Here is a 57,671-nt window from a genome sequence, read left to right as displayed (position 1 = left end):
ATATGGACCTCCCACAATGGTGCATATTAAAGCTCCACGAGACCTTCCTAATTTCATTCTCGATTCGAGCTTCTATATAACTTCAAATAACGATCCTTTTGCTGATGATTTTTACCCCAAAGGTGCAGAACTCCTCTTCCAGCACTACGATTTTCTCACAAAAAAAAATCCAGTAAATCCACCAGTGATCACTGGGATATCTTGTCAACAAGATATCTGCATCGATATCACCAAGGAACTAGAAACCTCTGGGCTAGTCTTTAGAGAAAAGGAATGGGCTATCTATAATTACACTAGCGCCTATGTCATTGCCTACTGTAGCGCACAAACCAGCGAACTCATCGAACAACTCGTTACCCCTCTATGCGGTGGGTGTAGACCTACTAATATTGAGATTTCAGCACTACTCGTGACAACAAATAAGACAGAGACTATCTTAAGCTACCAAGGATTACTGAAGTCAAATCACACTGTGTTGACTAGCTTTGATGCCACCATGCGCTCGGGTGAACAATCCAAAATCGGCGCTCATGAGCATACTAGCTATTGCCAATTTGAAACCACATTGGGCGACAATGGCTATAACTTAGACTTACGTATCGCACTAGATACCCCTCAAATTAAATACAAAGCTGCATTCTCTCTACTAGATCAGGAACCAACGGCAACCCTCCTCTATAGCGATGCCCAAAACTCTACCTACCTCCTTATACAAGGGTCTATTTTAAGAAACCGCCACTCCCATTAAAGCATATGCGCCGTCTATTATTTATTTTTCTATGTATTAACACTCACACCTTACTTGAAGCAAAAGACATAGAAAAACCTGCTCCTCGTGATCCGCAGGAACGCGTTCTCATTCACAGGTCGATCAAAGTGGATTCAGAGACAGCAAAAGTATTTTCTGATGATAAACTCCCACTTATCTCAGAGATAAACCGCCCTGATAAGCTCAAGCATCCGTTCTATAAAACCCATTCTTTGCATGATTTAGCTCCACTCGCGAAAGCTGTTCAAAAGAAAACATACGAATTAGGCAGCCAAGAATGGATCATTTTCAATTCCACCACGTCTGACTTACATATGTATGTCGATGAACGACTATCGGCACTATTTAGAGAACGATTCCTTGCGCCTGAACTCATTCAATTAAAAATTCAGATAGACTTTGTTGCAGTAGACCGCCAAGAGGGTCATTTTACACAATGGTCGAAAAAGCGTGTTGAACAAGCCAACCCCTCTCCACTTATCAACGTAAACTTCACTTCCCGTTCTGGTGAAAAAAATACTTTGCGTAGTCAAATCGATGCGCAAACCGTTTATGAGTTTGAGTGCGAACCCACACTTTCAGATGACAGTACTGTTGCTGATATACGTGTGTGTTTTTCCTGTAAAGGAGATGCGGAGATACCCTTAGAGTACAACTCAGGAATTACAGTTCTAACTGGGGCCGATTTCATTCACCCCATCGGTATTTCTACAAACCCCAAACGGCAGTCTGTGATGATTCTCCGAGCCGATGTGATCAATAGTAAAGGCGAGATCATTCAGCCGCAGCGCTAAATGATCACCCTACCTAAGCTCCAATCGATCAGTACCTTGCCATTGCGCTCGCCTTGTTAACTCTTACAATTAAATCGGCGTTAACCTGCACCTCCGTCAACTACTAACAGAAACCTTAATAGCCCTTCCTCCCAGCTGCTCTACTTCTACTTTCACCGCAAGAAACGCCTCTATCACAACGATGTTCGTTTTGAGATGATTACTTAGCTTTGGCGTAATGAATGACACCTTACCAGCAAGGGCCATAGGTAAGAGTAATTGGTCGGCAAGATGCTCAGCCACTACAGCCTCGGTGCAGGAAAGGTATTCCTTCAATTCTTTCACCACGCGTCCAGCAACTCTCTCTGAGCTCATTCCGTGCCTACCATACTCAGTGAATCTCTCAGAAATATGCTCGTAGTCTAATTGGATCGCAAAGCAATTACCGGAACCATCTGCATCCTCCACTTGTCGCAATTCCTGCTCATACCCCTCCCACGCAAGACGCTTTGAGGCATGCGCAACTTCGCGCAACATAATCTCTCCCGAAAGATTCGCCACCATTGCAGAGATTTCTCTCCGAACTAAGTCACCTCGCTCACTAAAGCTAGCCTCTGTGAGTGTGGAAGGCCCAATTTCAGCTGTGAGTATACCTCCACCAGCAGGCGCAAAGCCGACTCGATCACAAGAAACCTTTGCCTGAATACCGAGCCTTCTCACCGCAGGTAGAAATACTTTTACTATATAATCCGCCGATGGAGCCATCGGGTTATGGGTGCCTCCACTAATCCTCAGAGTACTGGCTTCATCGGCTAACATTAATGCCGGCAGTAAGGTCTGAAGTACCAAGGTCGTGCTGCCTGCACTACCAATGGCGAATGTGTAATCTCCCGCTGCCACATTCTGAGGTCTGAACTCCAGCTCTGTAGAGTGAAGCTCAGCACACTCTGTTGAAGCCGCAGCGATCTCGGCTGCAGCCTTCACGCATGTCAGGTGCTGGCGCATTAATCCCGGCTTCTTACGTCCGCCCCGGATATTTCTCATCTGAAATGCCTGTCCAGTGACCATCGACAAGGACAAAGCAGATCGCAAAACCTGACCTCCCCCCTCTTTTCCATCAATTTCTATCATCTTCTCTTAAACTAACTCAATTTTCTAAAATTCGGCGAAGCGGTTAACTCTCGCTGAGCACAGCTCAAATGAAAGCTAACAAACTTCGCCTATGACGTCTAATCATCCGCCTTGCTTGCATCTTTGATCACAAAACGCGCGTGTAGGTGCGCCACCTTGTGTGCGAGCTCAGCCTTCTCGACTGATTCTAACACCTCCTTGAAGTCCTTATATGCATCAGGGGCTTCGTCGCGAGGATAGCTGCGCCCGTTGAACAAGATATCCGCCTCGTTCATTCCTGCATCCACCTCTTTTTGATCAAGATTTCTGAATGCAGCCTTACGCCCCATCTGACGACCAGCTCCATGATTAACCGAATAGCACGATTTCTCAGCACCAGGCAGTGCCGCCATCACTACTGAGCCATCGCGTGGGTTTCCTGGCAGCAAAATAGGGTGACCCGTTTCACTGAATGGAGTGTTTTTTAAGGCGAAGTGACCCGCTGGGAATGCTCTAGTTGCCCCCTTACGATGCACCCACTGGAATTTCTCTCCAACCTTTTCGTGACGGGCGATATTATGCGAAATAAAATACACCAACTTGCCTTCAGTACCTGGTAGTACCTCTTGAAAAGCTTCTAACACGAGCGCATTGATCAACAAATGGTTCACCGTCGCAAAATTCGAGCCAATCGCCATGTCGTCGAGATAGTCTTTAGCTTCCTGAGTCCCGAGCGGTGCATAGACGAGCTTCTTATCATTCGCTGGGTAGGGAATCCCCCACTCATCAAACATCTTCTCTAACACCTTGAATTGATTCGCCGCGAGATCGTGCCCTAACCCACGTGAGCCACAATGAGAAAGGAAAGCAACATAGTCGTGCTTGAGTCCGAAAACCTCTGCTGCTCGCTGCGCCTCTGGAGTTTTATCAATCTCCACCACCTCAGCTTCACCAAAATGGTTACCGCCACCATAAGTGCCTAGCTGACGTGCCTTTTTAGGAAAACGCTCCTCGAATTGATTCTTTTCGCAAAGCTTCTCGAATCGACGCTCTAATGCATCACGTGTGCGATCATGACCGAGGTGGTAGCTATCTTCACAGCGAGACGCCCATTCAAAAGGAATTCCCAGTGCTTCACAAACCTCCTCAGAAGCACCCTCGATACAGATCTTACGCCCAAGCTCAGCTGAGATATCTCGCCCATTCTTCACAGAGCGTTGGTCCTTACCAGCCCCAGTTGGAGTGCGCTCGCAAATCGCATTGATCAATGCTCGGCGCACCGATTTGTCGTCGATTTCATCCTTTCGGACATTCGTCTGCAAGAGACTCATGGAACACTTGATATCTACCCCTACAGGCCCAGGGTATATATGAGTCGGTGACACCATCACACAGCCCACAGGGGCTCCATAACCAGCATGAGCATCTGGATTGAGCACCAGCTCAGTCACACCCGGCGCCTCACGGGAATTGAGTGCCTGCTTGAGGCAAAGGCTATCAAAACCCTCTCGAATCGCCTCCGTCCCAATCACAGTGATGGGTTTCAGAGAAGTATTACGCGCTGGCAAAATCCCAGTGGCCTCGCCAGTGGCAATGATGGTTGATTTAGTTGTTTCTAGGGTATTCATATATCTTATTTTTTATTTCGTAATTCTTTTTGAGCTAAACCCTCTAAATGTATTTTTCGGGCTTTTTCCCTTCTTAAACGTTCCTTCGCTCGACAAGGTCGACATCTCACAGCGATTGACTCCCACTCTCCTCCTACTTCTTCATACCACCACTTCTGTTGTCGAGCCGTCCATAATTGATGACTACCACAGTCTCTACAAACAAAAGGATAGTCTTCGTAATAAGCAGGTAGGTTAAAAAGCAAAGAAGCAGAAACAATCTTTGAACGATCAACAGGTAAGAGATTGAAGCTTACCATTCTTCTCTCATCTCTCTTTGAAGCCTCTTTCTTTTGAAGACGCTTGAGCTTAAGAAGTTTTCTCTTTTGTTTATTACTATTCATCTCACTACCTTTCTACTGTGAATTTAATTCAACACCACTAGTCGGTGAATGAACCTTTCCTCTCTATTCGCACCACTCATGCCAAGTGTTAAAAAACCAAACAAACAAAAACTTAAACAACTGTATATAAGCGACTAACAATAGTTATTTGTTTTCCACACCAAATAGAACCCATCAATAAAAAAGTATAAATTTATAATAATATATCGTATTATATCTAAAATTATAGACAAATAATTACCTAGAACTACCATGGAACCATGGCACGCAAGAATGTGGTTTTTGGCTTTTTGGGCACGCAGCTCGATTATGTGGGAAAAATGAATCGCTGGGAAAAGTGGCGGCCGACAGTATCCTTGTGCCAACAGGACGATCTCATTGTCGACGAGCTCGTGCTCTTCCACGACAATCGCAGTAAGCCTCTTTTTGAGACTGTTAAAAAAGACGTCGCACAGGTTTCACCAGAAACCTCAGTGAAGTCGGAATTGATGAATCTCAAGAACCCATGGGATTTTGAGGAAGTCTACGGCACACTTTATGACTTTTTCAGTAAGCAGCACTACGACCTCAAAGGCTGCAATTACCTAGCGCATATGACCACTGGTACCCATGTGGCGCAGATCTGTCTCTTCCTCCTAACAGAATCCCGCAAACATCCCGGAAAACTCATCCAGACTAGTCCGAAGCGCAGAAATGAGAAAAACCGTGAAACAGGAAGCTATCAGATCATAGATCTGGATCTCTCAAAATATGACAAGCTCGCGACGCGTCTCGTGGAAGAACAGCAGGAAGCCCAAGACTTTTTAAAATCAGGTATCAGCACACACAATGCGGCGTTTAACCAACTGATAGAGGAAATCGAACTCGTTTCTCTACGTTCTAATGCCCCGCTTTTATTAACAGGCCCCACGGGCGCAGGTAAGAGCCAGCTCGCCAGCCGCATCTATGAACTACGCCAGCAGCGCAGTGCTTTAGAAGGCCAATTTGTGGAAGTAAACTGCGCCACTCTTCGAGGCGACATGGCGATGGGTGCTCTATTCGGACACAAGAAAGGCGCCTTCACTGGAGCAAACGGCGATCGTAAAGGGCTTCTCCGCGAAGCGCATAAAGGATTACTCTTTCTCGATGAAATTGGAGAGCTCGGGCTCGACGAACAAGCCATGCTTCTGCGTGCTGTGGAGGAAGGGAAATGGCTTCCAGTTGGTTCTGACACGACAGTAAAAAGCTCTTTCCAGCTCATAGCAGGAACGAACAAAGACCTGCGCCACGAAGTCGCTGAAGGTCGATTCCGAGAAGACTTATTAGCCCGCATCAACCTCTGGACATTCACCCTCCCGGGTCTCGCTGAGAGACGTGAAGACATTGCTCCCAACATCGATTACGAACTTAAAAAATTGCGCCAGCGCACGGGGAATAGCGTGAGTTTCAATAAGGAGGCTCAAGAAGCCTTCCTCAGCTTCGCAATATCTAACAACAGCCCATGGTTAGGTAATTTCCGTGACCTCAATGCCGCGATCACCCGCATGGCCACCTTCGCGCCTCGTGGGCGGATCCGGATCGAAGAAGTGCAAGCTGAAATTAAACGGCTCGAACATGCCTGGCAACGGCCATCTAAGGCCGACACTCCCGCTGCCCAGCTAGAAAATCACCTTGATGCACGCCAAGTCGAAAAGATCGATCCATTCGACCGACCTCAGCTAGCCAATGTCATTCAAGTATGTAAGGAATCGAACAACCTCAGTGAAGCTGGCCGCAAACTTTTCGTAGTTTCTCGACAACAACGCAAATCAACCAACGATGGTGATCGGCTTCGCAAGTACCTAGCTAAGTTCAACCTCAGCTTCAGCGAAATAGTCTAGCGCCAATCAATCAGCACCTTGCCGTTGCGCTCGCCTTGTTGGGCGTGCGATAGGGCTTGGTGGATGTCGGCAGGTTTGTAGAGGGTATCGATCGCTTGAGTGAGCTTGCCGTCGATGACCATTTGCGCGAGCTCTTGATAAACGTTGGCGACTTCTTCGCGAGGGCTATCAGCGATCCACTTGGTGACCCAGAGACCACGCAGGCTGATGCCTTTGAAGATGAGAAACTTGTTAGGGACCTTAAGCGAGCGCATGCTCATGGCTCCGAAGGTGACCTGCGTTCCGTGTTCTGCAAGCGCATCCATTTGCCGTAGAGCGCTGTCGCCGCCTACTGCATTCGATGCGAGCTTGGGGAGATTTTCACCGCAAATCTCACGGACTTTCTCCACGAGGTCTTTTTCATCTAACAAGACGTGATCGGCTCCTAGAGCTTTCAGCTGCACTTCTAAGCCGTCGCGTCTCACGGTGTTGAGCGTTTTTAGCCCCATTTCTTTGGCAATCTGAATGAGACACTGCCCCACCCCTGAGTTTGCTGCATTTTGGATCACCCAGTCCCCGGCCCGTAAATCAGCGTAGCCGTGAAGTACCATCCACGCGGTGGCTGGGTTCACTTTGAGCATTGCAGCCTGTTCTGGGGCGATTTCAGAGGGAATACGTAATGTTTTGCTAGAGTCGCAGACTAGTTGGCTCTGCCAAGTGCCCACGCGCTCGACAAAAATGACTTTATCCCCAGTTTGAAACCCTACAGCGCGGCTCTCAAGTACCTCGGCACAGCCTTCGATACCGGGCGATGCCGGGAGCTCGGGCTTCACTCCGTAGTTCCCCTGAATGAAATTGAGGTCCGCCGGGTTGATCGGCGCGACTAGCATTTTCAATTTCAGCTGGCCCTCCCCCACTGCTGGGAGCGAAATGTCTTCGAGTTGGGTGACTTCTTCGGCTTTCCCAAAGCTATGGAATCTGACTGAGATCATGGAAAAAGTCCGCGTTGTTCTTTGACATCGGCCACCTCTTTAATGCCCAGTGCAAGAGCTGCGACTCGGTGTGGTAATTTATTATAGGAAGCATATGAGATGACGCGATCAAATGCCTTTGCCATTTTGGTATCGAGCTTTGAGAGCACTTCTTGCTCACCCCACTGAAAGCGCTGGAGGTTCTGTACCCATTCAAAGTAGGAACAGGTCACACCGCCCGCATTACAGAGAATATCTGGGATGAGGAAAATGTCTCCCCGCTCTTCGATGATTTTATCGGCCTTCGTAGTGGTCGGCCCATTTGCAGCTTCTGCTAGAACTCGGCATTTTAGCTGTGCCGCATTTTTCTCTGTAATCACTCGCTCTAGAGCTGCCGGGATGAGCACATCACATTTCTGCACGAGCAATTCTGCTGGATCGATCGGCTCTGCATTTGCATAACCTTTTACACCACCTGTTTGTTCCACATGCTCAGCAAGTTTTCTCACATTGATCCCTTCTGCTGAAAAGATTGCGCCTGTCACATCTGAAATGCCGGTAATTCTTACGCCGAAGCCTTCCAAAGTTAAGGCTGCATAGTAGCCCACGTTTCCGAAACCCTGAATCACCGCAGTGGCTGTCTCATGCTTGATTTTACATTTCGTGAGAGCTCGTGCAGCAAGGAATGCCACTCCGTGACCAGTAGCTGCGGTACGCCCTTCAGAGCCCATGAGCTTTACCGGCTTACCAGTAACTATGCCCGGCACCATGTGTCCCGCATGGGTCGAGTACACATCTAACATCCACGACATCGTCTGTTCATTCGTTCCCATGTCGGGAGCCATCACATCAGTTTCTGGACCAATAAATGGAAGCATTTCAGAAGTGTAACGACGCGTGAGCTTTTCTAACTCCGCGGCACTCATGTCTCGCGGGTCGCAAGCCACCCCGCCTTTGCCACCACCGAAAGGTAGCTCCATAAGGGCACACTTCCAGTTCATCCACATCGCCAGCGCAGCCACCTCGCCTAGCTCTACATTGGGGTGAAAGCGCAAGCCACCCTTCACCGGCCCACGTGACAACTGATGCTGAACACGGTAGCCATAGAAGACTTCTGTCTCACCATTATCTAGCTTGATAGGAATACTCACCGTGAGTAGCCGCATTGGCCACTTACAGCGTTTTCGTATATCTTTAGAGAGATTTAAAAAGTCGGCTGTACGATCAAACTGATCAGCCGCCATTCGGAATACTGGATTTTCAAGGAGGTGCTCCTTCATATCCCATAATCAAACATGTTAAACAGCTGCGCGAAAGTAAAATCAGTTAGATCATGCGGGTATATTGCAACAAAAATGCCCCAGCGGCGAACCGTCTGGAGCATTTTAGAAAATTGTCTGTGTAGCACTGCTTACATAGTACTGAGTGAAACGAGAACCTCACGCATCTGCTCAACGTTTTCCAACCACTCATCGAAGTCTTCAGCTTCAGACCAAATCTGACGGATTTCGGATTCTTCGCCGAGAACACGATCAATAGACTCTAAAGCGGATACTGGCAGGTCGCTCACGTCATCACACTCGTTATCCCCTACCCAGTCCACAAGCTCGCCAGGAATACCTATGCGTGGCTCGTCCAGGAGCGCAATGAGAGTCTCACTCGCAGCTAGAACAATAGAACCTTGGTCAGCTTCAATGAAGCCTGGTTCAGTACTGAGGGATTCATTAATGAACTCGCGTGCATCATCTGCATCGATAAGTTCCTGAATCCAATCGTTAGCGGTGTCTTCTTCAAATGTTTTTGTTCCCCAAGCAGCCATAATTTTGTTCCGTTGTTTAGCGTGTTAACTGGGATTTAGTGTATCCATTTCGTGTGGTCAACCACTCTTGCTGGTTTTTTTTAATCAAGTGAATTTGAATACCTCTCTAGCGCAATGCATCATTGCTTATCAGAGCCTTAACCCGCATAATTTTATTCAATGGAGGCCGACTGCATCTATAAATCACCATCTAATGTAGCACGAGACTCGACTACATTCAGCGATAGCGAGCTCAGAAGCTACTACGCCCAAGATGAAATTTGTGTATTAGCGGTAGGCTGGTTCTACCTCTTTTTTGGAAGTCTTTTGTTTAGTCTATCTAGCTTTGGCTTCCTTGCTAGCTATATCATGCAGAGTCTAGCGGTCTGCTTTATCAGCTTTTGTTTCTTCATGGTTTCCTTTGCTTACATTTTGCTTGGCTGGGGAATGCGCTATTTTGACCCATGGTCACGTAAGCCTGCACGCTTCGCATCGATCGTCATGATGTTTATTTTTCCTGTGGGAACACCGACTGGTATCATTTGCTTTTACTTACTCAAAACACGCTCGCATGAAGATGTATTCAGCCAAAAGTACCGTTCCCTCTTACTTGCTGACCCAGCTCAGGAGAAATATCACGCTACTTGGGTTCCTATCATCAGTGGAACTCTCGCTGGCTTAATCCTGCCGACCTGTTTCTATTTTTTCCATGAAACTCTCATCCAAACTATGAGAAGCTTGATCTAGCCCACCGTTCGTAAAATAAAAAAGCGTGTACCGAATACCGATACACGCTTTATAAAAAATGAATCTCTGACGATTCGTTAGAACTGTCTTAGACGAGCATCAGTGTTGGCTTCTCAATGAGGCTCTTCACAGCATTGAGGAAGGTCGCAGCTACTGCGCCATCGATTACACGGTGATCACAACTGAGTCCTAAGTTCATGCGGAGGCCTGATTTGATCTCACCGTTCACAGAAACTGCCTTTTCGATAATTCCACCAACGCTGACAATCGCAGCTTGTGGTGGGTTAACGATAGCATCAAAGCCTTCTACACCCCATGCACCGAGGTTAGAGATAGTAATAGTACCACCATCAAACTCAGACGGTTTAAGCTTCTTATCGCGAGCGCGCTTAGCCATGTCCTTGATTTCCTGAGAGATCGTAAGGAGGGACTTGCTCTGCGCTTCTTTTACTACAGGAGTCACAAGTCCGTCTTCGACAGCAATAGCTACCGAGATACCGATATTAGCAAACTCAACGATACTGTCGCCATTGTAAGCCGCATTTACTGCTGGCACTTCTTGGGCAGCATTAATCATCGCCTTAACAATGAAGTCATTGATCGTGTATTTATTGCCACCAGTCGCTTCAGTCTGAGCGTTGATCTGCTTACGTAGCGCCATCAATGGAGCCGCATCACATTCTACGTGAAGGTAGAAATGCGGAATAGTCACTTTCGATGTAAGTAAACGATCAGCAATGATTTTACGCATGCTTGAGAGTGGAACCACCTTATCATCAGGGCCAACTGATGGGCGAATCCCCTGTGGTGCAGCACTAGCTACTGGAGCTGCAGTAGAAACTGACGCTGGTGAAGCTGACGCTACCGGAGCAGCCTTAGCAGCTTCAACATCTGCTGCTACGATACGACCACTTGGGCCAGTACCTGAAACAGTACTAAGGTCGACACCCTTATCGGCTGCGATCTTACGAGCGAGTGGTGAGACACGAATACGTGTACCATCTTCTACTACAGGTGCAGGAGCTGCAACCGCTGGCGTAGCGGAAGCTGTAGTAGTGCTTGCCGCAGCCGCTGGAGCAGCCGCAGATTTTGGAGCAGGAGTAGCGTCAGAAACATCTTCGTCTTCTTCAGCAAGAACTGCGAGTACAGCGCCGACAGGAGCTTTAGTCCCCTCTGCTACGCAAACTTCTATGATGGTGCCTTCATCAAATGCTTCCATTTCCATGGTAGCTTTGTCTGTCTCTATCTCAGCAATAATGTCGCCGACTTCGACCTCGTCTCCAACCTGCTTGCGCCAGGTGACAAGGGTACCCTCAGTCATCGTGTCCGAGAGCTTTGGCATTTCGATATTAATAGGCATAATTTTTTAAAGTGGTGATTGAAGAAAGTGTAGACACCTTTTTTCTCCATTCTTATACGTTGAGCAAGTCGAATGTGTAGGAATCCTTTAACTTTTTAACTCAAATAATTTTCATCATAAAAAAACCCGTTAAGTAAAATTACCTAACGGGTTTCTCAAATTGATTTTTTTTAAACTTTTTCTTCTTAAGGAGCGAGTGTCTTCATAGTTGGAATAAGGCCAAGCTGAGGCTCGCCTGTACCACCTTGCATCGTCGCGCGGGAAAGAACATTTTCACCTATGCTTCCACAGCAATCAGGCTTAGGACAGAAAGAAGAAAGGCACTTTGTGCAGCTTTGTTTTTTCGCTTTCTTCTTCTTAACAACCACTGGTGCAGGCTCAGCAACATACTCTACCAGTACTGGTGCAGGCTCGACAAACTTGCCTTTAGAACTCATTTCAGAAGAATGAGTCACAGAGTTACCACTAGCATCATAGTAGATGGCGTCCTGAGAGCAGGAAGAGAATAGCATTGCCACCAATGCAAGCGATAGGATTTTTAGTGCGGATTTCATAGATAAGCTCAGATGTTAGTTTCCTCAATGAATCTTTCAAATAAATTTTATAGAAATATCAAATTAATATAAATCGCCTATATTAATACAGTTAAAAGATATTATTATATGAAATTAAAGATATTAAAAAGGGTGGCCATTATGACCACCCTTGAAATTTATATTTATTCTAAATTATCAAATCTATGCAATACTAAGAACCGCTTTGATCACTTTAGTTGCTGTAGGTAACTGCTCGGATTCGACAGCAGGGGAGTAGATAGCCGGAGCGTCGAGCGAACAAACACGCTTGATAGGTGCGTCTAAAGAATCAAAAGCATACTCTTGGATGAGTGTCGTAATCTGAGCCGAAACACCGCAGAACGGTTTAGATTCATCAACTATTACTGCGCGATTCGTCTTCTTTACAGAATTAATGATCGCGTCCTGGTCAAGAGGGCGGATCGAACGAAGGTCGACTACCTCGGCATTAATATTGTGCTCAGCTTGTAGTTTCTCGGCTGCTTCGAGCGCTACGAGTACACTGCGGCCATGTGCAATAAGAGTCACATCAGTGCCTTCGCGTTTGATATCCGCAACACCTAGCGGGATAGTGAAATCACCATCTTCTGGGTCTGGCACAGGGCCTTTGACACCATAAAGAAGGGTGTTTTCCATCACATACACAGGGTCATTATCACGAATAGCGCTCTTCATCAGCCCTTTAGCATCTGCTGCTGTAGCTGGGGAAATTACTTTCAAACCTGGGAAAGAAGCGAAAAGTCCTTCTGGTGTGTGTGAGTGAGTAGCTCCTACGTTTGTACCACCGTTAGCAGGGCCACGTATTACGATTGGGCAGTTACACAGACCACCGGACATGTAGCGTACGTTCGCTGCATTATTCACCAATTGGTCAAATGCTACGGAGTGGAAGGACCAGAACATAAGCTCCATCACTGGGCGAACGCCAAGCATTGAGGCGCCAACGCCCATACCTATGAAGCCAGCTTCAGAAATAGGCATGTCCATCACACGCTTGTCGCCCCACTTGTCCCATAGACCACGAGTGACTTTATAAGCACCATTATATTGGGCAATCTCTTCACCCATTAGTACGACGTTCTCATCGCGTGCAAGCTCTTCATCAAAGGCTTCGTTGAGCGCGTCTCTGTATTCGATTTCTCTCATTGTAAAAGAATGGTTAGTAGTTAGGTGAAAGGGGATTAATCATTAAAGAAATGGCGACCAGTCTTACCAGCCTCGGTACCATTATCGACTTCCCAGTACACATCATCGAAGACATCTTCTACTGTTGGGTAAGGGGACTCTTCTGCAAATTTCACTGAAGCTGCTGCTTCTTTCTTAGCTTCTTTATCGATCGCTGTGGCTTCTTCATCAGTAACAATACCTTCTGAAATAAGCTGAGACCTCCAGAGAAGTACTGGATCATGATTCTTTTTATAATCTTCGATCTCTTCAGGTGTACGGTACTTCTTATGGTTCGCGTCTGCTACAGAGTGGCCATAGTAACGGTAAGTCGCAATTTCGAGAACCGTAGGCTTACTCTCCTTGTGCGCACGTTCAAGCGCAGCCTGAGTCTTAGCACGAACTTCGTAGAGATCTTCACCATTCACAGTATCCCAGGCCATATCATAAGCTTCTGCGCGCTGTGCGAGACAATCCTTGTATGCTGAGGAGCGCTTCTGACTAGTACCCATAGAATAGCCATTGTTTTCAATGATGTAGACTACAGGAATACTGAAGAGCTGGGCAATGTTAAGAGACTCGTGGAATGCTCCTTGATTAATAGCACCATCGCCCATGTAACATAGACATGCTCCTTTGTTACCTTTAAACTTTTCACCAAATGCGAGACCGAGGCCAAGCGGTGTTTGACCACCAACGATACCGTGACCGCCCCAGAAATTTTTATCAGGTGCGAAGAAGTGCATCGACCCACCTTTGCCCTTTGAACAACCAGTTGCCTTACCGAAAAGCTCAGCCATACACTCATTCATTTCCATGCCACATGCGAGTGCGTGTGCATGGCAGCGGTACGCTGTGATAACATGATCGTGCTTACCACAGAGTGAAATAGTACCCAAAGCAACGGACTCTTGCCCGATGTAAAGGTGGAGAAAACCACCCATCTTCCCTTGGGAATAAGGCTTCTGTGTAGCCTGCTCGAAACGACGTATACGTGCGAGTTGCCTAAAGAGGTCTATCTTGTCTTCTGCGGAAAGCTGCTGGTTAATAGGTGCCTGAGAATAGTCAGTAGTCATTGCCATAATTACTTATGAGTTAAAGTTTGATCTCCTCCGAGATAGTCTTTGTTGCTCTTGATTAGACCCTTTAACCACTCTCCGCAAGTCCGAAACTACACCGATCCACGCCTATTCCATCCTATAGGATGAATTTTTTTCATTGTTCCACGTGGAACAGAATTTAAGGATTCGCACTACAAGTCTTATGTTCCACGTGGAACACCTAACTGCATGAATACCTGCTTGCCTTCTAAAACCGCAAGAGTAAGTTTCAGCCTCTATGTTCCGCTATCCTAAAGAATACGACGTACTCGTCATTGGTGCAGGCCACGCTGGCGTTGAAGCCGCATTGGCTGCAGCGCGTCTTGGTTGTTCCGTGGCGATGCTAACCCAGAACCTCGATACTATTGGGGCTATGTCATGTAACCCGGCTATTGGGGGATTAGCGAAAGGGCACATGGTTCGCGAAATTGATGCTCTAGGCGGTGCGATGGGACTTAACACCGACGCTACAGCTATTCAGTTTCGTATGCTCAATGCGAAAAAAGGTCCAAGTGTCAGAGCTCCGCGAGCACAGTGTGACAAAAAAGCTTACCAGTTCCGCATGAAGCGCATCATCGAGGGTCAAGAAAACCTCGATCTCCATCAAGGAAACGTCGCTGAAATTCTAGTAAAGAACGACAAGGTCTATGGTGTACAAACCAGCCTGCAGATGGAAATCAGAGCAAAGTCAGTGATCCTCTCCGCAGGCACTTTTATGCGCGGGCTGATGCACGTGGGTTTAAAGAATGAGAAGGGTGGTCGCATGGGCGATGCCATTTCGACCGTGAGTGACAGCCTCAAGCATTTAGGCTTCGATGTGGAGCGCTTCAAAACAGGCACACCATGTCGTATAAATGGACGCTCCATCGACTACACGAAATGCGAACGCCAAGGCGGTGACAGCCCAGCACCTAAATTTTCCTACATGGCACACACTATTACCCGTGAGCCAGACGATATCTTCACACTCAACCCATGGGGTGACCCAAAGTTCCACGTGGAACAAGTTCCATGCTGGATCACTTATACCAACCCCAGTACCCACAAAATAATCGCCGATAACCTCCACCAATCGCCGATGTATTCAGGGAAAATTGAATCTCTCGGTCCACGCTATTGCCCATCCATTGAAGACAAGGTCGTCAAGTTTGCTGAGAAGGAACGCCATCAGATATTCATCGAACCAGAGGGTCGCCATAGTTTAGAATGCTACATCAACGGTGTTTCGACATCACTACCATATGATGTTCAGCTCGAATTTATTCAGTCGATTGTAGGACTAGAGAATGCTGAAATTATTCGACCAGGTTACGCCGTCGAATACGACTATTGCCCACCGACTCAGCTACTCCCTACACTTGAAACCAAGCGTATTGAGAACCTCTATTTCGCCGGTCAGATCAATGGTACCTCTGGCTACGAAGAAGCAGCAGCTCAGGGCCTCATGGCAGGCGCCAATGCAGCATTTAAAGTACGCGGAGAAGAGCCCTATATTCTCGGCCGTGATGAGTCCTATATCGGTGTGATGATCGATGATCTAGTTACCAAAGGTTGTAATGAACCTTATCGTATGTTCACTAGCCGCGCTGAGTACAGACTCCTCTTACGTCAGGATAATTCCGATATTAGGCTCACGCCAAGAGCTGCCGAAAGGGGACTAGTCAGTGAGGACCGTAAGGAATTTACCGAACAAAAAATAGCGAGTATCGCTGATGCTTCTAAATTCGTTAGGGAAACTACCTACCAACAGACTCGACTCGATAAATGGTTCCGTCGCGCTGAGAATACTTGGCAAGATCTCCCGCTAGAGATGCGTGAAAAATGGTCGAGTGAACTCTGGCAAATAGTTGAAACCGATTTTAAGTACTCAGGCCACCTAGACCGCCAACAAAAGCAAGTTGAACGTCTTTCCAAAATGGAAAATAAGAAGATCCCTGAGGATCTCGACTACGAGACCATTGCAGGTTTGAAACGTGAAGCGAAGCAAAGTTTCTCAACAATCAGACCACAAACTCTCGGCCAGGCTGGTCGCATTGCGGGTATCACGCCTGCAGATGTCGCGCTACTTTCCATCTGGCTCGATAAGAAAAAGAAAGAGTCCGATGTCTAATATTCTGGAGCTACTAGCTGTCACAGCAGGCGGGGGAGTGCTCGCACTCAAACTCCTCGCCGTCTGGTCACATACCCGTAATGCTGCACATGGTATCATCGGTGGGCAGCTTGCTCCAAACAACCATTCTCCTAATAGCGTCTGTAGCGAAGGAGAAACGGCCAATATAGCTCCCCTAGTAGCTAACGAGGGTGATTGCTGGGAAAACCTTAAAGACACTGTAGAAAGCCTCTCAGGACGCTTTGTGGTAATTCATCAGGATTACCTACATGTTGTCTTCAAAACCCCACTGTGGGGCTTTGAGGAAGACTTCGAGGCCCGCTTCGACTATAAAGCAAAGGTAATCCATCTTCGCTCCTCAAGCCGCGTAGGGTATTCAGACCGTGGCTCGAACGCGAGACGCGTAGAAAGCATCAAACGCATTTTAGAATAATTTCTTGCGGAGATTTAGGCTTGAATTTAATCCAATTTTAAAAGAACTGTAGTTCTAATATGAAAATATTTCTGTGTGTAATTTTCTGTCTTGGGTCACTTCATGCCATCTCTCCAGCACAAATAGTTTTTGACGACAATGGGAACAAGAAGACTGAAGAAAAAAGTAGTCCAATGGAACCACTATCTATAGGTGATTTTCAAGAACATTGGATAGTGACCTTGCCGAAAGGTTCTACAAGTACGATAAGTAAAGCGGGACATAATTCCCATTCGGGTATAGTATACACGACAACTATATCTGATAAACCAGCAACATTAAAAATAGCTTTTCTCAACCAAGAAAGTAATGAAGAGAACGCACAAACCATCAGGGGTCTCAGACTCAAATTTTCAGAAGAGGACAGAGATCTAATATCTGTAGCCATAGAAAGGCTACTAGAAGAACAAGATTATTGGCCTAAAGTATATGCGAAAATTCTTCCTGTAGCGATTACAGAGGCAGTCAGATCCGGAAGCAAAGCTAATCAATTTAATCATAATGGAACTCCATATCTAAGTTCTGCTTTAGCGTTGATATCAGATGCAAAGCTTCAAGATAAAAAATTCCACCCAAATTTATTAGTATACACTGACTTACTTAGTCAAAATTCTGAATATAAAAACGAGATTTTTAGGGATAATGAACCTAATGATTTCAAGGGGTTTCCAGATCGAGTCCTCGTACCCAGTAAAGCTGAAAACGATCTAAAGCAATTGATAGTGGCAAATCATGAGATCAATTTTATCGATTCAGAATTCATCGCCGCCGACACTTTTGACCAGGCTAGAAAATTTTCTATCATCAATGAAAAAAATGACATCAGTCAGGCAAGCGCTCTATTCAAAGAAGTTCAGGGAGTGTTACGGGACAAGCCCAATTCCTCAATGATAAGAAACAAGTACGTGCGCGCAAAACTGAAAGAAGTTTACACGCTCAACCCCAATCATCTCTCGGCAAAACTTCTACTAATTAGTGGTAGTGATGCACGTCCAAAAACATACGAGCCACCTTACCTTACTTATTTACTTCTAGACTATTTAAAGCCTCTAGAAAAACTTCTTAAAAATCCCAGTTTGTCTTCGAATGAAAGGCTCATTCAACCTGAAATACTAAGCTCTCTAGAGGAGATCGATGCAATTTCAAGTCTCGTAGGAATCAAAGATAAACAGTATCTATTACAGACTGAAGAAGTACTAAAAAATTCTATGAGAATCTTCGTGAAACAAGCTTTTAATACAAGCTACTACGATGCAACAAGAGACGGATATTACACGGACACTAGGGATGATGTAAAATCTATGAGAGCTCGAAGAAAAGAAAAATACATCAACGAAAGTAATGAGCAGCTTACTCAACTGAAACTAAAACTAGAATCGTCAATAGAATAAGTACTTACACGCACACTCTAGGCCCATTTCTCACGCCATTCTTTTGGCAACCTCTGCGGACGACCCTCTGGCATTTTGACCATTGCTAGAGCTTGTCGACAGGTGATAAGGCAACGCTCTACACCTTCTGCATACACTTCAAAACTGACCCAGAATTTCGCGCGATCAAGGCTCTCGAGACTACCTCTAATAGTAAGCTTGTGACCTAAAGTAGCTGGAAATTTATAGTCGATCTCAGTACGTACTACTACTGGATAAAGGTTCGTATTAGCCATCGCTTTGAGGTTCATCCCCATCTTCTCAGTAGCTAGCTTGGTACGACACGTTTCGATCATTCTGAGATAGGCTATGTTATGAACGACACCGCCGATATCGGTATCAAAAAACATCACTTCTTCCTGAGTTTCATAGCTAGGTAGAGAATCAGACATGAGCTAGCAATAATGGCGAAAACAATGCAGCGCAAGTGCCCTTCACATGATCTTGTAACTATTCTTGCTTCATCACCGTAGATCTAAGTAAGCTCTAAAACTCAAGGCACCTGATCACACACCATGAAACCCTTAGCTCTTTCGATTCTTTTAAGCAGCGCGCTCTATGGTGCCACACCAATTGCTGCTGTCTACGTGCCACCTACTGACAGCATATTTATCAAAGTAGATCAGCTTCCTTTGGACGTAGTGACGATGCACGAACTCGCTTCAACATTACTACAAGTCTCAGTATCGCAACCTGAGTACACTCCTGAATCTCTCCGATACTGTGCTAAACTCATCGCTATAGTAACTCAGTTGGACCCTCACAACGACCAGCTCGAAAGTACCAATAGAACACTATTGAATAGAGAGAGAGAGCTCACTGAGGCTCCACCCCTAAACCCAGCATCTGTCGAAGACGCCTCGCTCGCTCTCATCCTTCAGTATCTTGGAAATAAGAAGCAGGGAACCGAGGCCAACCAGCTTGCTCAACGTCTCAAAAACACACTGCATAGCCTTCATCCCAATAATCCACATTATCGAAGCGAGGATCCTATCACTCACTCATGGGATCATATAGTCGCTCCGCTCGCTGATTTTTCAGTGAACCCAGAGGTAGCCCTGATCGATACTCAACGGGTCAATCATAGCGAAGAACCTACCGGGGGACTCTTTAATAATGCTCCACTCGATGACATATTCATTGAGAAATTAGACCAAGTGCCGGAAGCCCCCAAACTAGCTGAATGGAAGATAGCTACGCAAAGTGTTTTAGCGCCACTATCGTTCACCATAGATAAGGAATCTTTTGACACCGTTAATAAAGTCAACGTTCCTGTCAGGGCGAAAGAAAACAGTTCTTCGAATAAGATTACTTTCAATTCTGAAAGCCTAAACTCGATTTCTTCAGGTAAATATAAGCTCGCGCTGCAATTATCCACTATCCTACAAAAAGAATGGCCAGATGGATTTAAAAGCTCAGAGATCACTATCAACATCAATAGCCCACTGAGTAAATCAACTGACGTTGATGTCCTCGCAGCATCAGCATCCATCATTCTTGATGCCTCTCTGTTAAATCAGCTACTTCCACCTAACCTCCTAGTGGCTATGGGTCAAAATACTTCTGGTGAGTTTACCAGAAATGCTCGCTTTTGGGACTATATACCTGAGCTGATCAAGCTCGAAAAAAATCACCGTATTTTAGTAGCTAATGGTGCAGTAGGGGACTTACGCCAACTATTAGTTACTACGGATTCTGATTTATTTATCCGTCAGGAAATTTTTGTCGTCGATGACCTCAAAGATTCGCGTAGCTACCGAGGTGTTAAGCTGGATGAGAACCTAACAAAAGCTTCTGCAATATTTAAAGAAATCCAAGAAGTCTTAGAGGGTAAATCAACCCGATCAATGGCTACAAACAGCCATGTAAGGTCAAAATTGAAAGAAGTACTCGCGCTAAATCCACGCCACCTTTCTGCAAAAATGTTACTTATTTTAGGCAGTAATGAAAAAGCTAATACGATAGATACTAAGTATCTTGGATACGAGATTAATACAGTTCTTGAAAAAGTGAAGCCATCGGTCTCATCCACTTATCATGATACTGAAGGGGCAGAAAAACTCATTTCTTTAGGTGATGAAATTGAAAATGATCTAGAAATTTTACGCCGCCATACCTCGGCTGAGGACAGAAATATTTTAACTAACGTAGATAATTTCGCGAAAACACTTCAGTCCGCGGGTAGATCTAAACTGAAAAGTTCGGATTATGAATCTGTGAGACAGTCATATTACGCCAAATCATATGACGATGATATACGTGAACTCAAAAGCATGTTCAACACGTTGAGTATTCAGGCCGCCCAATTAATTGGCAAAAATTAGTCTAACGGTAAAAAGGGGAGCGATCTGGAAGTGGCTTGCTCCTTGGTACATTTGATAACAGACTAGCGCCACACTATGAAAGATGGATACAGACGATTTCTCGTAATCACTATTGTGATACTGAGTTCTTTCCTACTAGTTACAGTTGCTAGGCAGCTTAACGGGACCTCTGGATTACTAGAATTCATCAACCATACAGGCCCAGATTTTTCAGAAGACCAAATTGAGAATGTTACTCTAGCTACCGAGCCACTCATTGATAAAAAAGACGTCAGTCTACTGAGTCAGTTGAACGATGAGTATTCTCGAATCAGTTCAGTAGTCATGCCCTCCGTAGTTAGCATCAATACTTCTGGCACTAAGGATGCTCGCGTAAGAGACCGTTTCGGAAAAATTCATACGCAAACCTCAAACACATCAGGCCAAGGCTCTGGAGTCATCGTCAGTCAAGAAGGACATGTGATCACTAATTACCATGTGATCACAAATATGCAGCAGATTAGCGTACAATTGGCTAACGGCATCTCTCACGAAGCGAGCGTAATAGGTACAGACTCTTCACTCGATATTGCTGTACTAAAAATCAAAGCGACAGGCCCCTTTCGTGCACTCCCGTTTGGCGACTCTGACAAAGTAAGGGAGGGTAATATCGTCCTCGCATTTGGTAACCCTTTCGGTATTGGGAAATCAATTACTCAAGGGGTAATATCTGCTAGAGAACGCTCGATATCAGACCTTCAGGGTGAACTTTTCCAGAGCTCCGCAGCCATCAACCCTGGCTACTCTGGCGGCCCACTCGTCAATATCTATGGCGAGATTATCGGCATTAATTCAAACATTTATAGCAATGATGAAAAGAAACAGAGCTCCCAAGGGATTAGCTTTTCCATTCCATCTAATATCGTTGAGCGCACTTTTCTCAATATCTGTGAGCGAGGGAAACCCATTCGTGGATTCTTAGGTATTTCTTCTGATCAATTAATTGAAACGATCCAAAAAGAGCTCGATTACGATAATGAATTTGGCACCCTCATTAGTGATATTGGCCCTGGAACCCCGGCAGCTAAAGCTGGACTAAAAAAAGATGACATCATCATCAGTTTTGACAGCCGTGTTGTCCGTGATGCCGAACACCTCTTCGGCATGATTCAACGCGCCGAAATAGGAAAATCTTATCCAGTTTCTATATGGCGAGATAAAGCGGAAAAGGAACTCACTGTCACCATTGAAGAATTCAATAAGGAACTCGCCATTATTCCAGCCTCTTCTGAAATAAGTCAAGCTGAGCGCATACTTGGCGACGTAGGAATAGTCGTTACCTTCCTCAACAACCATCACCGGAGACAAGGTATCATGGGCGTACGCGTGACTCGCGTACTTGATGATTCCCTAGCCTACGGATTAGTCGAGCCGAACGACATCATCTATCAGGTCAACAAATACCGGATCAACCAACCTAACGAGTTCTATGGAATCATAGAAATGTCCGCTCCTAAGGGTCAGACAGAATGCTTTATTTTGAGGGGTGATGAAGTACTACCAGCTCCTGTTATTATTCCACAACTTCAAAGTAATTAAGTGAAATTAAGCACCATGACATGTTTGGTATCGACCTTTTTACAATTACAAGGCCTATCCTATGAAGTTCGCAACTGGACTAAATTTAGCTCAGGGAATTCAGTAGCAGGAACCTACCTTTCTCAAGATGATTCGAATGTTACTCTCAAGATTCGAAACCAATCTTACTCCCTAAAAAAGACCGACCTTTGTCTCTCCGATCGAGAGTATCTAACAAATATTAAACAAGAGGAAAGCAAACCTAGAAAGGCACACTTTGAACAACACCTTGAAGAAAGTTGCGAGAAGGGAGTATGGTATTCCTATTTGCCTCCAAGCTACGATCCAAACGAAGAAGAGTCTCCAGTCTGCTTTATTTTTGGAGCCAGCGGGAAAGTTAAAAAGCTAATCGATAACTTCAAACCTGCTTCGGATGAGCTAGGCTGGGTTCTAGTTGGTATCGAAGCCTATAGCAATAAGCGTGTGAAAGAAGGGGATGGCATAACAGCCATCATCAAGGACTGTGAAATCATCTATAAGATAGCCCTCAAAAAGTTTCATATAGATCAGGATAAAGTCGTCTTCTCAGGATCATCAGGTGGAGGTTGGTGGTCCTTTCGATCTAGCAGAACATACGCTAAAGATACTGCAGGAATCATTAGCCAAGGTGGCTGGATGAACAATGAACATGATTACCGCTACCCCCGCAACATGGCAGTGGCTATGGTCAATGGCAAAAAAGATGAAGGAGCAATACGCTACGAAATACCAGATGGCGAATTCTTGAGTAAAAAGTACAAAGCCACCGTTAAAGTATTTCGCTTCGACGGCGGCCACATGCCTTCACCACCCAAATCTCTGCTAGAAGCTGCGAAATGGGTGCATGCTACTAAAGAGTTTTAACCTCCTTACTCGTCTAAAAATTTCCCAGGGTTGAGAATCCCTTTTGGATCTAGCGCTTTTTTAATCTGCTGGTGTACATCGAAACTCACAGGACCGAGCGCTTTCTTAATCCATGGTTTTTTAGCTAAGCCTACACCGTGCTCACCAGTGATGGCGCCATCATTTTCTAACACCCATGTGAAGAGCTTATCGACTGCTGCGTCAGCCTTAGCCTTAATCACTGGATCAGAATAATCTTCCACCATTAAATTTGTGTGGATATTGCCATCACCCGCATGTCCAAAACACGCCACTGAAATGCCTGTATCTTTCTGAAGCTGACAAGCGAAATTCACCAGATCGACCAACTTACTGCGCGGTACCACTACATCTTCATTCAGCTTTGTCAGTCCCGTGTGTTTCAGTGAATAGGAGAAATCACGTCTAAGCTGCCATATATCCTCACAGGCTTCTTCATCAGCAGCTTCGTTAATACGGAGTGCCCCTAGCTCGCTCAAGAGCGTTGTGAGGCCTTCTAGCTCGTTTTTCACCGAACTCACGCGACCGTCTATCTCCACCATCAAGTAGGCATCTCCAGGAGGTAAACTATCTTCACCTAAATAATCTCTCGCCGCTGCGAGCGTGAATGCATCCGTAATCTCCAGAGCACTCGGCAAAATACCCGCATCGAGAATAGCCTGCACTGCTGCTGCTGCTGCTGCAAAATCGACGAATGAGGCACCTAACATTCCTCTTGTTTCAGGGTGGGGGATAATACGTAAGGTAGCTTCAGTCACGACGCCTAACATTCCTTCCGAACCACACATCAATGTCGTAAGATCAAAGCCGGTTTTATTCTTATGACAACGGCCACCGACGCGCATGATCTCTCCAGAAGCCGTCACCACCTCAAGACCTAAGACGTACTGTTTGGTCACGCCGTATTTAAGACAACGCGGACCACCAGCATTGGTCGCAATATTTCCACCAATTGAACATTCTTTCAACGATGCTGGATCAGGCGGATAGTACCAGCCTTTCTCTCTTGCAGCTTCTTGTAAATGTCCAGTAATCACACCGGGCTGAACTACCGCCACACCGTCACCTGTATTGACCTCTAAGATCTTATTCATTTGTGCCACAGATAGGGCAATACCGCCTCGTACAGGCACACAGCCTCCAACATAGCCCACACCCGCTCCACGCGTGTATACGGGAACCTCGTGCGTATTTGCATACTGCATCACAGCAGCCACTTGTTCAGTGGTCTGAGCGAAGACTACCACATCTGGATCCGCTGCTGCGTACCATTTATCGATGCGATGGACTTCGATATCATTTTTAGAAATAGAAACGTGCTCAGCTGGGACAAGCTGACAAAGATCATCATAAAGTGTGCTCACGCGAGGCATCCTAATGACTCTTCTCATAAAGTCAAAAGCCACTCACCCCGAAGATGAATGGCTTCTATAAAAAATATGCTTAAGCTTATACTCTGTTAGTCATGTGGTCGGATCGTAATCGAATACTGATCATATTTTGCAGTCGCTCCTGCGATATTCAAAACATAATCTAAAACGACTGTCGCTGGCACTTGTTTCATTTTTAAAGTGACCTTCTTCTGTTTGATCGAATCATTCTTATCTATCAGAACCATATTCGGTGTTACCACTCCATCAGTAGTTTGTTCTATTAGATCATTGAGATCACGAAGCACGTCCTCGAATGGTAGGTCATTGAAATCAATTTCAGGAAGAATCACTTTCGCCAGTTCTCTCTGGCGTGCTTGAATCCCAAATTTAGCTCTATTTTGACGTGTCTTAATTGCCAGAGCATAAGATGGACCATGTTGAGGGTTCAGAGCAAGCGACCGTTGAAGTGCCTGTTGCGTTTTTACGAGGTCACCATCAATGTAGGACTTCTCGGCTAATTTATAATATTGCTCAACTTTCTGAGCACGCTCTTTGCTAGTGAGCTCTTCTTCTGCAATACTGCTAAGTGGCAACAACAATGCTGCCACCATCAGTGTCATGGTTTTTTTCATATAACAATTTTCTTAGGTTAGGTGTGCGCTACAGAAGTTTTGATCCATAGCATCGAATAGACTAGCAGAGAATATGGTATCCCAAAACAGGAAAATGATTCCCTCAATTTACTTTTCCACAAACGAACTTTCCTCTAAAAAAGTGCACTTTGTTCACACGGTATATTATATTCTTTTTTAAAGGTTCAAAAACATCTCCTTCTTAAGCGTGTGAATAACTCTCCATTTTAGGTGTAACTCATTAAACTATCAATTCAGATCCGATGTGAGAACAGTGTGAATAACTTTATCATCTTCTAAATAGACTCTCCCGTAGCGAGTAATGAACACTAAAACTTATTAACAGTTATTACCAATTCACAGCTTATTCACAATGGTGAGGAACCTTACCAACACTTATTAACATTCCAATTAACGTACAAATCTAGTTCTTTTCTGAGCTGAGATGCCTTTGTAAGGTGCGGCTTTTTTTCATAGAGATTTAGAGTGAATCTCACTGAATAATTAACAAATTTGGGATACTTACAGTAACTCGAAAAATGTGTCGATTTGTTGATTAATTTGTATCAGATAAACGCGGACTCACTTGGTACTTGTTCTGACGAGTCAGCCTTCTAAACATTTTATATAATGAAAATTGCAATACTCTCAAGAAACCCAGATCTTTACTCTACAAGACGTTTACTTGAGGAAGCTAATGCCGCGGGTCATGAAGCAGAGGTCATCGACTATCTCAAATGCTACATGAACATCACGACTCAGAAACCGTCGATTTACATTAGAGAGCGCGAGTTAAATGATATTGATGCGATCATTCCTCGGATTGGTGCTTCCAAGACATTCTTTGGAACTGCGGTCGTTAGACAATTTGAAATGATGGGCACATATTCAGTTAATGGCTCTGACGCCATTTCTCGCTCGCGTGATAAACTTAGAAGCCTTCAGCTTCTATCTCGTAAAAACGTAGGCTTACCTGTCACTACATTCGCTCATGACACCAAGGCTACGGGTTCGCTCATTAAGCTTTGTGGTGGCGCTCCAGTGGTTATTAAATTGTTAGAGGGCACACAGGGTGTAGGAGTAGTATTGACTGAAACACAAAAAGCCGCCGAGTCTGTGATCGAAGCTTTCCGTGGACTCGATGCCAACATCCTCGTTCAAGATTTCGTCAAGGAAGCAAACGGAGCAGACATTCGCTGCTTAGTGGTGGGTGATAAAGTAGTAGCTGCGATGAAGAGACAAGGAGGTGAAGGAGAATTCCGCTCGAACCTCCACAGAGGTGGTGCAGCGACACTTGTAAAAATTACGCCTGCTGAGAGAGCTACAGCAGTGATGGCAGCGAAAATAATGGGGCTTGGTTTAGCTGGAGTGGACCTATTGAGGTCGAACTCTGGTCCAGTTGTCATGGAAGTAAATTCCTCACCGGGTCTTGAAGGAATTGAGGTCGCAACAGGTAAGAATGTGGCAGGATCTATTATTAAGTGGATGGAATCTAAGGCTGCAAATGGTAATAAAATTCAGCGAGGAAAAAGCTATTAAGTAATGAACAGAGAATTATCGGCGCCTTTTGAGCTTAATGGTGAAGTAGTTAAGCCTGGCGAACGCAAAATCATTAAACTGCCCGTTGGCGTATTTAGAAACAACTCGCAAGTTGATCTAGAAGTCTTAGTGATTCACGGACGCCGGAAGGGTCCAGTGCTTTTGCTCACGGGCTGTATTCATGGGGATGAGCTAAATGGGGTAGAAACGATTCGTAGAATTATTCGTTCCTCAGGCATCCGTTCCCTAAAAGGAACGATTCTCGCCCTACCGATTGTCAATGTTCCAGGCTTCCTTAATCGCTCGAGATACCTTCCTGATAGACGAGATCTAAATCGCCTTTTCCCTGGTTCTTCATCTGGTTCCTTGGGGTCCAGAGTTGCAGACGTTCTGAGCCAGAGCTTAGTTTCGAAAGCAGACTTTCTCATCGACCTCCACACAGGAGCAGTCAATCGACCAAATTTACCACAGCTCAGAGTGACAAAAGGCGATGAAGCGAGCTTAGCTTTGGCAAAGGTTTTTGGGGCTGACGTGACTATAGTCGCCCCTGCTAGAGAAGGCTCTTTCCGTAATTTATGCCAACAGCAAGGCAAGCCAGTCTTGTTGTTTGAAGGTGGTGAAGCACTACGATTAGAAGCTCAATCGATTAAGACTGCCTACCGTGGTATATTTTCTGTGATGCGTGAAATCGGAATGTTAGCAAAACTTAAAAGGGTTGAGCGTCATAGAGATAAGACGATATTTAGTCCAAAAAGTTACTGGATTCGTGCAGAAATGGGAGGGCTTTTCACCCCCTTAGTTCCTTTGGGAGCTATGATTGAAGCTGGCAGTGAATTAGGTTTCATCTCAGATCCTATGGGGACTAAAGAGACCGCTGTTGTTGCTCCACGACAAGGGATTCTTATTGGACGTACAAACGAAGGAATTACTGACGAAGGCGATGCTCTTTTTCATGTGGCATTGCTATCAGATTTAGAATCGGCTCAAGATAAATACATCGACCAGTCACTTGTGATTGACGAAGACGATGAAGATCATGCTGTGCCTTACCAGAGTCCAGATGCCTTACTCTAACACCTCACTGAGTTCTCTTTAAATTTGTTGAAATTTAGCGTCTGACTTTCTGAGTTCGACGTCGGATTGGCTAAATCCGCGGCAATGTGATAAATACCTAGCATGAGCGACCGCAGCGATACTCTAGTAAATTCTAACATCTCTTCTGAACTAGATTTAGAAGATGATAAATGGATGGCGCGTGCGCTCGAAGAAGGCTGGAAAGGTGCTGGACTTACGAGCCCAAATCCGGCGGTGGGAGCAGTTGTCGTGAAAGATCAAAAAGAGCTAGGAGCAGGCTATCACCAGAAGGCTGGCTTACCGCACGCGGAACGCGAGGCGATAGCTGATGTCGTAGCGAAACACGGTGAAGACGCATTAAAAGGAGCGACCATTTATGTAACCTTAGAACCGTGCTCAACCGCGGGGCGCACCCCAGCTTGTACTTCCGGTATCTTAGAAAACGGAATAGCGAGAGTGGTCTATGGTGCCGTTGATCCGAACCCTGACCATGCTGGAGCAGCTGATAGTTTATTAAAAAGCAAGGGTGTGGAAATAAGCTCAGGTGTGCTCAGAGAGCGATGCGAGCTTCTACTACGTCCATTCGCTAAGCGTATAACCACTGGGCTTCCCTGGGTGGTTGCTAAAACAGCGATGAGCTTAGACGGCCGTATCACCCGGCCACCAAGCGAAGGACAATGGCTCACAAGCCCTGAATCGCGCGAGATCGTTCATCAGCTGCGCGCGCAGGTAGATGCTATCATTGTTGGCGGAAAAACTGTGAGACGTGATAATCCACGTCTCACGCTCCGCAGCGAGAATAACTCTCCTAACAAGCAACAACCTTGGCGCGTAGTGCTCACTTATTCAGGGAGAGAATCGCTTCCACAAGAATTTCACCTTTTTACTGACGAGCACAAAGAAAGAACACTGATCTATCAGGACAAACCACTCGAGGAAGTCCTTCGAGACCTTGCTGATCATGACTGCAATAGTGTTTTGTTAGAGTGCGGAGGAAAGCTCATGCGCCAGTTCGCGGAAGCTGAACTGATCGATGAATACCAACTCTTTTACGCTCCGATCATCACTGGCGGCGAAGATTTTGGTTTCGGTCTTGGAGATCATTTTAAATCCAGCCTTAGGCTAAAAGAAGTAAGCTCCCAGAGTATAGGCCAAGACACCCTGATCCGCGGAGTGGTGGACCGAGGGTAGGGCTGGCTCGCCGAGCACGCAGCTGATAAACCAATAAACTATTCTACTTATCTGCCACAAATTTAAGCACTACTCCGTTGATACAATAACGTTTATCGGTGGGAGTGTTGAATCCTTCACCTTTAAATACGTGGCCGAGGTGGGCATCGCAGACTGCGCATTTGACTTCAGTGCGTACCATGCCGCCTGAATAGTCAGTAATCGCCTTCACGTTTTTTGCATTTGCCGGGTCGTAGAAGGACGGCCAGCCGCAGCGTGAATCGAATTTTTCGTTCGAGCTAAAGAGTTCAGCATTACAGCCCACACAATAGTAGGTGCCAGCACCTTGTTCTTTGAATTGTTTGTAGACCTTACCGTTGGCGGCTTCAGTGCCGGATTTGCGGGCCACGCGAAATTGTTCAGGTGTGAGCTGGGCTTTCCATTCGGCTTCAGATTTTTCGACTTTTTCGACAGGTGGGACGGGCTTATCAGATGCTGTTTCCATGAGTTCTTTGGGTTTAGATTGGCAGGCTACCACAGTGAGCGCCAATGTTGAGATAGTGATGAGGAGTTTGTGCTTCATAGTGGTGGGAGTCATCATCTTTGTAATTTATTCGGACTTTTCAAGAAAGGCGAGTCAAGAGCTGGGTCAATGCATGGGCTTGCTTCCCTTTGTTTTTTTGTTACGGCTGGTTCTGAAACATGCTTTCACTCATTCCAGATCACCGCCCAGCACTAGTCCTAGCACCTATGCAGGACATTACAGATCTCGCCTTTATGGGCGTGGTCGATAGCTATGGTGGCCCCGACTACTACGTCACTGAGTATTTTCGAGTGCACCGAGATTCGAGCTTAGAGAAAAAAATTCTGCGTTCAATCACTGATAATCAGACCGGCAAACCTGTTTTTGCGCAGATGATAGGAGAGGACATTCCCGCGCTTGTGCGGTCTACGAAACAGCTCATACAGTACCAAGTCGCGGGTGTGGATCTTAACCTCGGTTGTCCAGCTCCCACCGTTTATAAGAAAAATGCGGGTGGAGGATTGCTCAGGTTGTTAAACCATGTCGACTCTATCCTCGGTGCGCTGAGAGATACCATAGAGGGGCGCTTCACCGTAAAGACTCGTGTTGGATTTGAGACGCATGAAGAGTTTGATCAGATTCTCTCGATCTTTAAAAAGCATGCGATTGATGTACTCACTATTCATGGTCGTACTGTGCGTGAGCAATACAGAACTCCTGTACATGCAGACCTAGTGAAGCAGGCAGTCGATGAAATGGATTGCCCAGTGATAGCCAATGGTAATGTGGTGAATGTGGCGACCGGAAAGGCGTACCACGCGCAAACGGGGGCTGCAGGCTTAATGGTAGGTAGAGGGGCGATCCGAAGCCCTTGGCTTTTCCAGCAACTAAAGGACAGTTATGAAGGTCGTGAGATTATTGTTCCTACGCGTAAAGATCTCCATGGTTATGTCACTGCGCTCTATTACGCAGTCGCAGAAAATGAGAAAAGGAAGACTTACGTTGAGCAAAGTCACGTGAATCGTATGAAAAAGTACATGGCGTACATAGCTCAAGGCATTGATGAAGAGTTCGAATATCAAATTCGCCGCGTGAAGACTCAAGCTGGCTTCTTCGATGCCTGTGACACGTTTATGTCAGATGACCGCAAACTTCCAGATACTCCACCAGTGGAGTCTAAGTTGTTTTCTGGATTTAGTAAGTTGCTAGAGGACCAAGAAAGTCAAAAAAGCTAAGGTTCGCAAGGTTCGCAAGGTTCAGCAAGGTTCGCAAGGTTCGCAAGGTTCGCAAGGTTCGCAAGGTTCAGCAAGGTTCGCAAGGTTCGCAAGGTTCGCAAGGTTCAGCAAAGCTGAACATCATAGCAGCCTACCGTGAAGAGCGCAGCTCAAACGGTAGGAAATAGATACATTATTTTACTTGGCTGAAGGCCAAGTTCATAAGTAGCGCCTTTCAACTGGTTAGACGCATACGTTCATAGTATTGTCGTCTACTATGTCGCAAAGCTTATCCAAAGTGGTGATTCATTTGGTGTTTAGTACGAAAGAGCGCTCACCTAGCATAAACGATCAGATTAAATCACGATTACACGCTTACCTTGCCAGTTTAGCGCGTGATCACGGTTGGGAATGTTATCGAGTGGGTGGAGTGGCAGACCATGTACATTTGGCTTTGCTTCAACCAAGAACGTGTGAGCTAGCAGAGTTAGTTGGCCACATCAAAAGGCAGTCTACTCTTTGGCTGAAACGCGAGGGGATTGAAGTATTCCAATGGCAACGTGGTTATGGCGCATTTTCGGTGAGCCCGTGCAGTTTATCGGATTTGTTAGATTATATCGATCGCCAAGAAGAGCATCACATGAAACTCAGTTTTCAGGAGGAATATCTGAAGATCTTGAAGAAGTATCAGATGGAATATGATGAGACTTACCTTTGGGATTAGGCGAGATGAACTTGGCTTTCAGCCAAGGGAACTGAACTGGACAAGACCTACCGTTTGAGCTGCGCTTTTCACGGTAGGCTGGTATGAAGTATCGCCTTTGGCGATTCTGGCAAAGTCTTCGATGGGGCTAGAATATTATGATGTGCCGTCTTTGGTGCTTTACGTTCAAAGTGAAGCTCTTTGAATGGGTATTTCTACGAAATATAGGATCATAGCTTAGCTGGAATAAAAAGGGCCCCATTATTTGTGGTAGTGGTTGAAGAACCTAATATGGGATCCCGTAGAGTATTATCTGGTTTAAATAAAATTCAGCATCGCTGAAATTCATATAAGCCTATGGAGTAGGCGGAGCCAATCCATAGGGGGGGAGTCGAGAGAGTTCTTGGCTTAAGGCCAAGATCATCGGCACCTTCTAATCTTTCTCAGTTCTCACGAAACAATCTACCGTATGGTCATCGACTATGCCGGTGGATTGTAAGTAGGCGTAGATGATGGTAGAGCCTACGAAGTTTAAGCCACGCTTCTTGAGGTCTTTGCTAATGCGATCAGAGAGCTCGTTCGTGGAGGGAATTTCAGAGAGGTTTTTCCAATGATTGATGATGGGTTTATGGTCTACCCAGCTCCAAAAATACGCATTGAGTGATCCATATTCCTCAATGATTTTGAGAGCTGCAATGGCATTACGACGAGCAGAATAAACTTTGAGACGATTGCGGATGATGGCGGGGTTGAGGAGGATTTTTTCGAGCTCATTATCGGTCATGGCTGCGACCTTTTCGACAGCGAAGTTATGGAAGAGCTCGCGGTAGGCTGGACGTTTTTTAAGCACGGTGATCCATGAAAGTCCTGCTTGGGCGCCTTCAAGTATGAGCATTTCAAAGAGTCGGAGGTTGTCGTGTAGCGGGACTCCCCACTCAGTATCGTGGTAGTCGATGTAGATAGGGTCATCAGAGCACCATTGGCAGCGAGTTTTCATAGTGCTAATGTGCCGTGCAATGAGTGGAGTGGGAAGAGGATTCTAGGACACTTTACATTGTGAGTGGCTGTGCTTTAGTCACGCTATGAAACAGAGAATTGGTATCGTTGGAGCTGGGAGAATGGGCGCGAATATGGCGCGTCACTTGAAAGATGAAGGGTACACTATTTCTGCCATTTACGATGTGCAGCAGCAAGTAGCTGAAGAAGTAGCGAAGGAGCTCGGCGCACAATGTGCGACAAACCTTCCGACAGTCACTGCGGCATCTGATGTGGTGATTACTGTGGTGACTGATGATGAGGCGATGCGTGACATTTTTAAAATTCAAGGCGACACACTGTTAGCTGATGCCGAGGGAGTGACTTTTATTAACTGCGCGACTCTGAGCCCCGAAGTACACCAGGATGCAGCGCAGGCGGCTCAGGCTGTGGGTGCTAAATCTCTAGAAGCGGCGATGGCTTCGAGCATTACCCAGGCACGCAATGGAACGCTCTATCTGATGATTGGTGGCGAGGAGGTGGTATTTGAGGAGCATAAGGAATTACTCGAATGTATGTCGACGGCATTACGCTATGTGGGTCCAACGGGGGCCGCGGCGAAGGTGAAGGCTCTGGTAAACATGGTGATGAATATCAACACAGCGGCGCTCGCGGAAGGCCTAGGGCTGGGTGAGGCGCTTGGATTAGACCTCGAAATGCTGCGCGAAATTTTCTCTCAAACAGGAGCAAATTCACGCGTGTTAGAGACCGATGCAGAAGACATGATGATTCGTGATCACGAATGTTATTTCTCCGCTGAACACGCGGCGAAAGATAGTGGAATTGCCAATGATCTCGCAAAGTCTGCTGGTATTTCCGTGCCACTTTCTGAAGCGACTGAAGCGCAGTACAAGAAAATGATCGAGCTAGGACTTGGTGACTTAGATAAGTCTGGGATCGCAGAACTCACTTTTAAAGGACGCGGAGCATGATTGTTAGAAACCGTCAGGGAGAAGCGATTGATTACACTTTGCATGATGCAGATCGCGATGATGTGTTAGTGATATTTGGACATGGCGTGACTGCTAATAAAGATAGACCACTTAGTGTAGGAGTTGCCGAGCGTCTCGCTGCGAAAGGGTGGCCCACTATGCGGATTTCTTTCGCTGGTAATGGTGATTCTGGTGGACGTTTCGAAGATGCTACGATTCTGAAAGAGGTGGACGATTTGCATTCGGTGTTAGATCAAGTCAAAGGTCCAAAACAAATTGTCTATGTAGGCCACTCGATGGGCGGAGCTGTGGGGGCGCTAGCTACCGCTAAGGATGACCGTATCAATGTGCTAGTCTCGCTAGCTGGAATGGTGCGCACCAAAGCATTTTATGAAGCAGAGTTTGGCGATGTGACGCCTGATGAAGGCTTCATGTGGGAAGATGAGAATTGCCCATTATCAAGCCAGTACGCCGAATCTATGCACCTGATCGATAACACCCTTATTGCAGCGAGAGACATTCGTGCTCCGTGGCTGATTCTCCACGGGGATGCCGATGACTTGGTGTTGCCAAAGGATAGTGAGGATCTATTTCTAACACTCAGAGGTAAAAAGAAACATGTGGTGATCGAAGGGGCTTATCATGTTTTTGCAGAGCATTATGATCAACTCGCAGATGAAATTGATGGGTGGCTGAAAACGCATGTGAAAGGGTAGGTGATTTGGTAGGGCGGCTTCACCGAAGATGCCGTATTATTCAGCACTGCTCGCTTGGCGATCGAGCCCTACCTGAAAAAAAGAGCAGTTTCTTTGAATAGATTTGAATGAGATGGGGTCGAAGTAAGCGAAGACAAAATTATATCGCTTATGAAAACGTTAAAAAAAATCACTCCAGTATTAGCTGCTGCTGCTGCAATGTTCGCATTCACGCCTCAGCAAGTAGAAGCACGTGACCACGGTCACAATCAACATAGTCAAACTTATGCAAGTGGCCGTACGAATTGTGGCTGCGCTATCTACACCAAGCGTGTGGTGAAGGGCTACGATTGTCACGGACGTCCAGTGTACGCACACTATAGTCAGCCAGTGAAACACTCATGCAAGAGTAGCCACTACCGCCCAGCTCCACGATCATATAGCAGCTGTAGAACCCATACACCAAGCTATCGCACTACTTATAATCACAGTTCTCGCAAGAGTACTTATAGTAATAGTAGAAGTGGAATCAGTGTGAGTTACCGCAGTGGTTGGTAGTCTACCTAAGCGGATGCCAGGCTAAAGCATCCGCTTTTCCTATTTGCCATTGCCTAGGATATTTGGCACTAAGTCTCTTGATGAAGAAGAGTTTCGTGTGGTCGTGTCTGTTAGGAGCGTGTGTAGCATTATTTTCTAACACATATAGTGCCGCTGGGGAAATTGGCCGCAAGCAGGCTGAGATCAAAGGCTTGTTGGTGATGGATTTGGGGAACGGGAAGTTTGCTGGGACAGCTTCTCAGATGAATGCGACTGCCATTAGTAAAGACAGCATCGAGAGCCTTGAGTTAACATTTAACCAAGAAGTCGGAGAGATGATGGATAAGGCTACGAAGGAGGTGGTGAAATTCATGAATGTGCGTCACGACGATTTACCGGAAGGCTACCGGGTGGAGCTGGCTTTTGCTGATAAGTATTCGCCCAAAGATGGGCCATCGGCAGCCGTGGCCACTGCATTATTACTTGATTCCATTATTACCGGGAAGGAACTCAACGATGACTTCGCTGTGACTGGGGACATGAATGCCACCGGTGAAGTGCGCCCAGTTGGAGGAGTGCGAGCAAAAGTGCGAGGAGCAGCCAAACGCTGTAAGCTGGTGGCTATTCCAGAGCAAAACGCCGAAGCGATTACCGATGCTTATGTCCTCGAAGGAATACCTTACCTCACAGCTATTCAAATTTTTTCGATTGAAAGCTTTGACCAAGCATACGCTCTTGCTGGAGAACAAAGTGCTGAAACACAGCAAGCGATAGCGGACTTCACCGCTGTACAAGGAGCTCTGAAGCGCAACGAAAAGTTCATCTATAATCCCAAAGTGATAGAGAAGCTAAGAGGGATTATTAAGGTGCTACCTAATCACATTTCAGCGAAATTACTCTTACGCCATAGCTATAAAAAAGGGGCTAAGTCTTTGTCTCTGAATGGTTCTATTTCCGCTGTAGATACAGCATCCAGTGAGTTTTCAAAAATGATCAAAAACCGGTCATTTCTGGAGCGAGGTGGAGAGAATGATGTTCTTGCTGGTTACATCAGTGACATGCGAGACTTGAGGAAAATCGTTGATGGTCGCGTTCAAGACTATTGCGATAGCTACATTGACCTTGCGGAGTACGTTAAATCTGTGCGACTCAAGCGAACTTGGTCGCAACAGAATGCTTCTGAGTTTGAGGTGAAGGTTAATGCGGTACACGCAGAGCGCGAGGTACTCATCGGAAATCCAGAGGTCCGTGAGGAGCTGATGATGGACTAGCAGCCTAGCGGAGGAAAAATCCTGCGACTTTGCCATTTGCCACAGTCATTTCAGCGAGCAGCTCAGGCGATTTGTCATTATCGAATTCTACTTTCCAATAGTATGTCTTGTGGGAAACCTTATCGATATCTCCCATGAAGTCTGCGTCGTAACCAGCTTTCATAGGCTCGGCGACTTGCTTTGATACTTGAGCTAGAATTTCAGGAGTCATGGCGTCTTGCATGGCTGCATCACAGACTGATTCAAATTTTTCGAGATCGTTATTCTGTGTCGCTTTCAGTAAGGTTTCGAACTGAGTAGTGACTGCTTTAGGTGCGTCATCAGCAAGGGCGGTTAATGGTAAGCTGAGAGTGCTGAGTGCGATAAGTAGGGTGGTTTTCATTTGTTTAGGTGGCTGGTAATTTATGAGGGGATAATATGTGTTAGAGTCTGCGCAGGACGAGTCCTCCAATGCAAGAGGTGAAGCCGGCTAAGACAAAGACCCAAGAGATGTTTTGATAGACTGACGCGCTGGGAATGTTGCTGTATAACTCCTCGATACTCGGAGTTGGGAGTAGAGCGAGCGCTGGATCTTGGGTATTCGAGAGTTGGTATTCAGCTGGATAGGAACGCTGCCAAGTGAGCGACTTTGTTAGGTCAGCGAGTTCGTCGTGGAGGCGAAGGTTGATACGTTCTTTACCGTTGGTCTGGATGGTTCCTTTATAGCTGCCTAGTCCTGTTTGAGTGAGTTGGAAATCGATGTCTTTTCCAGACTGGTCGCTGGCTTTCAGGTTCCAAGGAACATTTTCTATGCTTTGTCCTGTGGAGTCACTACGTCTAACATGGATTTCTAAGCTTTCGTTTTTTTGATGAATGCTGGCACTAAGACCCGCTGATTCTTCTTTGCGCGCTATACTGCGAAGTGCTTGAGCCCAAAAAGGGATGCCATTGGCAGAAGTTAACCATTCACTGCCCCAGAGCTCAGTGAGGTCAGAGGTGTAGGCTGCTCCCATACCTAGTCCATATCGAGAAATGGCGAGTAGAGGGTCTCCTGATTCGGCTGCTAACAGAACTTGAGCTGTAGGTTTTGGACGTGTCATTACGTAGCCTAAGACGAAAGGCAGTTCCGAATCCTCATAGCCATTGAGTAAAGGGTGGTCCCCGATCACCAGTGTTCCGAAGAGATCTTCTTTGATGGATGATCGTGATGCCTTCATGGTCTCTTTGGTGAAAATCTGAGGCATTTTCGCTGGATCATTGGTTTCATAATAGCGCCCCATGCCCTCGCTGGCGATGCGCTGCATGAGGTCTTTTGCTGCACCACTGCCAAGCGCGACTGTGGATACTGTCATCTGGTCGTTAGCCATCTCTTGAGTGAGAGTAGTGAAATCTGCTTCTTGAGTTTGGCCATCTGAAAGGATGATCATGTGCTTAATTTTAGCCGTGGCTTCGTCGAGGATGTTTCTACCTTCGACCATTGCTGGGTAGAGGTTGGTGCCACCAGAGGCTTCAAGCGAGCTGATGGCGCTCTGAATAGAAACTTGGTCAGAGGCTGAGGTGAGTGGACAGATGAGTTGGGGAGCACCATCGAACCCGAGTACCGCAATTTGGTCATTTGGGCTGAGTAACTCGGCTGCTGCGAGTGCTGACGCTCGTGCCATTGCAATAGGAGTGCCACTCATTGACCCGCTCTTGTCGATGACAAGCACCATCGCAAGGCTCGGCTTTTGTTTCTCTTTTTCGTAGCGCGAGGTGAGAGGTAAGACATCTTCAATAGGAGTTTTAAAATAACCGCCAAGACCAAACGAGTTGTCCGAACCTAACATTAAGATTCCGCCACCGAAGTCAGTGACATAACGGCTGATGTCATTCATTTGTTGCTGGTCCAATGATGTTGCCGAGATATTTGCTAGGATAATACCGTCGTAAGCGAGCAGTTCATTGAAGCTTTTTGGTATACCAAATTCGCCTCGTACCTCGAGCGCGATTCCTTGTTTCTGCATAGCTCTAGCGAATGGGCGCATTTGTTTTTCATCTTGGTGAATCACCAAAAATCGTGGATGACCTTTTACCTTAATAGTTGTGGAGGCCTTGTTATTTGATTGGAAATAGTCTGATTTTGGTTCGATCTCGACCGCCCATTCGTTGATTCCAGAAGTGTGCATTTCGGTATCAAAGCTGACAGTTTCACTGACATCCTTACTGAGCTGTATCATGGAACGAGCGACTACGATTCCACGGTGGAGTAGGCGTGCTTCGACCTGTTGGTCAGTGTTAGAGAGGATGTTTGCGTTGAGTCGCAGGATTTCTCCTTGGTATGCAAAATGCGTCGATGGAGTGAGTGAGAGTACACTAGCTTCAGGTTTTTTGAGCGATTCTAAAGAGTGGTATACAATCTCGATGCCTTCCTGCTTTAGCATTTCTATACTTTCATCGCTGGCTTCCTCGGTGTTTTTAGCATCGCTTAGAATGATGAGCTTTTTCGCTTTATCAGATGGAAAGCTAGTACGCATGGAACGCAGAGCTTTTGCGATAGGAGTTGAATTTCGTAGGTCACTCTCAGCTGTTCCTTGTGCAGCTTGGTCTGCAACCAGCTTGAGTGATTCGAGAGATGCAGACTGTATGGAAGAGGCAAAGAGGAAGATGTCTGAGCTATCGTTTGATCTTTGTTGTTTGATACTATCACTGATCCATTGATGGGCTTCGTCGAGTGAAGTGGGATCTATCGATTGCGAAATATCTACCAGATAGACAAAATGAGCATCCTCGGTGTCTTGCTTTAAAAATGGTCTACATAGAGCCAGAATTAGGCACACCACTCCTAGGCAGCGAAGCAAGAGGCTAGCTGCCTTTTTGATAGGCAACTGGTCAACCAATGAGCGCTTCCATACCCAAAGCATGGGCACGAGCATGAGTAAAAATAATAGGGAAATGAGATTACCAAAGGTCATCGTAATGAGATGTGTTATCCAACTTTTCGGCGTTGATAGAGTGCTTCTTCGAGGAGGCCAACGATGGCTGCCGCAAGCAATAACCACCATGCGAGTGGCCACCCGGAAGCGGGTTGGTTGGATGTGAGTTCTGTAAGTGAGGTTTCTGGGATACTTGATTCTTCTGCTGAAAGAATAGCTGCTCCAGTGTGCCAAGAACCATTATCACTGGAGTATGTGTAGCCGCCTAGTTGTTTGAGCTGATGTTTGAGGGGGACTGACTGTGAGATTGCCTTCTCTGATCCTATTGATACATATTGCTGTTCGATGGTGTCGCTTAAGCTGGGAATAGATACAGTAGATCCAGACTGAGTCAGAGCGGGGAGGTGGCTATCGCGACCGGCAAGGTAGGTCGCAGCATTGTGCACGAGGATTGGGAACCAAGGTGAGAGATAGAAATTGTCGTGCTCTGGTTGGAAATTTGCCACAAGAGTACTTTTTCCATCATGTTTATGCTCATAAAGGAGTGGTGTGCCTGAGATATCTTCAAGAATGACAATAGCTGATGGTGGGGCTGTGAGTTCGATAGCTCCTGAGAAGCTGATGTTATCGATATTAAGGTGCTGAATACTTGGGTGGTTCTTAATGACTGCTGTGGGGATGATCTGTTCTAGTTCTCTCGCTGTGATATCCCATGACGGACTCTCACCACTGGGTGCGAACACAAGTGCATTGGATGCTGGCACTACCCCTTCAGTAATTAAGAGTTTAGCCTCATCTGCAGAGGTTATTTCGAGTAAATTATCCGCGGCTTCAAATGCCTGAATACAGCGTGAATAGAAATACGGTTTCTGAACATCGATCGCCACTCCGATGGCTTCGGGTTGGTTATACCCAAGCATCACCCTGTTATCTTCTAGGAAAGCATCTTCTCCGAGCAATGTGAGTGACCACAGACCTTCTTCTAAGCCTTCGAGCTCGATGACTTCAGTAGTATGTGCGCGCGGTTTGAGTGTGATAGTGACAAGTTTGGCTATGCGCCCAGTGTCATGGTGGCTTAATTCTATCTCGAGTTCTTGTTGTTCCTCAGAGGTCGACTGGACAGTAAAAAAGAGTTTTGAGCGATTATTTGGAAGAGGGGCTATGTCTGCAGCGATAATGCCATAATTCGGTTGGAGTGAGTCACTCACAGGTATGGCATTGATTCCTGAAGGGAGAGCCTCGGTATCATGTGCCATGTCTGTTAGGAAAAGGATTTGGCAATGATTCTTATTTTCTCCCTGCTGTGTGAGCATGGAAAGTTCTGAAAATGCAGAGGGCGAGAGAGGGAGTTCAGATGGGCTGAGCTCGGAGAGCGCTTGTTTAAGCTCATGCGTGTTTGAGGTTAAGCTACACTGGTAATGGATGTTTTGATCCACGGTCGCCAGAGCAATGCGGTTGCCTCCGTCGATAGATTTGAGCCAAGAATGGATTTTTTCTTTAGCGAGATCGAAGCGCGATTCTCCATTTTCTAGAGCACGCATGGAAACAGAACTATCAAGAACGATGATATAGTCCTGCTTGTGTTGCTTCTCGCCAAAAAAAGGATTGGTGAGTGAGAGTGCCGCGAGAAGGAACAGGAGCAACATCAGCAGTAGAGACCAGAGGTTTCGGAGCTTCTTGATGGCAAAATGAGAAGACTTGTCTTCAAGAACTTTTTTCCAAAGAAATAGAGCATTAGTAACGCGCTTCCTAGGCTTGGTCTTCATCAAATAGACTAGACCAAGGGGGATCAGAGCTAGCAGCGTCCAGAGATATGCTGGGTTGAGTAAATTCATTTTACGAGCCCTCCTCTGCGTAAGAGCCCTTGGATGACATCATCAAAAGCATCTTCGGAGGTAACTGTGGTAAGGCCGATACCCTTGCGCTTGCAGTATGTTTTGAGGGAATCGTTCCAGTTTTTCATCGCTTTGGTATAAGCGGCAGCTTCAGCCTCAGTGATAGTGACTTTTTGGTGGTCTCCTGTTTCGCTGCAGTAGAGGTTAGCATCGCCTAACCAGTCGCATTTGAGGTCGGCTGGGTCATGGATTTGCAGGCAGTAGATGTCGTGGCCAGCGCTTTGTAAGGTGCGTAGACCATCGTTGTATCCATTAGGGAAGAGGAAGTCAGAAATGACTATGACGATGCCACGTTTACGGTGGCGTGCTTGTAATGATTTACAGCATTGGCTGAAGCGGGTGTCAGATCCACTGACTTCTAAGGACTCCAGAGAGCGTAGGAAAGGGAGTGTCTTTCCTCTTCCGCGAGATGGAGGCATGATGTGTTCTAACTTATCTGAAAGGGAATAGCTTGCTAGCCGGTCAAGGCTGTTGAGAGCGATGTAGCCAAGGCTGGCCGCTAGCTTTTTAGCCCCATCCAATTTGGACTGCATAGACGGACTGGTGTCTAACAAAATATAGACTGTGGTGTCTTCTTCTACTTCGAATAGCTTTACTAGAAGTTGCTCATTACGTGCGTATACTTTCCAATCAATGGCGCGGTAATCGTCACCGTGCTGGTACTCTGAGTAATCAGCAAAGTCGATTCCACTGCCTTTTCGTTCAGTACGACGGTCAGCTTGGAGGTTGCCCTTGAGTATTCGCTGAGCGAGTAGATAGAGAGCATCTAACTGACTGATAAATTTGGTATCAGTCAGCGATAGTTGGTTGGGGTCAGCCATCAGTGTCGCGTGTGTTAGACTAAGCTTGCGTGCTGCTTAGGTGTAATGGAAGTGAGGATCTCTGTGATGAGTTGATCAGTTTTGATGCCTTCAGCCTCGCCTTCAAAAGAGAGGATCATCCGGTGACGCAGAGCTGGTAGTGCGACAGCTTTGACGTCCTCTTCGGAGACATGGTATCTGCCATCGAGCAAAGCTTTTGCTTTAGCGGCAGAGAGCATGGCCTGGCCGGCGCGTGGTGAGGCTCCATTGCGCACAAATTGCTTAATGCTTTTAGGAGATTCTGGATCTTCTGGGTGGGTCGCACGTACGATCTGAACGAGGTAAGACTGTACTTCTGGAGCGACTGGAACTTCGCGTAGAGTGCTACCCATTTGGAGGACGTCCTCACCTGATGCGACAGCTTTCACTTCTGGAATCGACTTGCCACCAGTGCGGTTCAAAATTTCAACGAAGTCATCGTGGCTCGGAAGTCCGACTTCTAATTTAAAGAAGAAGCGATCGAGCTGAGCTTCGGGAAGGGGATAGGTACCATCATTCTCAATTGGGTTTTGTGTGGCCATTACGAAAAATGGCTGAGGAAGCTTATGGGTCACATTCGCAACTGTTGCTGTTTTCTCCTGCATCGTTTCTAACAATGCAGACTGCGTTTTTGGGGTGGCACGGTTGATCTCATCTGCGAGTAGAAGGTTACAGAAGATGGGACCGGGTTGGAACTCGAGCACTCTACGGTCACCTTTGTCGATGAGTACTTGAGTACCTACGACATCACTAGGTAGAAGATCTGGTGTGAACTGGATACGTTTAGAATCTACTGAGAGCGCTTTGGAAAGGGCGGTCACGAGCGATGTTTTGCCGACACCAGGAACACCTTCTAACAAGACATGACCACCACAGCAGATACTGATCATGACGTCTTCAATAATATCATTTTGACCAACGATGAAGCGGGAGACTTCATTTTGAACTTTCTTAAAGGTTTCTTTAAAGTGGGTGATTTCTTCGTTCATGGGAATAGAGCTTGGGTTGTTTATTTAGATTCGACTTCGTGAATAGTTTTAAAGTATTCGCGGACGCCTATTTTGAGTTCTTCTGGGACATCATCGCGTTCGATGAAGGATTCCATTTGGCGATCAAATTCGCGGGCAGTGCGTGTGGTTCGGTTACTCGATACGCCTGAGCCACTCTCAGCTTCTTCAATTTTTGAGAGCGATGGTCCGCTACCTTTTTGGCCGCTGAGTTGTTCTAAGTTGCCATCGTTCGCTAGTTCATCGATGGAATCTCTGCGAGCATCGGAACTTCCCGTGCCAGCTTTGAGGCCGTTAGACATTTTGAGTGCGAGGCTGTTGGATTGTTTGTCAGAAAACTTCTGACATTGAGAGAGACTCTGTCAGAGGCCATCAAGTCGCTTTTTAGCACTCAACTTCGCCTGCATTTTCATCCATTTATTAGCCACTTGGTTGAGACCGTTCTCACAGTTGGGAAGTTTCTGGTTGAGCTTCTGTAGGTCGAGGTTTGGATTTCTCTGGAACTCTAACTCGGCTTGATTGAGTGCGTTTTCTAGTGACTTTACCTCTTGGTCTAGCGCTTCCATATCAGCGGCGAGACCGGCAGCTCCGGCTGAGCCTGAGCCGCCATTACCCTGCTGACTTGACTTGGAAGCTGAGGCGAGTTGTTTCGAGACGGAGCGGAGTTTTTCTATCTGTTTCCGTGCTTCAGCGAGTTGTTTTTCTTTTGACTCTTTTGGATTCGTTTTCTTAGGTTGAAGAGCCTTGAGCTGCTTCGCTGCTTCTTTGAAGTCCTTATCTTCTAATTTTTTAGCAATCTCTTTGGCTTCTCTAGATGGTGATTTTTTGAGCTGCTCAATGGCTTTTTTGAGTGTTTCTTGGTCGCGCTTTTGCTCGAGGGATTTAGACATCTCGCGTGCTTTTTGCTCTAGTCTGGCAAACTGCCGGACGGCTTCTTTACGGTCGCCAGTGGCCTCGAGGGAATCGACTTTTTGTTTTATGGCATCCATGTCGATCTCTTTGGCTTCCTCTTCGCTGAGGTCTTTCTCCATTTCCTCAACGACTTTTTTGAGTTCATCGATAGCATGCTGAGTGCGCTGCTTTGTTTCAGCGGTTTCGATTTGTTGCTCAATGATGTGAGATGAAGTCGGAATCAGGGCCATAGAGGCTGTGACAGTGGTCAGCAGGAAGGCACAGACAGCGAGTTTTTTGGAGTACGTGAGCGGTATAGTGGAGGCATTGCAGGTACTTACTTGTTGGGCCGTCCATTGCTGTTGGAGTGGGTTGAGCTGGTTGTCCTCTTGCTCTGCGAGGTGGAGTGAAGTGATAATACCATTTTTAAGATTAAAATGGCGGTCAGCAAAGTCGGCAGCCTTACGTTTGTCATGCCAAGAACGGGCTGTAAGGATGATAGAGGTAAGGAAGGCCACTGTGATGGAAATAGCGAAAACATACCAAGGCACAGCATAGCCACGTAGCACGTATACGAGTGCCAGAAGAATGCCGACAAGGGCAAAGGCCAGAGCGCCGTAGATAGACGCCTTGATGGTAGTGTTTAGATTGAGCCGCTTGGCGACGCGGCTGAGAAATGACTCTAATTCCATGGGGTTTATGGGTTTTTGTTTTTCAATGCTTTATGGAGCTTTTTCCTGCGATTTATATTATTTTTTCTAGTGTCCTTGGTGCGGAAATATTTTGCGTATTCACGCGCTTTTTCTATCCGCTTTGTTTTTAAGTAGATCTCAGCGGCATTGAGCACGGCATCGTCGTAATACGAATCCCAACGCGAGTCTTGATCCTGCATGAGATCTATAGCTGCGTTGAAGTCAGTGAGAGCTTTATCATATTCCTTTTTCTGGGAATATAAGGTGGCTCTGTAGGTCAGTAGAGCCTTATTAAGGTCTGCATTGACCTCTATTGTACCCGTTAAAGCTGAAACTTCATCTTCAGTGAGCCCGTTGTTTCGTAAATATTTTGCGGCCCAGTAACGGTTAGCTAGCATGCTTTCGGCCACTTCTTGGTTCGAAAGAAGCCAAGTGAAGAGACTCAGACGATGCTCTTTGTTGTCTGGGTGGAGCCAATAGTCATCATAATCTACATTCCATGCATAGTAGACGAGGATGTTTGCGAGTTTCATCGACTCTGTGAATGTCTTTTGGGCATCTGGTAAGAGCTTCGCTTGAGTTGCCCAGTCATCCATTTCAGCGCGTTTACCAAGCTTAGACGACACAAGTTTTGCGTAGGCGAGTGGTGTCGTCTTGCATTTGTTGTCCGTGAGTTTGTTCCTGTGGGCATTGAGCGCGAGACGTTTGAGGAGTTTTAGGTAGACCTCTAACTGCTCATCAGAATGGTTCTGAACTGCCATTACCGTTGCATCTCCAGTGTAGGTGCCAAGCTTAGCTTGGTAGGTGCGAGTTCTGTAGGAAAGGTTGCTGTCTTGAGCTGTTTTTTCTAAGCTGGTCACGATCTCTTCGAGTGGGGCGTAGTCACCAAGTGCGATAGCTGTTGAGGCTCGGTATATGAAAAAGTCGAGTAGCCACTCTAATTCACGGTTAGAAGAGTTCTTTGAGTACTCTTTGAAGGTGGTAAGAAAGGAGCGACCCTCCAATATGGAGGCTATATGGTCAGCATTGATAGTGCGGCCTGTATGGCTGAGACATAGGGCTGCGAGGGCTTCTATCTTCACCGATTTATTGAGCTTGATAGAGTCAAACTGCTTACTTAGTCGTTCGGTACGCGCGAAAACACTTTCTGAACTATTGTAGTTTTGATTATCCGCATCGCAATGAAGTAGCTCACATTCGAGGCGGTAGAATGTTGTGGGTTTATTGAGGAATTCCTTAAATGCGGCAAGCTGCTCTTCTAAGCCTTCGTCATAGTACGCTTTAGAGCTCCACTCGCGGTAGAGTTTTCCAGGCAGAGGGAGTAAACGCCTAGCTTGTGTAAACTGTTCCATGCGGATGAGTTCGATAAGAATGGGGATTTCACCTTGTAAGTCATGCGAGGAATTAGCTAACAGCCATTTCATGCTGTCTAAGTCATCTGTGCGTAGGGCTAGAGTGATGGCGTGATTTGCAAGGCGTTGGTAGATGGCTAATTTTTCACCTTTGAGAGGTTTTTTAGCGGCATCTAACCATGTGCGGAAGATGGCATTTACCGTCGTTTTCGCATCGGGGAAGTCATTGATCCGTGAAGCATAACGCTCGAGTAATGTCTCCTGAATACTCGTCTGTGCACTGCGGTGTGTATTGAGCAGTTCCTTCTGTACTTCTAGCACGGTGAGATTGAACGCATCTTGTCCAATCAGGTACTTATTACGGTAAATTGCTTCCGCAATGAGCTCCAAACGGCAGGCAACAGGGATCTGTTTGTCTTCTAGTACTAGCTTAATACTTGTTAGAGATCTCTTGGCTTGTTCCTCGTCTTCATCTTTTACTTTAAATTGAGCGGCGAGGTAGGCTGCACGGTAGAGAACTGATTCTGCCGCTTTGTTTTGCCATGAGAGTAGAATGGGGTCATCGAGTTCGATGCTCCAGTCAGAATCATCCAGCATCGATAGTAAAAGCGCAGCCGAGGCAATGGGGTGAAGTCGCTCGGGGAGTGCACTGTACTTTTCTACGAGAGCAGTGATGATTTCATGACGTGGTAATTTGTTATTTTCGTTGAGGGTTTTGGCATCAGCGTCGACTAATCTTTCAAGATCTCTTAGCACGTCATTCGCCCAATGTGTGTGGGTTTCTAGTGATGGGTCATTGTTGATGTCAGTGACGAATGCAAAGATAGTCGCTCTAGATTCCTTAAATTCATTGAGCTCTTTTAGCTTAAAAAAGATATCATTTAGCGCGTCTTCATAGAGTGATTTTACAGCGTAGTTACTCGAGTTATTTCTAGTGTAGGTACCGCCTTCTTTAAGCTGCTTTTGAAATGCGCTGTGGAACTCTTTTAGGAGTGTGAAGGCTTCTTCTGGATGGTTGGCATAAAGATGAGCACTGTAGTCTGCAATGGAGTTTATGAGTTGATAATGGTTGTTTGAGGACTTGAATGCGGAGCCTGAGAGCAATTGTTCACTCAGTGCTTTAGCCTGGGTGAGGCGTTTTTGATTCGCCAGTTTTTCGAGCCGGAGGGTAAATTTATCAAGATTAGCATTAGTGCTTTCAGCACCGCTTGGGAGGTATTTCGCAAGTGTCACATCTAAGGCTAACAGCTGTGATTCTGTGAGTGTGTGGAGTTCGGAAGAGTGGGATTCAAAGGCTTTGAGGACAGTAGCTTTTTTTTGCTCTACCTCTTTCATCAATAGGGCCGCAGTGAGAAGGGAGCCGAATGTCTGGTTTTCCCGTTCGAGGAGTTTTTCGGCAACAAGTTGCCACTCTTCCTTATGTGAAAATTGATTAGCGAGATCGGTGAGGCCGGACTCCAGGCGTTGAGCATTGAAGATATTTTCTGAACTTACTCTTTGGACCGTAATGGGGTAGAAGTCTTCAAGTTCATTGAGAAGACCAAGATCATCGAGTGCGGCGATTCGTTCCTCCACAGACTTGTAGGCATCTCTTCTGATGTCATTGGTGGCGTAGTAAGTGCCGTGAATATAGGGGATGTTGAATTCCCAAGATGCTTGGGCCATGACTAGTGCCAAGCGTGGGTTTTGTGACATCATGGAAGCGATTTTGTTGAGGCTCACGTACGGTGCATAGCCGTGCTCTTGACCTTTATGGTACTTCCATTGATCACGATCACCTAGGATGTGTTCGGCAATATTTTTGTAGAGAGTTACCGCTTCTTTTCGACTGAGGTCATCAAGAGTCGATTGGAAAATCTGGCTTAATTGATTAAATAGATTTCTTTGCTTTTGGTAGTCGAGTTGAGCAAATTTACCGAGCTCAGGAAGAATTTCTTCTAATGCTTCATTCAGCTGCTGTACGGTGTAGGGTTTAAGAGTCTCGAGATTTTGTGCGAGATCTTGGTAGATTGGATTCCCCTCTGACCATTTTTCTTGGGTCTCTTTCAGCAGGGATTCGAATTGCACGCCTTTGGCGTTGTTGAGATTGATGAGAGTTTGGAGACAATTTTTTAGTTTTGAGTCACTAAGCTGAGAGAGGAATGACTTAGGTAAGACAGAATCCGCACCATTTTTCTTAAGAGATTTACAGAGAACAGCAGCAAAGCTTATTCCTAGTCCGTTTCTATTGTATTGATTGCTAAAGTTATCGCTATGTCTGGAGGCTGAAGAAGGATTCGTGTCCTCGTAGGATAGAGCGCCAGATTGAATGAACTGGTGGAGCCAGTTTTCGTCAGGCTGTTCTGTGATGATTTTGTTTTCCTTGAGTAGTGTGAGCATTTTAAATCCATAAGACGCTGTTTCTGGGAAACGCATCATCGCTTTTGCTAATTTCACACCGGCTTCTGTACGCCTTGCTTGTTGCTCTTTTGCATCATGTTGGCGGGAGAAAATGTCATAAAAATATATACTATTACCAAAGCGTTTATAGCTGTTGCACTGGGATGCCATCGGGATGAGCCAGTGCATGGATGTATTCTCTTTTTTCTCCAAGGTTAAGGAAAAATCAGCAATGAGAGTCCACCACTCTATCCATGAGTCGACATCTAGGTTTGCGACACTTGGTGTGTGTGAGAAGGAAAAAGCCAGTTGATCGGGGTCGATCGATTGAAGTAAATTTAGAGCTTCTTTGGGATCATCACGGTAGGTGGCGTGCGCAATCTGGAGTGTATTATAAGCCTCTGGGCTACGCGCGTCCTCTAAGGATTTAATGACCTCAATAGCCTCTGTATGATGACCTAAGATTTTTAGGACAGTTACATATTGAGAGTTTCGTAGGGCACTGGACTCGGCATTGACCTTGAGAGTATCGAAAATGAGTTCTTCGAGTTGGTGCGTTTGGATACAAGTGACGAGTTCTTCGAGTCCGTTGGATGAATCGTTCTGTATTTCGAGTCGTTGCAATAGTAGACGTATCGCAAGTCTTGCAGCAGACTCTTTATTGCCGGATTCTGCGATGGATGCGACGCGTTTGTACTGTTCCTCTAGTGGAACACCTATGATACTTCTTAGTTTTTGCTCGCGTTTCTGAGCGACATCCCTGTTTACCAAGCGTGTTTGCGGTAACTTCACATCGAATCTTTTAACTAGTTCTGCGACATGGTGTTGAACGTAGTTTTCTTTACTAGATTTAAAGCGAGTTAAGGCTTGAGTGATCTGTAGAGTGTATTTTGAGGTATCCCCGGATGTGATCTCACCGACTGTGAGTAGGAGACAAGCGTCAGCAAACGTGATCGAGTATGGGTCAGTCGCTTTTTTTCCAAGCTCTATTGCATCGTTAGCTGCTTTATCGAAGTTACCCTCAGCTCTTTCGAGAGAAATTAAGAATGCTAGAGCTGTGAAATCATCGATAGCGTTGTTTTCTCTCGCCTTCACTAATATAGCACGCGCTTGATCGTATTGCTCGAGTTCACAATGGATTTTGAAAGCTAGGATTTCTGATTCCACATTTTCGACAATATGTCGAAGAGAAGCTTCAATTTTTTTGATGTTTTCGATCTCTTTTTTTGTAGAGCTCTCATTTTGAGAAATGGCGATATTGCGATATTGTAGTTGCAGTTTAATCGCGTAATCGAGGGCGTTTTTTACATTATAAAGAAGGTACCCATGATCATTTCCTGTTCGTTTATGAGAGAAGGTTTTATTATCATTGAGCTGTTCTATCACTTTTGGATGATTGAAAAGACTAAGCATTCTCTCATGATCTCCGATTACAGCAAAGTAACTTAGGCTGCCGCAAAGTGAATGAAAGTGCTCGCGGTTCGGCTCATGAAGAGAGCGATCAAAAATTTCTTGTGCGAGTGTCTGAAGTTGCTGCTGTCTCTCATCCGTGAGGTGGTGCTGTGCATGAAGAAGGGCGATACAGAGCTTTGAAAGTATAGGGTCAAATAGGTAGGAATGCTCCTCGTCCGAACTGGTGTTGATGAAGGAGCGAATTATTTTGAGCCCTAGATCGAATTGATCTTGGTCGGATTTATCGGAAAGAAGTGAGCTTGCAGCCTGAACAGAAATGCTTGGAGAATCGGTGAAATATGTGGCTGCTGCCGCGGCTTTACTGGGTTCTAATGTAGAAGCGAAGTGTGGGTTTACTAGGAAGAGAAATTCACTTTGTGGGTATTTTTCGAGTAATGGTTTAAGAAAGAATGTCCCTCTATTTCTACGTGAATCCGAGTAAAGGTTTGATAGGAGTGTTAGCTCTACGGCTATATGTGGATCTTTGAAATCAGTAGCATCTAGGGCTCTGTAAATGGCTTCCAGTTCAGCGCCTTCATTTAAATATCCTGCAAGATTGAGGAGGTGGACAGACGCTAAGCTCTGGGTGCTTTCAGCTGAGTCCGGAAGTGCGATAGTGTCCTCTATTTTCGGGTTTGATCTCCGTGATAAATTAGCTATCTGCTGACGGTGGATGTAGGCTTTGTAAAAGCTGTTCCTGAAATCATTTATAGGAGTAGGTTGGCTTGATTGAATTAGGTTATTTTGATTCCTATCGAAACCATCCACTACACCTGAGGCATTGAGTAGGGTGATAAATTTCTGAGTGGCTTTTTCGGTGTAACCAGCATCTTCAAGTAGAATGGCGTGTAAATAGTTGAGGCGCCAGTCGTCAGGGTTTGCTGTGGCTGCGGATTCGATACTGGAGATCGCAGCTTCGAGATAGCCGAGCATGTAAAGTTCTCTAGCAGTGGTTTCGAGCTCTCGCAGGTCAGTTTTGTTGAGGTCTTGCTGGAGGAGTGCGACGGCTTTATTTTCCTGGCCAGTGCGAAAATAGAAACGCATGAGTTTGCTGTGCGCTTGCTGGGAATGTGTGATCTCGTAGGCCTGCGTGTGGTAGCTCTCGGCTTTGACTAGGTTTCCGAGCTGCTCCTCGATCTCAGCCAAAGAGTAGAGGAGGTTCTCGCTTTTGGGCTGGAGGCGGAGAGCTTCGAGAGTGTATTCTTTTTTCGTGTCGAGGTCGTTTTCGTAGTCCGCGATCTGAATCAGAGCCACGATGGGTGCGATAGATTTAGGGTTGCCCGCTTTGCGCTGGAGGAAGGTAGACTTAAGTTCAGATAGCTGTGCTAAGTCACCGCTGAGTCGGACAAGTTGTTTGGACCAATCTAACTTTGACTCTACGGAGGGTGCATTTTCGAATGCTTTCCAAAGGACGTCATAAGCATCCTGGTACATTCCAGCTGATAGGTAATTTTTGCTGAGGAGAGTTTGGAGGTCACTTGCTTGCTCAAAGCGGGTGCTAGCACGTCGAAGTGTGGAGATAGCCTTTGGCAAGTCTCCATTTTTAGCCAACAACTCACTTTCCCAAATCCAAGCAATCTTATCATTGGGTGAGATCTCTTTCCAAAGCTGGACGGTGGCGAGTGCTTCATCAGTTCTCCCAGTAGATCTCTGGAGCTGGGCAAGCTTTCGTAGGAAGGACCCATTGCGGCCATCTGCGGTTTCTACTAATTTCGCAAGAATCTCTGTAGCTTCATCAGTTCTTTTATGTTGGATGAGAAGTGTGGCGAGATAGGAGGTGATGAGTACGTCCTCTGTAGTATTTTGCTCGGTTAGAAACTTGTTGGCACGGTCGATATCCTCAATGGCATAAAGAGTCGCAAGTAGGCATAGATCTTGTGAGGATGGAGCCTCTAATGCTTCGAGTTGCTTGATGGTCTGGTCCTCCAACTCGGAGCGTCTTATGAGTTTGAGGTTGATCCTAATGGCGGATTCTAGCTCCTGGGAGCGCTCTGCTAGATGGAGAAGATCAAGGCCGTAATCTAGTGAGTCTTCTTCTTGTTGGGCGGACACGGCGAGATTACAGAGAGCTGTCAGGTAGCGAGCATCGCTAGCGAACGCTTCTTTGCTCTCAAGTAATGAATCATAAGCAAGCTCAGGTTCTCCGGCATTAGAGAGCGAAGAAGTAAGGCGAATGAGACTTTCGATGTCTGCAGCCGGTAGCGCTTGTTTGAGTGTTTCGACAGCGAGTTGCGTTTTGTTCTCAGTCAAGTAGTAGCCAGCTAGAGCTTCTTTAGCGGTGAGTGCATCGACAGGAGCGGCTGCAGCTTTGAGGATTTCCTCAGCCTGATCTTTTAAATCATTCTGAAGGTAGAGGTGGGCGATACGGATTTGGTCGGTTTCTGTTTCCTCTGCAGCGTTTGCAATGAGTTCAAGGACTGAAAGGACTTCATCAGTCCGCTCTAATTTTTTAAGAAGAGCAATACGCTGGAGCAGTAGGTTATCGGAATTCCCTTTTTGTTTTAGAATGAGGTCGAGTTCCTCGAGAGCTTCCTGATTCTTGTCTGCGCTAGTGAGCAAAAGTATGTAATCTTGTCTTAGATCATGATTATCAGGTGAGCTTTGGAGAAGTTCTTTAAAGAGCTTATTTGCTTCACCCCATTGATCGCTGCTTGCTAATAAGAAGGCGTAGGAGCTTTTAATGTTAGAGCGATACGGATGCTCCGAGTAGAGCTTTTTATAAAAGTCGATCTGACCTGGCAGGTCGCCTTTGCGGTCGAATATAGAGTCAGCTTTACGGAGAATATCTTCCTCTAACCATGAGTCATTTCCAGTATCTTTAAGCGTCGTTGTGAGAGTCGCGAGTGCCTCTTTGTGCTTTTCACCCGCGCTTTGCAGCTCTGCAAGTCGGATACGATAGCGCACCTTTTCATAAGGTTGCTTGGTAATATCGATGAGCTCGGCACACAGCTCCGCAGCTTTCGCAAACTCTCCTTCAGTGGCAGCAGCATCGACAAAATCAATTCCTGCGCTGCTGAGTTTGATCGCTTTTGACCAAAGCTCTAACGCCTTTTCTACTTCATTGACCCGAATATAAGCGGAGCCTAACAGACGCGTTGCTTCGATGGATTGCTCATTGTCTGTGGGCTTGATTTGTTCGAGGTCATTGATGGCTTTCGGAAACTCGAGGTTACGGATATAGAGCTTCGCGCGCATGAGGAGCATCTCTTCGTTTGAAGGTGCTTGAGCTATTGCGTTGCCTAGAGAGGTAATTGCTTCTTCGTTGAGGCCGCGACGCATTTGATAGCGTGATAGTAGTGCCCAGTGCTGCCAGTTTTTTTCATCGCCATTACTTAGGAATGACCCGAGAGCATCAAGGTTTTGTTCTTCAAGCCAAGTGGAGTAAAATCGCTCGAAGAGTTGCTGATTGAGAGGTCTGGACTGTAGGGCTTTATGGTACTTAAGAACCTTGGCGCTGGGCTCGGGGGAAGCGTGGAGAGATGCAAGTCCGAGCGACATCGCAAATGCTAGAGTGGTGAGGCGCATTTTCATAAGTAGATGGAAGTATTGTGGGATATGTCGGCCGCAGACTCTTTCACTAGACAGCAAACAATGTGAGCACACAGAACAAACGTTTATAGACGACTAGAGAGTGCTGGAAAATAGTCTCTCAGCAAGGGGAAAATAGACCATCAATTGTAATGGCTTCTGAAAGAAATGATCCTGTTAGGGTTCTTCTCTCTCTCGCTTATAAGATTGGAGACCTTTCTTCCAGTCGCGCATTTGCTTTTTCGTCATGCGGCCTTGGTCTCCTTCTTTGCGGAGGATGCGGTTCGCTCTTTTCTCTGAGCGCTTGATCTTGGCTTCTTCTAGCACGTCCTTGCTAGTGTGGTCGACGTAGGCCTCTTGAGCGAGAGGTGCGCTGACGCGCTTGTCGTAGAGGCCAGTGACTTCGATGTGGCGCTTGTACAGTCCTTCATGCGTAGGTACGTCGAGGTGATCGCCGATCTGCACCTTTGCTGCGGCTTTGACCGAGGCGCTTGAACGTTTCACTTTTCCAGCATTGCACGCATGAGCGGCTAGGCTTCGGGTTTTGTAGAGACGCACGGCCCAGAGCCATTTATCGATACGGACTGATGTCATTTCTTCCACACTGTTAAAAATCACCAAATTTTTTCCAAATAGCAAGGATGCATCAGCGTGGTTGCATTTGATTTAGAATTTTTGACTAAAATAAAGGGATTAGGTTGTACCGAAATCGAGAGAAAAGCTCATCATTAAATACCTCAAACTGAAGCCAAGCGCAGCCTTCATAAAAGTCGTGCATTTCGTGGTCTGCGGGCTAGGGTGCCGAACTAAACAACGAACTGATCAAATGAAAAAAGTAGCAATCGTGATGGGCAGTAACTCGGATTGGCCGACAATGAAGTTGGCCGCTGAGGCATTAGACAAATTTGGCATCTCATATGAAGCCAAAGTAATCAGTGCACACCGTACGCCGCTTGGCATGGTGGAGTTTGCTCAGCAGGCTGAGGAAAAAGGTTTTGAAGTGATCATCGCAGGTGCTGGTGGTGCCGCGCATTTGCCTGGCATGATCGCAGCGATCACGACACTTCCGGTGCTAGGTTGCCCAGTGAAATCTAGCGCTCTCAACGGCCAAGATTCCCTTCTTTCCATCGTTCAAATGCCAAAGGGTATTCCGGTTGCGACTTTCGCGATCGGACCTGCAGGTGCAGCGAACGCAGCTCTCTTCGCAGTGAGCATACTCGCTGGCCATGACGCTGAGCTGAATGCGAAGCTTAAGGCTTACCGCCAAGAAATGGCGGAGATGGTCGCTGAAATGAAGCTCGAAGATTAATTTTTGTCCCTCATGTCTGATCAGGTATTTCTTCCCGGTTCTACGATTGGTATTCTCGGTTCCGGCCAGTTGGCACGTATGATGTCGCAAGCTGCTCTGCCGCTGGGATACAAGGTGGTAGCTTGGTCAGGTGGCGCGGATAGTTCTGCTGTTGACCGTGAGGTCGACCTAGTGATTGACAGCTCATACGATGACGAAGCTGCCAAGGCCAAGTTTCTCGAAATGGTCGACGTCGTGACCGTGGAGACCGAGAGTCTTCCGCCAGCACTTCTGCAGGACGTGCAGTCTAAGGTCGAGCTTCGTCCGAATGCAAAGTCTGTGCAGATCACTGGTAACCGCGAGCTAGAGAGAGGTTTCCTTGATTCTATAGATGCTGCGCAAACGGAGTTTCGCGTGGTCGACACTGCTGAACAGTTAGAGCAGGCATTTCACGATTTAGCAGGTAACTGCGTGGCGAAGACTGCGACCGATGGCTACGATGGCAAAGGCCAGTGGCGCCTAAAGTCGGTAGAAGATTTAGAAAACTGCAAGGCTGATTGGAATGGTTCCTGCCGCCTTGTGGTGGAAGGTTTTATTCCTTTCATTATGGAATGCTCCGTCGTCGTGGCACGCAATGCTGCTGGCGAGGTGAAAGCATTTCCTATTGTTGAAAATATCCACCGCCACCATGTGTTAGATGTTTCCATTTTACCTGGTCGTGTCGATGACGCCGTGGCTGAGCGCGCTAAAGTGCTCGCTGAAAAAGTGGTCTCAGGGCTCGACTATGTGGGAATTCTCGCAGTGGAACTTTTCGTCATGGAGAATGGCGATGTGCTGGTCAACGAGATCGCACCACGTCCGCACAACTCTGGTCACGCTACGAACGATGGCTGTGTGACCTCGCAGTTCGAGCAACACGTGCGCGCGATCTGTGGACTGACTCTTGGCGATACCCGCCCGCATGGGACTACGGTGATGGTGAATCTTCTGAGTGATATTTGGAAAAGCGATAAGGATGCTTTTGCGAATCCTGAGATCGCAGCTCTGAGTTCTGCGAAATGGCATTTCTACGAGAAAGAATGGAAAGCTGGACGCCGCAAGCTTGGTCACGTGAATTTCGTGGCTCCTACGCTTGATGAAGCGTTGGCTGAGAGCGAGAAGCTACGCTCCGTGTTGTTTGAAAAGGCCTAACTGCTACAGTTCAGTAATCGATTTCAGGGACACGATCTGCGGCAAGATTGTGTTTCAGAAAGAGAGCTTTTAATTTACCGGACTGATAGAGCTTTTTGAACTCGGCATCGAAGCGCTGTTTGAGGTCATCACGTTTATCTGAGAACCCAAAGAAAACGAGTTCGTGAGCAAAGTCTGTGATCAGCCTATAATCGTTTCCGAGTTGGGTTTCTTCCCATAAGAGCTGGATGTCTTTTTCATAATCAAGGACGGCGTCAGTACGCCCCCGCTTGAGCATGAGTAACATGGATTTAAGAGACGTGATCTCAGTGTAGTTTGTTGTTTTAGGCACATATTTTTGGAGGTTATAACCTGTGCGTGAAGTGACATTTTTTTTAGCTAAAGACTCACTTCCTTTCCAGTTACTATAAATAGCTTGGGGGACAACGGCACTGATACTATCTGCCTCGACCGGGTGAGTGGATTGATATTTTCGTGGAATATCCTCGGGATAGGCACCTAACAGGATGTCAGCGTTTCCAGAAATGAGCAGCTTTATGGAGCGTTTAAAGGGCACAAACTGAATCTTCAGCGTGTATTCGGGTTCGGGGTAAATTTCTTTGAGGAGGTCGAAATAGAAGCCTTCTTCATTTTTCGCCGTGTAGCCCTCCCAAACATCGGTAGCTATTTTAATCTCTTCAGCCTGCATAGTGGCGCTGAGGAGAAGGGGTGTTAGAAATCTGAGTAAAGCCTTCATCGCATCTTGCAGCGTAGCAGATAGCGATGAGCTTGTGTACTATTAATCTTAGCTGAGCGTTTAGGTGCGTGGCCATGCATGACCAAACTGGAGATAGATCGCAGTGTCATTTTCGGAAAAACCGACATCGACACCGGTATGCATTCCATGACGTTTGGAGATCATATAGCGAAATCCAGCACCGCCGGTGATGATAGTTTCATTTCTGCTAAAAGGGCCTTTCTCTAGCCAATAGTTACCTGCGCCGATGAAACCTAATAGGCTCCAGCGCTCATGCAGTTGCCAACGCAGCTCGGCTTCAGCTTGGAGGATTCCATCTCCTTGGTAGCGTGCTATGGGCGCACCGCGAAGCTCAAGGTAGGGTTGGCGATAGAAGGGAATGTCTCCAAAGCTTTGTTTAAAATCTCCCCTAGCTGAGAGGTAGAGTTTGTCTTCAATGAGTGGGTGAAAGTGGAGTGTTTGAAATTGAAGGATTTGGAAGTCGTTATCGGCACCAAATGCTTTTTGGTTCCAAAGGACGCCAAGTTCCGAGACCTGCCCTTTGGTGGGGGTGAAAATGTTATCACGCGTGTCGTAGCTGAGAGTCGTATTAAAGGAGCTGAAGACAGTGCTCGCTCCGAGAGCTGATAGATCAATTTCTGCTGGGAGATACTCGCTTCCCGGGAAGCTGCGGACGGAAGCTGTGGAGTTCCCATAAAAGTACTTCAGACCCATATACCAGTGTGAATCTTCTTGAACTCTCCATTCTCCAGCCAATTGGACACCCTTGAGATCAATGTTATAGCTCAATGGGTTGCTGCTAGGAATGATGGATGAGCCTAGGCCGTAGAAGTCGAGATTGACTGAGGCTCCGATGAGTGCAGTTTCGATCTGGAGGCGCTCTTCGAGGTGGTAGCCTGAGTAAAATGCGAACAGGCCTTCAGTGCCATTTTCGGTTGCTAAGCCACCTAAGGCGTAGAAATCAGTTTTCTTACGGCCCTTTGGGCGGTTCATAAAAACTGGTGCGACAGCTGCTCCGAAACCAATTGTTGGTTCTGTAATTGGGACGATGACTGGGTAAAACCCAAAAGGCTTGTCGAGAAATTCACCTATATCGAAAAAGCCGTCGTCACCTGTGAAGCTGAAGCCTATTTCCTCTTTTATGTCTAGCTGGCTTGGATTCTCTGGCATGACTCCTTCTTCAGCTAATAGTGTGGAAGAATAAATGAGTGCGCTGGTGAGAAGGGGAGTCGCTTTCATAATCAGTGAGCCGTAAGAGTATCTTTTCCCTTTGGAGATGAAATGCAAAAAATGGTACTTCACATGGTTCTCGAAGTAAGACCCTCGATATTGAGATTGCACTCTAACTGTCAGTATGATGACTTTGATGCAATGAAAACACTATCGATTCCATTTTCTATTTTAGCTCTGACTGTCAGTCCCTTGATGGCAGAGGTAGTTTCTGAGACTCCAGCGACGGAGGAAAAAGCGTCTCCAATGACGATTGAAGAGCGCAAGGAATCAATAGTTTCTTTGGAAGCATACATTGAAGAGCGCGATGCTCGACTTCAGGAAATTACTGAGGATGTTTTGCGCCTTGATGATCGCCTTCAGGGGAAGGTTGATGGAATCGTTAACAAGCTTGCCTCAGTGAGTGATTCCCAAGATTCTCAGTATCTTGTGAGTCAGGAGAAAATCAAAGTGATGAAAGAACTCGTGAAGAGCATGCAAAACTATCAAGATAATCGTGCTGCATTGATTCGTGATCTTCGAAAAAATGATCCAAATGTTCCAAAGGAGGCAATCGAAATGGATGTAGAGCG

48 protein-coding genes (2 of these 48 cut by a window edge) are annotated in these 57,671 nt (G+C 46.3%); 22 read left to right on the top strand and 26 right to left on the bottom strand.

All coding sequences use genetic code 11. The features are described from left to right. Positions 1 to 748, top strand: the 3' portion of a protein-coding gene (locus ACSHX2_RS07835) for a hypothetical protein (protein ID WP_435692234.1). 500 nt of this gene lie to the left of the window's left edge; 748 of the gene's 1,248 nt are visible here — the last part of the coding sequence; its start codon lies beyond the left edge, outside the window; the stop codon is at positions 746 to 748. A gap of 5 nt (positions 749 to 753) precedes the next feature. Further along, positions 754 to 1,563 carry a hypothetical protein gene (locus ACSHX2_RS07830; protein WP_435692232.1) on the top strand — a complete coding sequence of 270 codons (810 nt, stop codon included), beginning with the start codon at positions 754 to 756 and terminating at the stop codon, positions 1,561 to 1,563. Positions 1,564 to 1,659: 96 nt separating this feature from the next. Here the strand turns inward: ACSHX2_RS07830 and rtcA are convergent, their stop codons facing one another. The 3 genes from rtcA to ACSHX2_RS07815 all read right to left on the bottom strand — a co-directional run bounded on the left by rtcA (position 1,660) and on the right by ACSHX2_RS07815 (position 4,663). Continuing rightward, positions 1,660 to 2,673: an RNA 3'-terminal phosphate cyclase gene (gene rtcA / locus ACSHX2_RS07825; RefSeq protein ID WP_435692230.1), complete on the bottom strand. Its 1,014-nt coding sequence runs from the start codon at positions 2,671 to 2,673 to the stop codon at positions 1,660 to 1,662. Between the two features lie 98 nt (positions 2,674 to 2,771). Beyond that, positions 2,772 to 4,280 carry an RtcB family protein gene (locus tag ACSHX2_RS07820; protein ID WP_435692228.1) on the bottom strand — a complete coding sequence of 503 codons (1,509 nt, stop codon included), beginning with the start codon at positions 4,278 to 4,280 and terminating at the stop codon, positions 2,772 to 2,774. Between the two features lie 5 nt (positions 4,281 to 4,285). Further along, positions 4,286 to 4,663 carry a zinc-ribbon domain containing protein gene (locus ACSHX2_RS07815; protein WP_435692226.1) on the bottom strand — a complete coding sequence of 126 codons (378 nt, stop codon included), beginning with the start codon at positions 4,661 to 4,663 and terminating at the stop codon, positions 4,286 to 4,288. Between the two features lie 260 nt (positions 4,664 to 4,923). Between ACSHX2_RS07815 and rtcR the strand changes: the two genes are divergently transcribed. Further along, positions 4,924 to 6,522, top strand: coding sequence for an RNA repair transcriptional activator RtcR (rtcR, locus tag ACSHX2_RS07810; protein ID WP_435692224.1), 1,599 nt, complete (start codon positions 4,924 to 4,926; stop codon positions 6,520 to 6,522). Here rtcR and ACSHX2_RS07805 read toward each other — a convergent pair. The 3 genes from ACSHX2_RS07805 to ACSHX2_RS07795 form a co-directional block, all read right to left on the bottom strand. Next, the gene (locus tag ACSHX2_RS07805) at positions 6,519 to 7,493 is read right to left on the bottom strand and encodes an MDR family NADPH-dependent oxidoreductase (RefSeq protein WP_435692223.1); all 975 of its coding nucleotides are present in this window, start codon (positions 7,491 to 7,493) and stop codon (positions 6,519 to 6,521) included. The genes rtcR and ACSHX2_RS07805 overlap by 4 nt on opposite strands. Continuing rightward, positions 7,490 to 8,752, bottom strand: a complete 1,263-nt coding sequence (locus tag ACSHX2_RS07800) for a Glu/Leu/Phe/Val family dehydrogenase (protein WP_435692221.1) — start codon at positions 8,750 to 8,752, stop codon at positions 7,490 to 7,492. Before ACSHX2_RS07800 ends, ACSHX2_RS07805 begins: the two co-directional genes overlap by 4 nt. Positions 8,753 to 8,883: 131 nt before the next feature. Continuing rightward, positions 8,884 to 9,291 carry a DUF4259 domain-containing protein gene (locus ACSHX2_RS07795; protein ID WP_435692219.1) on the bottom strand — a complete coding sequence of 136 codons (408 nt, stop codon included), beginning with the start codon at positions 9,289 to 9,291 and terminating at the stop codon, positions 8,884 to 8,886. A 159-nt stretch (positions 9,292 to 9,450) separates the two neighbouring features. Here ACSHX2_RS07795 and ACSHX2_RS07790 point away from each other — a divergent pair, with 159 nt between their 5' ends. Then, on the top strand, positions 9,451 to 10,017 hold the full coding sequence (locus ACSHX2_RS07790) for a hypothetical protein (protein WP_435692217.1): 567 nt from the start codon (positions 9,451 to 9,453) through the stop codon (positions 10,015 to 10,017). Positions 10,018 to 10,105: 88 nt separating this feature from the next. Here the strand turns inward: ACSHX2_RS07790 and ACSHX2_RS07785 are convergent, their stop codons facing one another. The 4 genes from ACSHX2_RS07785 to pdhA all read right to left on the bottom strand — a co-directional run bounded on the left by ACSHX2_RS07785 (position 10,106) and on the right by pdhA (position 14,198). Continuing rightward, the gene (locus ACSHX2_RS07785) at positions 10,106 to 11,377 is read right to left on the bottom strand and encodes a pyruvate dehydrogenase complex dihydrolipoamide acetyltransferase (RefSeq protein ID WP_435692215.1); all 1,272 of its coding nucleotides are present in this window, start codon (positions 11,375 to 11,377) and stop codon (positions 10,106 to 10,108) included. Positions 11,378 to 11,562: 185 nt separating this feature from the next. Then, a complete protein-coding gene (locus ACSHX2_RS07780) occupies positions 11,563 to 11,931 on the bottom strand; it encodes a hypothetical protein (protein WP_435692214.1) in 369 nt (122 codons plus the stop codon). Positions 11,932 to 12,114: 183 nt separating this feature from the next. Further along, positions 12,115 to 13,098 carry an alpha-ketoacid dehydrogenase subunit beta gene (locus ACSHX2_RS07775; protein WP_435692212.1) on the bottom strand — a complete coding sequence of 328 codons (984 nt, stop codon included), beginning with the start codon at positions 13,096 to 13,098 and terminating at the stop codon, positions 12,115 to 12,117. A 35-nt stretch (positions 13,099 to 13,133) separates the two neighbouring features. After that, on the bottom strand, positions 13,134 to 14,198 hold the full coding sequence (pdhA, locus tag ACSHX2_RS07770; RefSeq protein WP_435692210.1) for a pyruvate dehydrogenase (acetyl-transferring) E1 component subunit alpha: 1,065 nt from the start codon (positions 14,196 to 14,198) through the stop codon (positions 13,134 to 13,136). Positions 14,199 to 14,454: 256 nt separating this feature from the next. On the opposite strand from pdhA, the gene mnmG reads away from it, so the two are divergent. The 3 genes from mnmG to ACSHX2_RS07755 are packed head-to-tail and all read left to right on the top strand — an operon-like array spanning position 14,455 to position 18,189. After that, positions 14,455 to 16,326 (top strand): tRNA uridine-5-carboxymethylaminomethyl(34) synthesis enzyme MnmG, encoded by a 1,872-nt coding sequence (gene mnmG / locus ACSHX2_RS07765; RefSeq protein ID WP_435692208.1) that lies wholly within the window; start codon positions 14,455 to 14,457, stop codon positions 16,324 to 16,326. Continuing rightward, positions 16,319 to 16,759 (top strand): DUF1499 domain-containing protein, encoded by a 441-nt coding sequence (locus ACSHX2_RS07760; protein ID WP_435692206.1) that lies wholly within the window; start codon positions 16,319 to 16,321, stop codon positions 16,757 to 16,759. The genes mnmG and ACSHX2_RS07760 overlap by 8 nt, the downstream gene beginning before the upstream one ends. Before the next feature lie 59 nt (positions 16,760 to 16,818). Then, positions 16,819 to 18,189, top strand: a complete 1,371-nt coding sequence (locus ACSHX2_RS07755; RefSeq protein ID WP_435692204.1) for a hypothetical protein — start codon at positions 16,819 to 16,821, stop codon at positions 18,187 to 18,189. A 17-nt stretch (positions 18,190 to 18,206) separates the two neighbouring features. Here the strand turns inward: ACSHX2_RS07755 and ACSHX2_RS07750 are convergent, their stop codons facing one another. Further along, the gene (locus tag ACSHX2_RS07750) at positions 18,207 to 18,620 is read right to left on the bottom strand and encodes an acyl-CoA thioesterase (RefSeq protein WP_435692202.1); all 414 of its coding nucleotides are present in this window, start codon (positions 18,618 to 18,620) and stop codon (positions 18,207 to 18,209) included. A gap of 123 nt (positions 18,621 to 18,743) precedes the next feature. Here ACSHX2_RS07750 and ACSHX2_RS07745 point away from each other — a divergent pair, with 123 nt between their 5' ends. The 3 genes from ACSHX2_RS07745 (at position 18,744) to ACSHX2_RS07735 (ending at position 23,012) form a co-directional block, all read left to right on the top strand. Then, complete coding sequence (locus tag ACSHX2_RS07745) at positions 18,744 to 20,552, top strand: hypothetical protein (RefSeq protein ID WP_435692200.1); 1,809 nt, start codon at positions 18,744 to 18,746, stop codon at positions 20,550 to 20,552. Positions 20,553 to 20,627: 75 nt separating this feature from the next. After that, positions 20,628 to 22,130 (top strand): trypsin-like peptidase domain-containing protein, encoded by a 1,503-nt coding sequence (locus ACSHX2_RS07740; RefSeq protein WP_435692198.1) that lies wholly within the window; start codon positions 20,628 to 20,630, stop codon positions 22,128 to 22,130. 15 nt (positions 22,131 to 22,145) lie between these two features. Continuing rightward, positions 22,146 to 23,012 (top strand): hypothetical protein, encoded by an 867-nt coding sequence (locus tag ACSHX2_RS07735; protein ID WP_435692196.1) that lies wholly within the window; start codon positions 22,146 to 22,148, stop codon positions 23,010 to 23,012. 5 nt (positions 23,013 to 23,017) lie between these two features. Here the strand turns inward: ACSHX2_RS07735 and ACSHX2_RS07730 are convergent, their stop codons facing one another. Beyond that, positions 23,018 to 24,394, bottom strand: a complete 1,377-nt coding sequence (locus ACSHX2_RS07730; RefSeq protein ID WP_435692195.1) for an FAD-binding oxidoreductase — start codon at positions 24,392 to 24,394, stop codon at positions 23,018 to 23,020. Between the two features lie 95 nt (positions 24,395 to 24,489). Beyond that, a complete protein-coding gene (locus tag ACSHX2_RS07725; RefSeq protein WP_435692193.1) occupies positions 24,490 to 25,035 on the bottom strand; it encodes a hypothetical protein in 546 nt (181 codons plus the stop codon). A gap of 630 nt (positions 25,036 to 25,665) precedes the next feature. On the opposite strand from ACSHX2_RS07725, the gene rimK reads away from it, so the two are divergent. The 3 genes from rimK (at position 25,666) to ribD (ending at position 28,839) form a co-directional block, all read left to right on the top strand. Beyond that, a complete protein-coding gene (gene rimK, locus ACSHX2_RS07720; RefSeq protein ID WP_435692191.1) occupies positions 25,666 to 26,574 on the top strand; it encodes a 30S ribosomal protein S6--L-glutamate ligase in 909 nt (302 codons plus the stop codon). Between the two features lie 3 nt (positions 26,575 to 26,577). Next, complete coding sequence (locus tag ACSHX2_RS07715) at positions 26,578 to 27,648, top strand: succinylglutamate desuccinylase/aspartoacylase family protein (RefSeq protein WP_435692189.1); 1,071 nt, start codon at positions 26,578 to 26,580, stop codon at positions 27,646 to 27,648. A 102-nt stretch (positions 27,649 to 27,750) separates the two neighbouring features. Then, on the top strand, positions 27,751 to 28,839 hold the full coding sequence (gene ribD / locus ACSHX2_RS07710) for a bifunctional diaminohydroxyphosphoribosylaminopyrimidine deaminase/5-amino-6-(5-phosphoribosylamino)uracil reductase RibD (protein WP_435692188.1): 1,089 nt from the start codon (positions 27,751 to 27,753) through the stop codon (positions 28,837 to 28,839). Between the two features lie 43 nt (positions 28,840 to 28,882). Here ribD and msrB read toward each other — a convergent pair whose 3' ends face one another. Next, positions 28,883 to 29,401 carry a peptide-methionine (R)-S-oxide reductase MsrB gene (gene msrB, locus ACSHX2_RS07705; protein WP_435692186.1) on the bottom strand — a complete coding sequence of 173 codons (519 nt, stop codon included), beginning with the start codon at positions 29,399 to 29,401 and terminating at the stop codon, positions 28,883 to 28,885. 119 nt (positions 29,402 to 29,520) lie between these two features. Here msrB and ACSHX2_RS07700 point away from each other — a divergent pair, with 119 nt between their 5' ends. Both ACSHX2_RS07700 and tnpA read left to right on the top strand, forming a co-directional pair. Then, the gene (locus ACSHX2_RS07700; RefSeq protein ID WP_435692184.1) at positions 29,521 to 30,576 is read left to right on the top strand and encodes a tRNA dihydrouridine synthase; all 1,056 of its coding nucleotides are present in this window, start codon (positions 29,521 to 29,523) and stop codon (positions 30,574 to 30,576) included. Between the two features lie 256 nt (positions 30,577 to 30,832). Continuing rightward, entirely contained in the window at positions 30,833 to 31,279 is a 447-nt protein-coding gene (gene tnpA, locus ACSHX2_RS07695; protein WP_435692182.1) for an IS200/IS605 family transposase, read from the top strand. A gap of 412 nt (positions 31,280 to 31,691) precedes the next feature. On the opposite strand, the gene ACSHX2_RS07690 is transcribed toward tnpA, so the two are convergent. Beyond that, the gene (locus tag ACSHX2_RS07690; RefSeq protein ID WP_435692180.1) at positions 31,692 to 32,255 is read right to left on the bottom strand and encodes a DNA-3-methyladenine glycosylase I; all 564 of its coding nucleotides are present in this window, start codon (positions 32,253 to 32,255) and stop codon (positions 31,692 to 31,694) included. An 85-nt stretch (positions 32,256 to 32,340) separates the two neighbouring features. Between ACSHX2_RS07690 and ACSHX2_RS07685 the strand changes: the two genes are divergently transcribed. From ACSHX2_RS07685 to ACSHX2_RS07670, 4 genes are all read left to right on the top strand, one after another. Then, positions 32,341 to 33,225, top strand: coding sequence for an NAD(P)-dependent oxidoreductase (locus tag ACSHX2_RS07685; RefSeq protein WP_435692178.1), 885 nt, complete (start codon positions 32,341 to 32,343; stop codon positions 33,223 to 33,225). Then, positions 33,222 to 33,941 (top strand): alpha/beta hydrolase, encoded by a 720-nt coding sequence (locus ACSHX2_RS07680; protein ID WP_435692176.1) that lies wholly within the window; start codon positions 33,222 to 33,224, stop codon positions 33,939 to 33,941. The genes ACSHX2_RS07685 and ACSHX2_RS07680 overlap by 4 nt, the downstream gene beginning before the upstream one ends. A gap of 150 nt (positions 33,942 to 34,091) precedes the next feature. Beyond that, positions 34,092 to 34,478 (top strand): hypothetical protein, encoded by a 387-nt coding sequence (locus ACSHX2_RS07675; protein ID WP_435692174.1) that lies wholly within the window; start codon positions 34,092 to 34,094, stop codon positions 34,476 to 34,478. Between the two features lie 80 nt (positions 34,479 to 34,558). Further along, positions 34,559 to 35,728: a S16 family serine protease gene (locus tag ACSHX2_RS07670; RefSeq protein ID WP_435692172.1), complete on the top strand. Its 1,170-nt coding sequence runs from the start codon at positions 34,559 to 34,561 to the stop codon at positions 35,726 to 35,728. 4 nt (positions 35,729 to 35,732) lie between these two features. On the opposite strand, the gene ACSHX2_RS07665 is transcribed toward ACSHX2_RS07670, so the two are convergent. The 9 genes from ACSHX2_RS07665 to ACSHX2_RS07625 all read right to left on the bottom strand — a co-directional run bounded on the left by ACSHX2_RS07665 (position 35,733) and on the right by ACSHX2_RS07625 (position 53,248). Further along, a complete protein-coding gene (locus ACSHX2_RS07665) occupies positions 35,733 to 36,110 on the bottom strand; it encodes a hypothetical protein (RefSeq protein WP_435692170.1) in 378 nt (125 codons plus the stop codon). A gap of 40 nt (positions 36,111 to 36,150) precedes the next feature. Then, on the bottom strand, positions 36,151 to 38,607 hold the full coding sequence (locus tag ACSHX2_RS07660; RefSeq protein WP_435692168.1) for a VWA domain-containing protein: 2,457 nt from the start codon (positions 38,605 to 38,607) through the stop codon (positions 36,151 to 36,153). Between the two features lie 65 nt (positions 38,608 to 38,672). Continuing rightward, entirely contained in the window at positions 38,673 to 40,454 is a 1,782-nt protein-coding gene (locus ACSHX2_RS07655) for a VWA domain-containing protein (protein ID WP_435692166.1), read from the bottom strand. Next, positions 40,451 to 41,335, bottom strand: a complete 885-nt coding sequence (locus tag ACSHX2_RS07650) for a DUF58 domain-containing protein (RefSeq protein ID WP_435692164.1) — start codon at positions 41,333 to 41,335, stop codon at positions 40,451 to 40,453. The genes ACSHX2_RS07655 and ACSHX2_RS07650 overlap by 4 nt, the downstream gene beginning before the upstream one ends. A 14-nt stretch (positions 41,336 to 41,349) precedes the next feature. Next, entirely contained in the window at positions 41,350 to 42,342 is a 993-nt protein-coding gene (locus ACSHX2_RS07645; protein ID WP_435692162.1) for an AAA family ATPase, read from the bottom strand. A 20-nt stretch (positions 42,343 to 42,362) separates the two neighbouring features. Then, the gene (locus ACSHX2_RS07640; protein WP_435692160.1) at positions 42,363 to 42,662 is read right to left on the bottom strand and encodes a hypothetical protein; all 300 of its coding nucleotides are present in this window, start codon (positions 42,660 to 42,662) and stop codon (positions 42,363 to 42,365) included. 60 nt (positions 42,663 to 42,722) lie between these two features. After that, a complete protein-coding gene (locus tag ACSHX2_RS07635; RefSeq protein ID WP_435692158.1) occupies positions 42,723 to 43,943 on the bottom strand; it encodes a hypothetical protein in 1,221 nt (406 codons plus the stop codon). Between the two features lie 5 nt (positions 43,944 to 43,948). Beyond that, the gene (locus tag ACSHX2_RS07630; RefSeq protein ID WP_435692157.1) at positions 43,949 to 52,657 is read right to left on the bottom strand and encodes a tetratricopeptide repeat protein; all 8,709 of its coding nucleotides are present in this window, start codon (positions 52,655 to 52,657) and stop codon (positions 43,949 to 43,951) included. Between the two features lie 174 nt (positions 52,658 to 52,831). Then, a complete protein-coding gene (locus ACSHX2_RS07625; RefSeq protein WP_435692155.1) occupies positions 52,832 to 53,248 on the bottom strand; it encodes an RNA-binding S4 domain-containing protein in 417 nt (138 codons plus the stop codon). 232 nt (positions 53,249 to 53,480) lie between these two features. Between ACSHX2_RS07625 and purE the strand changes: the two genes are divergently transcribed. Beyond that, a complete protein-coding gene (purE, locus tag ACSHX2_RS07620; protein WP_435692153.1) occupies positions 53,481 to 53,963 on the top strand; it encodes a 5-(carboxyamino)imidazole ribonucleotide mutase in 483 nt (160 codons plus the stop codon). 12 nt (positions 53,964 to 53,975) lie between these two features. Further along, complete coding sequence (locus ACSHX2_RS07615) at positions 53,976 to 55,133, top strand: 5-(carboxyamino)imidazole ribonucleotide synthase (RefSeq protein ID WP_435692151.1); 1,158 nt, start codon at positions 53,976 to 53,978, stop codon at positions 55,131 to 55,133. A 10-nt stretch (positions 55,134 to 55,143) separates the two neighbouring features. Here the strand turns inward: ACSHX2_RS07615 and ACSHX2_RS07610 are convergent, their stop codons facing one another. Then, positions 55,144 to 55,869, bottom strand: a complete 726-nt coding sequence (locus ACSHX2_RS07610) for a substrate-binding periplasmic protein (RefSeq protein WP_435692149.1) — start codon at positions 55,867 to 55,869, stop codon at positions 55,144 to 55,146. Positions 55,870 to 55,929: 60 nt separating this feature from the next. Beyond that, a complete protein-coding gene (locus ACSHX2_RS07605; RefSeq protein ID WP_435692147.1) occupies positions 55,930 to 57,108 on the bottom strand; it encodes a BamA/TamA family outer membrane protein in 1,179 nt (392 codons plus the stop codon). Between the two features lie 132 nt (positions 57,109 to 57,240). Between ACSHX2_RS07605 and ACSHX2_RS07600 the strand changes: the two genes are divergently transcribed. Continuing rightward, positions 57,241 to 57,671, top strand: partial view of a hypothetical protein gene (locus tag ACSHX2_RS07600; protein ID WP_435692146.1) — the start only. It continues 616 nt past the right edge of the window; 431 of the gene's 1,047 nt are visible here — the first part of the coding sequence; the start codon lies at positions 57,241 to 57,243; the stop codon falls past the right edge of the window.

Source organism: Rubritalea sp., from assembly GCF_051252225.1.
In the GTDB taxonomy this organism is placed as follows: domain Bacteria; phylum Verrucomicrobiota; class Verrucomicrobiia; order Verrucomicrobiales; family Akkermansiaceae; genus Rubritalea.
The sequence above is the reverse complement of the archived record's forward strand: the minus strand, read 5'-3'. Positions and strand labels throughout refer to the sequence as shown.

What these genes read in the sequence shown, in the direction of transcription:
- ACSHX2_RS07630 (WP_435692157.1), bottom strand. Translation starts at nt 52,657, where the DNA reads ATGAAAATGCGCCTCACCACTCTAGCATTTGCGATGTCGCTCGGACTT.
- ACSHX2_RS07785 (WP_435692215.1), bottom strand. Translation starts at nt 11,377, where the DNA reads ATGCCTATTAATATCGAAATGCCAAAGCTCTCGGACACGATGACTGAG.
- ACSHX2_RS07815 (WP_435692226.1), bottom strand. Translation starts at nt 4,663, where the DNA reads ATGAATAGTAATAAACAAAAGAGAAAACTTCTTAAGCTCAAGCGTCTT.
- rimK (WP_435692191.1), top strand. Translation starts at nt 25,666, where the DNA reads ATGAAAATTGCAATACTCTCAAGAAACCCAGATCTTTACTCTACAAGA.
- ACSHX2_RS07740 (WP_435692198.1), top strand. Translation starts at nt 20,628, where the DNA reads ATGAAAGATGGATACAGACGATTTCTCGTAATCACTATTGTGATACTG.
- ACSHX2_RS07650 (WP_435692164.1), bottom strand. Translation starts at nt 41,335, where the DNA reads ATGGCTGACCCCAACCAACTATCGCTGACTGATACCAAATTTATCAGT.
- ACSHX2_RS07760 (WP_435692206.1), top strand. Translation starts at nt 16,319, where the DNA reads ATGTCTAATATTCTGGAGCTACTAGCTGTCACAGCAGGCGGGGGAGTG.
- purE (WP_435692153.1), top strand. Translation starts at nt 53,481, where the DNA reads ATGAAAAAAGTAGCAATCGTGATGGGCAGTAACTCGGATTGGCCGACA.
- rtcA (WP_435692230.1), bottom strand. Translation starts at nt 2,673, where the DNA reads ATGATAGAAATTGATGGAAAAGAGGGGGGAGGTCAGGTTTTGCGATCT.
- mnmG (WP_435692208.1), top strand. Translation starts at nt 14,455, where the DNA reads ATGTTCCGCTATCCTAAAGAATACGACGTACTCGTCATTGGTGCAGGC.
- ACSHX2_RS07640 (WP_435692160.1), bottom strand. Translation starts at nt 42,662, where the DNA reads ATGTCTAACGGCCTCAAAGCTGGCACGGGAAGTTCCGATGCTCGCAGA.
- ACSHX2_RS07735 (WP_435692196.1), top strand. Translation starts at nt 22,146, where the DNA reads ATGACATGTTTGGTATCGACCTTTTTACAATTACAAGGCCTATCCTAT.
- ACSHX2_RS07805 (WP_435692223.1), bottom strand. Translation starts at nt 7,493, where the DNA reads ATGATCTCAGTCAGATTCCATAGCTTTGGGAAAGCCGAAGAAGTCACC.
- ACSHX2_RS07715 (WP_435692189.1), top strand. Translation starts at nt 26,578, where the DNA reads ATGAACAGAGAATTATCGGCGCCTTTTGAGCTTAATGGTGAAGTAGTT.
- ACSHX2_RS07680 (WP_435692176.1), top strand. Translation starts at nt 33,222, where the DNA reads ATGATTGTTAGAAACCGTCAGGGAGAAGCGATTGATTACACTTTGCAT.
- ACSHX2_RS07615 (WP_435692151.1), top strand. Translation starts at nt 53,976, where the DNA reads ATGTCTGATCAGGTATTTCTTCCCGGTTCTACGATTGGTATTCTCGGT.
- ACSHX2_RS07755 (WP_435692204.1), top strand. Translation starts at nt 16,819, where the DNA reads ATGAAAATATTTCTGTGTGTAATTTTCTGTCTTGGGTCACTTCATGCC.
- ACSHX2_RS07745 (WP_435692200.1), top strand. Translation starts at nt 18,744, where the DNA reads ATGAAACCCTTAGCTCTTTCGATTCTTTTAAGCAGCGCGCTCTATGGT.
- ACSHX2_RS07790 (WP_435692217.1), top strand. Translation starts at nt 9,451, where the DNA reads ATGGAGGCCGACTGCATCTATAAATCACCATCTAATGTAGCACGAGAC.
- ACSHX2_RS07610 (WP_435692149.1), bottom strand. Translation starts at nt 55,869, where the DNA reads ATGAAGGCTTTACTCAGATTTCTAACACCCCTTCTCCTCAGCGCCACT.
- ACSHX2_RS07635 (WP_435692158.1), bottom strand. Translation starts at nt 43,943, where the DNA reads ATGGAATTAGAGTCATTTCTCAGCCGCGTCGCCAAGCGGCTCAATCTA.
- ACSHX2_RS07775 (WP_435692212.1), bottom strand. Translation starts at nt 13,098, where the DNA reads ATGAGAGAAATCGAATACAGAGACGCGCTCAACGAAGCCTTTGATGAA.
- rtcR (WP_435692224.1), top strand. Translation starts at nt 4,924, where the DNA reads ATGGCACGCAAGAATGTGGTTTTTGGCTTTTTGGGCACGCAGCTCGAT.
- ACSHX2_RS07665 (WP_435692170.1), bottom strand. Translation starts at nt 36,110, where the DNA reads ATGAAAACCACCCTACTTATCGCACTCAGCACTCTCAGCTTACCATTA.
- tnpA (WP_435692182.1), top strand. Translation starts at nt 30,833, where the DNA reads ATGTCGCAAAGCTTATCCAAAGTGGTGATTCATTTGGTGTTTAGTACG.
- ACSHX2_RS07800 (WP_435692221.1), bottom strand. Translation starts at nt 8,752, where the DNA reads ATGAAGGAGCACCTCCTTGAAAATCCAGTATTCCGAATGGCGGCTGAT.
- ACSHX2_RS07690 (WP_435692180.1), bottom strand. Translation starts at nt 32,255, where the DNA reads ATGAAAACTCGCTGCCAATGGTGCTCTGATGACCCTATCTACATCGAC.
- msrB (WP_435692186.1), bottom strand. Translation starts at nt 29,401, where the DNA reads ATGAAGCACAAACTCCTCATCACTATCTCAACATTGGCGCTCACTGTG.
- ACSHX2_RS07725 (WP_435692193.1), bottom strand. Translation starts at nt 25,035, where the DNA reads ATGAAAAAAACCATGACACTGATGGTGGCAGCATTGTTGTTGCCACTT.
- ACSHX2_RS07660 (WP_435692168.1), bottom strand. Translation starts at nt 38,607, where the DNA reads ATGCTTTGGGTATGGAAGCGCTCATTGGTTGACCAGTTGCCTATCAAA.
- ACSHX2_RS07655 (WP_435692166.1), bottom strand. Translation starts at nt 40,454, where the DNA reads ATGAATTTACTCAACCCAGCATATCTCTGGACGCTGCTAGCTCTGATC.
- ACSHX2_RS07645 (WP_435692162.1), bottom strand. Translation starts at nt 42,342, where the DNA reads ATGAACGAAGAAATCACCCACTTTAAAGAAACCTTTAAGAAAGTTCAA.
- ACSHX2_RS07700 (WP_435692184.1), top strand. Translation starts at nt 29,521, where the DNA reads ATGCTTTCACTCATTCCAGATCACCGCCCAGCACTAGTCCTAGCACCT.
- ACSHX2_RS07605 (WP_435692147.1), bottom strand. Translation starts at nt 57,108, where the DNA reads ATGAAAGCGACTCCCCTTCTCACCAGCGCACTCATTTATTCTTCCACA.
- ACSHX2_RS07670 (WP_435692172.1), top strand. Translation starts at nt 34,559, where the DNA reads ATGAAGAAGAGTTTCGTGTGGTCGTGTCTGTTAGGAGCGTGTGTAGCA.
- ACSHX2_RS07820 (WP_435692228.1), bottom strand. Translation starts at nt 4,280, where the DNA reads ATGAATACCCTAGAAACAACTAAATCAACCATCATTGCCACTGGCGAG.
- ACSHX2_RS07795 (WP_435692219.1), bottom strand. Translation starts at nt 9,291, where the DNA reads ATGGCTGCTTGGGGAACAAAAACATTTGAAGAAGACACCGCTAACGAT.
- ACSHX2_RS07830 (WP_435692232.1), top strand. Translation starts at nt 754, where the DNA reads ATGCGCCGTCTATTATTTATTTTTCTATGTATTAACACTCACACCTTA.
- ACSHX2_RS07675 (WP_435692174.1), top strand. Translation starts at nt 34,092, where the DNA reads ATGAAAACGTTAAAAAAAATCACTCCAGTATTAGCTGCTGCTGCTGCA.
- ribD (WP_435692188.1), top strand. Translation starts at nt 27,751, where the DNA reads ATGAGCGACCGCAGCGATACTCTAGTAAATTCTAACATCTCTTCTGAA.
- ACSHX2_RS07750 (WP_435692202.1), bottom strand. Translation starts at nt 18,620, where the DNA reads ATGTCTGATTCTCTACCTAGCTATGAAACTCAGGAAGAAGTGATGTTT.
- ACSHX2_RS07625 (WP_435692155.1), bottom strand. Translation starts at nt 53,248, where the DNA reads ATGACATCAGTCCGTATCGATAAATGGCTCTGGGCCGTGCGTCTCTAC.
- ACSHX2_RS07685 (WP_435692178.1), top strand. Translation starts at nt 32,341, where the DNA reads ATGAAACAGAGAATTGGTATCGTTGGAGCTGGGAGAATGGGCGCGAAT.
- ACSHX2_RS07780 (WP_435692214.1), bottom strand. Translation starts at nt 11,931, where the DNA reads ATGAAATCCGCACTAAAAATCCTATCGCTTGCATTGGTGGCAATGCTA.
- pdhA (WP_435692210.1), bottom strand. Translation starts at nt 14,198, where the DNA reads ATGGCAATGACTACTGACTATTCTCAGGCACCTATTAACCAGCAGCTT.